General features: G+C 65.0%; 50 protein-coding genes and 1 tRNA gene (1 of these 51 cut by a window edge). 25 read left to right on the forward strand and 26 right to left on the reverse strand.

All coding sequences use genetic code 11. The features are described 5' to 3' along the window. Window positions 1-580 precede the first annotated feature (580 nt). The gene (locus ACTIFK_RS02315) at window positions 581-1,285 is read right to left on the reverse strand and encodes a hypothetical protein (protein WP_439541424.1); all 705 of its coding nucleotides are present in this window, start codon (window positions 1,283-1,285) and stop codon (window positions 581-583) included. Window positions 1,286-1,653: 368 nt separating this feature from the next. Further along, the gene (locus ACTIFK_RS02320) at window positions 1,654-2,718 is read right to left on the reverse strand and encodes a DUF3829 domain-containing protein (RefSeq protein WP_439541425.1); all 1,065 of its coding nucleotides are present in this window, start codon (window positions 2,716-2,718) and stop codon (window positions 1,654-1,656) included. 466 nt (window positions 2,719-3,184) lie between these two features. Here ACTIFK_RS02320 and ACTIFK_RS02325 point away from each other — a divergent pair, with 466 nt between their 5' ends. From ACTIFK_RS02325 to ACTIFK_RS02335, 3 genes are read left to right on the forward strand one after another with little or no spacing between them, the layout of a single operon-like run. After that, window positions 3,185-4,324, forward strand: coding sequence for a DUF3734 domain-containing protein (locus tag ACTIFK_RS02325; RefSeq protein ID WP_439541547.1), 1,140 nt, complete (start codon window positions 3,185-3,187; stop codon window positions 4,322-4,324). After that, window positions 4,321-5,079 (forward strand): acetoacetate decarboxylase, encoded by a 759-nt coding sequence (locus tag ACTIFK_RS02330; RefSeq protein WP_439541426.1) that lies wholly within the window; start codon window positions 4,321-4,323, stop codon window positions 5,077-5,079. Before ACTIFK_RS02325 ends, ACTIFK_RS02330 begins: the two co-directional genes overlap by 4 nt. Further along, the gene (locus ACTIFK_RS02335; RefSeq protein ID WP_439541427.1) at window positions 5,076-5,852 is read left to right on the forward strand and encodes a 3-hydroxybutyrate dehydrogenase; all 777 of its coding nucleotides are present in this window, start codon (window positions 5,076-5,078) and stop codon (window positions 5,850-5,852) included. The genes ACTIFK_RS02330 and ACTIFK_RS02335 overlap by 4 nt, the downstream gene beginning before the upstream one ends. 52 nt (window positions 5,853-5,904) lie before the next feature. On the opposite strand, the gene otnI is transcribed toward ACTIFK_RS02335, so the two are convergent. Then, window positions 5,905-6,681 carry a 2-oxo-tetronate isomerase gene (otnI, locus tag ACTIFK_RS02340; RefSeq protein ID WP_439541428.1) on the reverse strand — a complete coding sequence of 259 codons (777 nt, stop codon included), beginning with the start codon at window positions 6,679-6,681 and terminating at the stop codon, window positions 5,905-5,907. Between the two features lie 56 nt (window positions 6,682-6,737). Beyond that, on the reverse strand, window positions 6,738-7,157 hold the full coding sequence (arfB, locus tag ACTIFK_RS02345; protein WP_439541429.1) for an alternative ribosome rescue aminoacyl-tRNA hydrolase ArfB: 420 nt from the start codon (window positions 7,155-7,157) through the stop codon (window positions 6,738-6,740). Between the two features lie 144 nt (window positions 7,158-7,301). Here arfB and ACTIFK_RS02350 point away from each other — a divergent pair, with 144 nt between their 5' ends. Then, entirely contained in the window at window positions 7,302-7,646 is a 345-nt protein-coding gene (locus ACTIFK_RS02350) for a hypothetical protein (RefSeq protein ID WP_439541430.1), read from the forward strand. 40 nt (window positions 7,647-7,686) lie between these two features. Here ACTIFK_RS02350 and rfbD read toward each other — a convergent pair whose 3' ends face one another. The 4 genes from rfbD to ACTIFK_RS02370 all read right to left on the reverse strand — a co-directional run bounded on the left by rfbD (window position 7,687) and on the right by ACTIFK_RS02370 (window position 11,325). Beyond that, window positions 7,687-8,571, reverse strand: coding sequence for a dTDP-4-dehydrorhamnose reductase (gene rfbD / locus ACTIFK_RS02355; RefSeq protein ID WP_439541431.1), 885 nt, complete (start codon window positions 8,569-8,571; stop codon window positions 7,687-7,689). Between the two features lie 83 nt (window positions 8,572-8,654). After that, window positions 8,655-9,035, reverse strand: a complete 381-nt coding sequence (locus ACTIFK_RS02360; RefSeq protein ID WP_439541432.1) for a hypothetical protein — start codon at window positions 9,033-9,035, stop codon at window positions 8,655-8,657. 160 nt (window positions 9,036-9,195) lie between these two features. Further along, window positions 9,196-10,794 carry a phytoene desaturase family protein gene (locus tag ACTIFK_RS02365; protein WP_439541433.1) on the reverse strand — a complete coding sequence of 533 codons (1,599 nt, stop codon included), beginning with the start codon at window positions 10,792-10,794 and terminating at the stop codon, window positions 9,196-9,198. 213 nt (window positions 10,795-11,007) lie between these two features. Continuing rightward, the gene (locus ACTIFK_RS02370; RefSeq protein ID WP_439541434.1) at window positions 11,008-11,325 is read right to left on the reverse strand and encodes a hypothetical protein; all 318 of its coding nucleotides are present in this window, start codon (window positions 11,323-11,325) and stop codon (window positions 11,008-11,010) included. Between the two features lie 176 nt (window positions 11,326-11,501). On the opposite strand from ACTIFK_RS02370, the gene ACTIFK_RS02375 reads away from it, so the two are divergent. Beyond that, complete coding sequence (locus ACTIFK_RS02375) at window positions 11,502-11,966, forward strand: AAC(3)-I family aminoglycoside N-acetyltransferase (RefSeq protein WP_439541435.1); 465 nt, start codon at window positions 11,502-11,504, stop codon at window positions 11,964-11,966. A gap of 149 nt (window positions 11,967-12,115) precedes the next feature. After that, entirely contained in the window at window positions 12,116-13,303 is a 1,188-nt protein-coding gene (locus ACTIFK_RS02380) for a hypothetical protein (RefSeq protein ID WP_439541436.1), read from the forward strand. Window positions 13,304-13,479: 176 nt separating this feature from the next. On the opposite strand, the gene ACTIFK_RS02385 is transcribed toward ACTIFK_RS02380, so the two are convergent. Further along, a complete protein-coding gene (locus ACTIFK_RS02385; protein WP_439541437.1) occupies window positions 13,480-14,376 on the reverse strand; it encodes a branched-chain amino acid aminotransferase in 897 nt (298 codons plus the stop codon). 165 nt (window positions 14,377-14,541) lie between these two features. Here ACTIFK_RS02385 and ACTIFK_RS02390 point away from each other — a divergent pair, with 165 nt between their 5' ends. The 4 genes from ACTIFK_RS02390 to ACTIFK_RS02405 all read left to right on the forward strand — a co-directional run bounded on the left by ACTIFK_RS02390 (window position 14,542) and on the right by ACTIFK_RS02405 (window position 17,748). Then, window positions 14,542-15,120, forward strand: coding sequence for a MarR family winged helix-turn-helix transcriptional regulator (locus tag ACTIFK_RS02390; RefSeq protein ID WP_439541438.1), 579 nt, complete (start codon window positions 14,542-14,544; stop codon window positions 15,118-15,120). Continuing rightward, window positions 15,117-15,842: a response regulator transcription factor gene (locus ACTIFK_RS02395; RefSeq protein WP_439541439.1), complete on the forward strand. Its 726-nt coding sequence runs from the start codon at window positions 15,117-15,119 to the stop codon at window positions 15,840-15,842. The genes ACTIFK_RS02390 and ACTIFK_RS02395 overlap by 4 nt, the downstream gene beginning before the upstream one ends. 62 nt (window positions 15,843-15,904) lie before the next feature. Beyond that, window positions 15,905-17,284 carry an ATP-binding protein gene (locus tag ACTIFK_RS02400; RefSeq protein ID WP_439541548.1) on the forward strand — a complete coding sequence of 460 codons (1,380 nt, stop codon included), beginning with the start codon at window positions 15,905-15,907 and terminating at the stop codon, window positions 17,282-17,284. Between the two features lie 194 nt (window positions 17,285-17,478). Then, complete coding sequence (locus ACTIFK_RS02405) at window positions 17,479-17,748, forward strand: hypothetical protein (protein ID WP_439541440.1); 270 nt, start codon at window positions 17,479-17,481, stop codon at window positions 17,746-17,748. A gap of 386 nt (window positions 17,749-18,134) precedes the next feature. Here ACTIFK_RS02405 and proC read toward each other — a convergent pair whose 3' ends face one another. The 3 genes from proC to ACTIFK_RS02420 all read right to left on the reverse strand — a co-directional run bounded on the left by proC (window position 18,135) and on the right by ACTIFK_RS02420 (window position 20,086). Continuing rightward, window positions 18,135-18,959: a pyrroline-5-carboxylate reductase gene (proC, locus tag ACTIFK_RS02410; protein WP_439541441.1), complete on the reverse strand. Its 825-nt coding sequence runs from the start codon at window positions 18,957-18,959 to the stop codon at window positions 18,135-18,137. 60 nt (window positions 18,960-19,019) lie between these two features. Next, the gene (locus tag ACTIFK_RS02415) at window positions 19,020-19,517 is read right to left on the reverse strand and encodes a YbjN domain-containing protein (protein ID WP_439541442.1); all 498 of its coding nucleotides are present in this window, start codon (window positions 19,515-19,517) and stop codon (window positions 19,020-19,022) included. Between the two features lie 296 nt (window positions 19,518-19,813). After that, on the reverse strand, window positions 19,814-20,086 hold the full coding sequence (locus tag ACTIFK_RS02420; RefSeq protein ID WP_439541443.1) for an accessory factor UbiK family protein: 273 nt from the start codon (window positions 20,084-20,086) through the stop codon (window positions 19,814-19,816). A 269-nt stretch (window positions 20,087-20,355) separates the two neighbouring features. Between ACTIFK_RS02420 and lgt the strand changes: the two genes are divergently transcribed. The 5 genes from lgt (at window position 20,356) to ACTIFK_RS02445 (ending at window position 25,580) form a co-directional block, all read left to right on the forward strand. Then, window positions 20,356-21,207, forward strand: coding sequence for a prolipoprotein diacylglyceryl transferase (gene lgt / locus ACTIFK_RS02425; protein WP_439541444.1), 852 nt, complete (start codon window positions 20,356-20,358; stop codon window positions 21,205-21,207). After that, a complete protein-coding gene (locus ACTIFK_RS02430) occupies window positions 21,204-22,334 on the forward strand; it encodes a class I SAM-dependent methyltransferase (protein WP_439541445.1) in 1,131 nt (376 codons plus the stop codon). The genes lgt and ACTIFK_RS02430 overlap by 4 nt, the downstream gene beginning before the upstream one ends. A 61-nt stretch (window positions 22,335-22,395) precedes the next feature. Then, on the forward strand, window positions 22,396-23,169 hold the full coding sequence (pgeF, locus tag ACTIFK_RS02435; protein WP_439541446.1) for a peptidoglycan editing factor PgeF: 774 nt from the start codon (window positions 22,396-22,398) through the stop codon (window positions 23,167-23,169). Between the two features lie 204 nt (window positions 23,170-23,373). Continuing rightward, window positions 23,374-24,462: a hypothetical protein gene (locus ACTIFK_RS02440; RefSeq protein WP_439541447.1), complete on the forward strand. Its 1,089-nt coding sequence runs from the start codon at window positions 23,374-23,376 to the stop codon at window positions 24,460-24,462. A gap of 185 nt (window positions 24,463-24,647) precedes the next feature. After that, entirely contained in the window at window positions 24,648-25,580 is a 933-nt protein-coding gene (locus tag ACTIFK_RS02445) for a ribose-phosphate pyrophosphokinase (protein ID WP_439541448.1), read from the forward strand. Between the two features lie 13 nt (window positions 25,581-25,593). Here the strand turns inward: ACTIFK_RS02445 and zigA are convergent, their stop codons facing one another. Both zigA and ACTIFK_RS02455 read right to left on the reverse strand, forming a co-directional pair. Beyond that, complete coding sequence (gene zigA, locus ACTIFK_RS02450; protein WP_439541449.1) at window positions 25,594-26,853, reverse strand: zinc metallochaperone GTPase ZigA; 1,260 nt, start codon at window positions 26,851-26,853, stop codon at window positions 25,594-25,596. Between the two features lie 109 nt (window positions 26,854-26,962). Beyond that, complete coding sequence (locus tag ACTIFK_RS02455; protein ID WP_439541450.1) at window positions 26,963-29,224, reverse strand: TonB-dependent receptor; 2,262 nt, start codon at window positions 29,222-29,224, stop codon at window positions 26,963-26,965. Between the two features lie 386 nt (window positions 29,225-29,610). On the opposite strand from ACTIFK_RS02455, the gene ahcY reads away from it, so the two are divergent. The 7 genes from ahcY (at window position 29,611) to trxA (ending at window position 43,561) form a co-directional block, all read left to right on the forward strand. After that, entirely contained in the window at window positions 29,611-31,008 is a 1,398-nt protein-coding gene (gene ahcY, locus ACTIFK_RS02460) for an adenosylhomocysteinase (protein WP_439541451.1), read from the forward strand. A gap of 208 nt (window positions 31,009-31,216) precedes the next feature. After that, a complete protein-coding gene (locus tag ACTIFK_RS02465) occupies window positions 31,217-33,775 on the forward strand; it encodes an ATP-binding protein (protein WP_439541452.1) in 2,559 nt (852 codons plus the stop codon). Further along, complete coding sequence (gene tsaE / locus ACTIFK_RS02470) at window positions 33,690-35,492, forward strand: tRNA (adenosine(37)-N6)-threonylcarbamoyltransferase complex ATPase subunit type 1 TsaE (RefSeq protein ID WP_439541453.1); 1,803 nt, start codon at window positions 33,690-33,692, stop codon at window positions 35,490-35,492. The genes ACTIFK_RS02465 and tsaE overlap by 86 nt, the downstream gene beginning before the upstream one ends. After that, window positions 35,489-36,214 carry a nucleotidyltransferase family protein gene (locus ACTIFK_RS02475; protein WP_439541454.1) on the forward strand — a complete coding sequence of 242 codons (726 nt, stop codon included), beginning with the start codon at window positions 35,489-35,491 and terminating at the stop codon, window positions 36,212-36,214. The genes tsaE and ACTIFK_RS02475 overlap by 4 nt, the downstream gene beginning before the upstream one ends. A gap of 156 nt (window positions 36,215-36,370) precedes the next feature. After that, window positions 36,371-39,529 carry a double-strand break repair protein AddB gene (gene addB, locus ACTIFK_RS02480; RefSeq protein ID WP_439541455.1) on the forward strand — a complete coding sequence of 1,053 codons (3,159 nt, stop codon included), beginning with the start codon at window positions 36,371-36,373 and terminating at the stop codon, window positions 39,527-39,529. Window positions 39,530-39,531: 2 nt separating this feature from the next. Next, on the forward strand, window positions 39,532-43,113 hold the full coding sequence (addA, locus tag ACTIFK_RS02485) for a double-strand break repair helicase AddA (RefSeq protein WP_439541456.1): 3,582 nt from the start codon (window positions 39,532-39,534) through the stop codon (window positions 43,111-43,113). A gap of 106 nt (window positions 43,114-43,219) precedes the next feature. Beyond that, window positions 43,220-43,561, forward strand: coding sequence for a thioredoxin (gene trxA / locus ACTIFK_RS02490; protein ID WP_439541457.1), 342 nt, complete (start codon window positions 43,220-43,222; stop codon window positions 43,559-43,561). Window positions 43,562-43,650: 89 nt separating this feature from the next. Here trxA and ACTIFK_RS02495 read toward each other — a convergent pair whose 3' ends face one another. The 11 genes from ACTIFK_RS02495 to aroA all read right to left on the reverse strand — a co-directional run bounded on the left by ACTIFK_RS02495 (window position 43,651) and on the right by aroA (window position 55,583). Next, on the reverse strand, window positions 43,651-44,952 hold the full coding sequence (locus tag ACTIFK_RS02495) for a bifunctional folylpolyglutamate synthase/dihydrofolate synthase (protein ID WP_439541458.1): 1,302 nt from the start codon (window positions 44,950-44,952) through the stop codon (window positions 43,651-43,653). A gap of 186 nt (window positions 44,953-45,138) precedes the next feature. Continuing rightward, window positions 45,139-46,206, reverse strand: a complete 1,068-nt coding sequence (gene accD, locus ACTIFK_RS02500; protein ID WP_439541459.1) for an acetyl-CoA carboxylase, carboxyltransferase subunit beta — start codon at window positions 46,204-46,206, stop codon at window positions 45,139-45,141. Between the two features lie 141 nt (window positions 46,207-46,347). Continuing rightward, entirely contained in the window at window positions 46,348-47,178 is an 831-nt protein-coding gene (gene trpA / locus ACTIFK_RS02505) for a tryptophan synthase subunit alpha (protein WP_439541460.1), read from the reverse strand. After that, window positions 47,175-48,446, reverse strand: coding sequence for a tryptophan synthase subunit beta (trpB, locus tag ACTIFK_RS02510; RefSeq protein ID WP_439541461.1), 1,272 nt, complete (start codon window positions 48,444-48,446; stop codon window positions 47,175-47,177). Before trpB ends, trpA begins: the two co-directional genes overlap by 4 nt. A 55-nt stretch (window positions 48,447-48,501) precedes the next feature. Beyond that, complete coding sequence (locus ACTIFK_RS02515; protein WP_439541462.1) at window positions 48,502-49,167, reverse strand: phosphoribosylanthranilate isomerase; 666 nt, start codon at window positions 49,165-49,167, stop codon at window positions 48,502-48,504. A 240-nt stretch (window positions 49,168-49,407) separates the two neighbouring features. Next, window positions 49,408-49,770: a hypothetical protein gene (locus ACTIFK_RS02520; protein ID WP_439541463.1), complete on the reverse strand. Its 363-nt coding sequence runs from the start codon at window positions 49,768-49,770 to the stop codon at window positions 49,408-49,410. An 80-nt stretch (window positions 49,771-49,850) separates the two neighbouring features. Further along, on the reverse strand, window positions 49,851-50,135 hold the full coding sequence (ihfB, locus tag ACTIFK_RS02525) for an integration host factor subunit beta (protein WP_291152215.1): 285 nt from the start codon (window positions 50,133-50,135) through the stop codon (window positions 49,851-49,853). A 33-nt stretch (window positions 50,136-50,168) separates the two neighbouring features. Beyond that, window positions 50,169-51,140, reverse strand: a complete 972-nt coding sequence (sppA, locus tag ACTIFK_RS02530; protein WP_439541464.1) for a signal peptide peptidase SppA — start codon at window positions 51,138-51,140, stop codon at window positions 50,169-50,171. A 169-nt stretch (window positions 51,141-51,309) separates the two neighbouring features. Beyond that, window positions 51,310-53,040, reverse strand: a complete 1,731-nt coding sequence (rpsA, locus tag ACTIFK_RS02535; protein WP_439541465.1) for a 30S ribosomal protein S1 — start codon at window positions 53,038-53,040, stop codon at window positions 51,310-51,312. A 226-nt stretch (window positions 53,041-53,266) separates the two neighbouring features. Further along, window positions 53,267-53,893 carry a (d)CMP kinase gene (gene cmk / locus ACTIFK_RS02540; protein WP_439541466.1) on the reverse strand — a complete coding sequence of 209 codons (627 nt, stop codon included), beginning with the start codon at window positions 53,891-53,893 and terminating at the stop codon, window positions 53,267-53,269. A 352-nt stretch (window positions 53,894-54,245) separates the two neighbouring features. Further along, window positions 54,246-55,583 carry a 3-phosphoshikimate 1-carboxyvinyltransferase gene (gene aroA, locus ACTIFK_RS02545; protein WP_439541467.1) on the reverse strand — a complete coding sequence of 446 codons (1,338 nt, stop codon included), beginning with the start codon at window positions 55,581-55,583 and terminating at the stop codon, window positions 54,246-54,248. Between the two features lie 231 nt (window positions 55,584-55,814). On the opposite strand from aroA, the gene ACTIFK_RS02550 reads away from it, so the two are divergent. From ACTIFK_RS02550 to ACTIFK_RS02560, 3 genes are all read left to right on the forward strand, one after another. Then, a complete protein-coding gene (locus tag ACTIFK_RS02550) occupies window positions 55,815-56,192 on the forward strand; it encodes a TIGR02300 family protein (RefSeq protein WP_439541468.1) in 378 nt (125 codons plus the stop codon). A 227-nt stretch (window positions 56,193-56,419) separates the two neighbouring features. Continuing rightward, window positions 56,420-56,495: transfer RNA gene (locus ACTIFK_RS02555), tRNA-Ala, on the forward strand. A gap of 364 nt (window positions 56,496-56,859) precedes the next feature. Then, entirely contained in the window at window positions 56,860-57,333 is a 474-nt protein-coding gene (locus ACTIFK_RS02560; RefSeq protein ID WP_439541469.1) for a VOC family protein, read from the forward strand. Between the two features lie 9 nt (window positions 57,334-57,342). Here ACTIFK_RS02560 and atzF read toward each other — a convergent pair whose 3' ends face one another. Then, window positions 57,343-57,352 carry the end of an allophanate hydrolase gene (gene atzF / locus ACTIFK_RS02565; protein ID WP_439541470.1) on the reverse strand. It continues 1,787 nt past the right edge of the window, so the window shows 10 of its 1,797 coding nt (coding positions 1,788-1,797); its start codon lies beyond the right edge, outside the window; it ends in the stop codon at window positions 57,343-57,345.

Here is a 57,352-nt window from a genome sequence, read left to right on the forward strand (position 1 = left end):
GTTGCAAAATTTTAGGATTATCGCGTGACCCCGTTCGGGTCCGTCATGCTGCGCGTGGAGGCGTCAGCATCCGCGCCGGCGTTATCACCATGCCATGTGTTGTTGATCGTTGATGGAGCCGAGTGCGAGACCCCGAAAAGTTCTAGCACCGTAGTTACGTCGTCCCCCGGGGCGGGCATCGACATCAAAAGCGCGAAAATGAAACAGCTGACGGGGATCGCTATGATCGCGTCGCGAAAAGTCGGTGTTTCACCGAGCCTCAAGCTCATTTTCATTTTTACGCAACTCCACGCATACGCCGACACGCGCCCACGACGAAATTTATGCACAGAATTTTCTTATTCAGTCAACTGACATGCAGGCAATTGCTCAGCGTGCTCACGGAGGTAGTTGCGCGCCATCGATCCGATTACTGCGAGAACGAGCCGGTTAAGACGTGGACTTGGCGAGGCCTGCCGGCGCTACTCGGTCGCCATCGTGCTAAGCGCCAAGGCTCTCAGAAGGATGGTTCGGGGCCTGGCGCGCTTGGTAAGATCCTGATCAGCAGGACCTGCCTTCAATATTGGACCGTCTGATTTCGTCACGATGCTGCCGATTCCGGGATCGCCGGCAGTTTGGCACGCCCGGCTTTGTGCCACGCGTCCCATCCCCGACATCCAAGCAGGGTTGCTAAGAAGACCAAAATTCCCAATGCTGCAGAAGCGGTCAGAAATGTAAGATTTCGCTTAACAACGACCTCCTGTTCGCCAAGCTGAAAGAGCCACCTTTTAACGGCTATCGCATTGGCATTGTTGTCATCCGCCATGTTGCGCAAGGTGGCGTAAGCAGCTGCCGCGCCGGCCGTATCAGCAAATAATGGATTGACAATCTTAGCGTACAATTGCGTGGCGACGCCATCCTGCTTCTTGTACAACTCCTGAGAATTCTTAATAACCACATCCGCGATCGCGGAGATCTTAGCAATAACACCTCTGACAGCTACTTCCCCTGAGCTGGCGCCGGAGCCAGACCATCGGATGGTTAGTCGCTTACCCTCTGTTACGTTTATCGAGGATTGCTTATCGCTCAATCCGATGCTCAGGCCCGCGAGGACCTTTGGCGGTGGATCCACGGAAAGAGATGCGGTGTGCGTCGGCAAGTATAGCGACAGCAAAATTACGAAAAATACCGCTGCAGCGATCGGAACAAGCGTCAATATCGTCCGATAGCGTTGCCCGAGTGCGAGAAGATCGGAAAGCGCAATCTCTTCGCTGGAATCGGAGAGGTGGGTGGCTCGCGTGTCCATCACAGTTGCTCCCGAATGAATTTTTTTTTAATTCGGTTCCGGTGGCTCAGCGTACGGAACCACAAAAAAATGAGGTACGCGGTCTCCCGGGGGAGGTATCGCCATCACAAGTGCGAACACCAAGCACACAACGGGAATCGCGATTACTAAGTCGCGAAACGTGGGCTTTTCACCCGGCCTAAACCGGTCCAGATACATTTTAAGCAAACCCCCGCAGACCATGGCTACCTCTGCCGTCAGAGGATTGTGCGCAGAGCAATTATCGTCAGTCAACTGGTGTCAGCTTCGGATATCTAAAATTATTGGTTGCCAATTTTTTGAAGCTACAGATGCAGTTACTCGCTCTCGCTTGGACCGAAACCTCCCCTCTACTCCAAAAACCGCAGCTGCGATTGTGCCAGTGAATTTCCATCGTTCAGCATGTCGAAATAGGCTTGTACGACCTGATTGACGAGCGGGCCTGAGCCTTCGAAATCCTTGCCCTGGTTTTGCTGCAGAGGCTTTTGCAATTCGCGCAGGGCGGCCAGCAAGGCCTGCGGCTTGTCCTTCAAGTCCTCGAGTTCTTCGGGCTTCTGCGCGGCGAATTGGTCGAATGTCTCGACAGCTTCGGCAAAGTTATCCATCGCGGGGTCGAACCGCGTCATGTCGATGACGACACCCTGAGGCGGCACCACGCCGGCGATGATTTGGTCGAACTCTTCTCCCGAACTATTGGGGCCGAGGCTCTGCATCATTTCATCGAGCGTGTCCGAGTCGATCTGTTTCGGCCGTGTTTTCGGGAACGTATCGATGACGCGGTTGGCCGCGTGCAGAACATTCGCCGCGTGCCAGGTGCGCGACCGTCCTTCCTTGGCCTCGATGGCGGCCACCTCCCTCCCTTCGACCTCGCGCATGAAGGGCCGCAACTCCTGGAGCATCGCCTCGCGCTTGGCCAGGAAGGCGTCGGCCAGGGGCACCATACGGGCGTGCAGCGCCTTGCCCTCGGCCATGCCGTCCGCTTCATAGGCTTTGCGTTCGTAATACTGGTTGGCCTCATTGAGGACCGGCGCAACCGCGTCATACGCCTCAATGTAACTCGCCATCACGGCGTCGAGCGCGGGCGTGTCGGGTTTAAGACGCGCGGCACCGCGTGCTTCCGTCAACGGGCCCGAAACGTCGTAGACTTCGTACATGCCATACGAGATGTAGCGTTCCTTCCCGGTCGGCCCGGCCTTCATGTTCACCCAGCTCGCATAGCGCTCCCAAGAGTCCCGGGCGCGTTCGGTCATCCTGGCCACTTCGATGTAGAGGTTCGCTTTCTGAATTGCCTCGTCGATGTCCTCGGCGGCGGCACAGGGCGGGGGCGCCCACGGCACGAATGCCGCCATGAAGGCCGCGATCACCATGAGGATCCGCGAAACGCGGGCACTGTGCCAAGACCGTAACGAATGCATGCGTTGCTCCCTCGGCAACTAACGACACGTGGCCACGAGCCGTCGAACCGATGCCTAGCGACAGAGTGCCAAATATTAGGGCGTAGGCAAATGGGTCAGGGGGATACGGTAACCGGCAGCCGCAGCAGTGGCCGTATGGCGCAAAATTAGCCGAGCATTTACGTCGCAGGCGGCGGGCCAGACGAAGAGGCGCTCGCACTCTGCGACGGCCGCTTCCACTCCGAAACCTTGCTCTGACCGCCGAGGACTGTGGAACAGAACCCGCCCTGCGAAGTTCTCGGGAAAAATTCCGCAACATAAAAGCAGAGACGGCCGCCGGCCCCTGCGCCGCACTCGTTAGACGTGAGGCAATCGACGTTTCGCCTCCTTGCGACGCAGCACCTGCGCCCCACATTAGATACGCCAACGTTCCATTGCCGACGGGCGGCGCTCGCCCCTAACCGTATGCGGGTTCTCACGCGTGGAGATCAATCGGCCTCGACCCGAGAAGACTGTTCTGGTCTTGCAAGGCGGCGGCGCGCTCGGCGCCTATCAGGCTGGCGCTTACGACGCGCTAGCCGCCGCCGGCCAGGTGCCGGAGTGGGTCGCGGGCGTGTCGATTGGCGCGATCAACGCGGCGCTCATCGCCGGTAACCCGCCTGAGCGGCGCGTCGCGCGATTGCGCGAATTCTGGCAGCGCGTCTCGAGCCGCCTGACAGGCATGCCGTTCGCAACCGATGATGTCTCACGCAAGCTTTTCAACGAGACGAGCGCAGCCCTGGTCGCTTCGACGGGCGCTCCTGGATTCTTCGAGCCGCGGCTTCCGCCGGCCGTGTTCATGCCTCCCGGATCTCCGCAAGCCATCAGCATCTACGACACGAACCCGCTTTACGCGACCCTCATGGACCTCATCGACTTCGATCTGCTGAACTCCGGTGCGGTCCGATTGAGCGTCGGCGCTGTCCAAGTACGCACGGGGAACTTGAAATATTTTGACACCGAAACGGGAACGATCGGTCCCCAGCACATCATGGCGAGCGGCGCGCTGCCCCCTGGATTTCCGCCGATTGAAATTGACGGCGAGCTCTACTGGGACGGCGGGCTCGTTTCAAATACGCCGTTGCAGTACGTGCTCGACGGCCGGTTTCCACGCACAGATACGTGCGTCTTTCAGATTGATCTCTTCAGTTCCACGGGTCCGACACCCGAGACGCTGTTCGATGTCTCGCAGCGCGAGAAGAGCATCCGTTATTCAAGTCGAACGCGCCTCAACACCGATCTCGTCCGCGAACTTCAGACCATTCGCCGCGCCATCCGCAGGCTCGAAAAGCGATTGCCGGACGATTTCAAAGGCTCTCTCGACTGGAAGCTTCTCAACTCCTTTGGATGCGATGCGGCAATCACGATCGTCCACCTCATTCATCGGCGCGCCGCGTACGCGACGCAGTCAAGCGACTATGAATTTTCCCGCTACACGGTCGAGGAAAACTGGCTGGACGGCAAGACCGACGTCGAGATGACGTTCCGGAATCCCGCCTGGAAAAATCGCGAGAGACCGAAGGAGGGCGTCGCCGTTCTGGATCTGACCAAGGGACTGGATGACATCCGGCCGGAAAGGACGCCATGAAAATTGCAGATGTGCGAAAGCGCGCCTACGCGATGCCACTGACCAGCCCGGCATTTCCTCCAGGCCCCTATCGGTTTGTCGATCGCGAGTACCTAATCATCACGTATCGTACCGACAGATCCGCTTTGGAAGCCGTCGTTCCCGAGCCGCTGACTTTCGACGACCCTATCGTCAAGTACGAGTTTATCCGCATGCCGGATTCAACCGGTTTTGGTGACTATACCGAGTCCGGCCAAGTCATCCCGGTCAAATTCGACCGCGTCGACGGCGGCTATACCCACGCCATGTTCCTGAATGACGGGCCGCCAATTTACGGCGGCCGCGAGCTTTGGGGCTTTCCGAAAAAGTATGCGCAGCCATCGCTCGGCCCCGACAAGGATACGCTCGTCGGCACGCTCGATTACGGAAGCGTGCGGATCGCGACGGGCACGATGGGGTACAAGCATCGGGCCATCGATCTCGCGTCCATCGCCGAAACGCTGGCAGCGCCAAACTACCTTCTGAAAATCATTCCGCATGTCGACGGCAGTCCGCGCATTCTGGAACTCGTCGACTACAGGCTCGAAGACGTGACGGTCAAAGGCGCTTGGACCGGCCCTGGCGCGCTCGACCTGCGCCCACATGCGTTGGCACCGATTGCAGACCTGCCGGTGCGCGAAGTCCTGTCTGCGACGCACATTCTCGCCGACCTCACCCTCGGTCTCGGCAAAGTCATCTTCGATTACATGGATCCAAAACAGGACAACGCGCCATGAAACTCGACGGCAAAGTCGCACTGATTACAGGCGCCGCAAGCGGCATCGGGCATCAGATCGCGAGACGCTACGTTGCGGCAGGCGGCCGGGTCGCGATCGCGGACCTCAACCTCGATGCCGCCAAGGCGGCTGCGAAAGAACTCGGCGGTGAACGCGACGCGATCGCGATCGCCATGGACGTCAGCAACGAGGATCAGGTCAACGCCGGCGTGGAAAAGGTTGTCTCGACATTCGGCACGGTCGACATCCTCGTCTCCAATGCCGGAATCCAGATCGTTCATCCGATCGAGGATTTCCCCTTTGCCGATTGGAAAAAGATCATGGCGATCCACGTCGATGGCGCCTTTCTGACGACCAAGGCGTGCGTCAAGCACATGTACAAACAGGGCTCCGGCGCCCTGATCTACATGGGTTCGGTGCATAGCCACGAAGCCTCGCCACTTAAGTCCGCCTACGTCGCGGCGAAGCACGCCATTCTCGGTCTCGGCCGCACGATGGCGAAGGAGGGCGCGGCGCATGGCGTCCGGTCCAACGTTATTTGCCCGGGGTTTGTCCGCACGCCGCTCGTCGACAAGCAGATTCCCGAGCAGGCGCACGAGCTCGGAATCACCGAAGAGCGCGTCATCAAAGAGGTTATGCTCGGCGAAACCGTCGACAAGCAGTTCACAATGGTCGAGGACATCGCCGAGGTCGCGCTGATGCTGGCCGCCTTCAAGACCAATGCACTGACAGGGGAGAGCATTATCGTGAGCCACGGCTGGCACATGAACTAGAGGCGCCGTTTTACTGCCGCCGGGGCGCGCAGCTTTTCCACTCGGCCCGACGTCATCCCAGCGTGACGCCGCAGGCGGCAGGCCAGACGAGGCCGGAGAGCGTGTCGGCGCGGGGCTTGTATTCGCAGCCGATCCAGCCCGTGTAGCCCGTGGCGTCGATGGCGCGAAAGATGGCGGCGTAGTCGATCGCCGCCAAGCTCGGCTCGCCGCGATCCGGCGGATCGGCGCACTGGTAGTGACGAGCGAGGTGCCCGAACTCGGCAATGGCCGCTTCCACGCCGCCCTCCATCATGTGGCGATGATAAAGGTCGAACTGCAGGCCGAGGTTGGGCGCGCCCACCGCCGCGATCATGTCGCGCGCGTCCGCGGTACGGGTAAGGAAATAGTCCGGCATGTCCTTCGTGTTGATCGGCTCGATTAGGAGATCGATGCCGAGCGGCGCGGCCCAGCTCGCCGCCATGCGGAGATTGTCCACGTAGGCCGCGCGCGTTGCGCCGTGGGTCGCGAGCCCGGCCATGACGTGCAGGCGGGGACAACCCAGCGCTTCGGCGTAGTTCAGCGCCAGATCGACGGCGGAGGCGAATTCGTCCTCGCGTCCGGGCAGCGCGGCGAAGCCGCGCTCGCCCTTGTCCCAATGGCCGGGCGGAAGATTGAAGAGCGCCAGGTCCAGGCCATTCGCGCCCAGCCGCGCGCGGATGTCGGCTGCCGGCACGGCGTAGGGGAACATGAACTCCACGCCCTTGAAGCCCGCTTTCGCCGCCGCCTCGAAGCGATCGAGAAACGGTAGGTCCGTAAAGAGAAAGCTGAGGTTGGCGGCAAAGCGGGGCATGGGCACTCAATCGTCAAAGGGCTGGCGTGAAAGGGCGGCGCGAAAGGGCTGGCCGCTCAATCGAACGACTTCGACTGGCGGAGCTTCTTGACGCCCCCGCGTTTCACCTTGCTGTCGACGCGGCGCGCCTTGGCGGAGCGGCTCGGCTTGGTGGCGATGCGCCGCTTCGGCACATGGAGCGCGGCGCGCACCAGTTCCACGAGACGCTGGCGGGCGTCGTCCCGGTTGCGCTCCTGCGTGCGGTGGCGCTCGGCGCGGATGATCAGAACGCCCTCGTCGGTGATGCGCCGGCCGGCGAGTTTGACGAGGCGGTCGCGCACCGCGAGCGTCAGGCTGCCGGAATGGCGCACATCGAAGCGCAGCTCGACGGCGGTCGAAACCTTGTTGACGTTCTGGCCGCCCGGACCGGAGGCGCGGATGAAGCGTTCCTCCAACTCGTCGTCGTTAATCGAGAGGGTGTCGTTAATGTCCAGCATGGTTCGGATTTAGCAGAGTTCCGCGGCCGGGAAACCTGGAATGTCACTGGCGATGGCGCGTGGCGCGGCCAAAGTGTTTCCTTGGGCACTGACAGACGCCGCGAGACGGCGGAGGGTTAGGGTATCTGTCTAATGGAGGCTTTCATGCTCACCACATTCGACCTCGTCATCTGCAGTTTCCTGGCGATCGTTCTCCTGCCCCTGACGATTTCATCACTCATTGCGGGCTCGCCGGCGCCGCCGCACAACATGTTCATTACGAAATACTACGAAGCGGAACCGCGCCTCATGCTGCTGAGCAACCTGTTCCTGCTCACAGTATGCGCCACCGCCATCCACAAGCTCGCGACCCACTTCGGTCTCTTGAGCCAGTCCATGTCGGACAGCCTCGAGTTGTGGATCGGCGTGCCGTTCTTCATCCTGCTGGTGGCGTTCCTCGGCCTTTTCATCAAGGCCTTTCTCAAGGTGCGCCGGGCGAAGACGGCTTGAGTCGTCTGTGACGCGGAGCCCGCGAAGGCGATGGGTCGCTTCAGGGCGAACCCACCGCCTTGACGCATTCGGTCACGCCGTACTGCCACGGCGGGAGACGGAGCGCGAAGGTTCGCTCGAACTTGTCACACTTCAGCGCCGCATTGACCGGGCGCGGGGCGAGCGCGGGATATTCGGACGAGGCAATCGCTTCGAGGTTCGGCGCGGCGCCTGTGCGCGGGGCGCGGGCGAGCAACTCGGACGCCAGCCCATGCCACGTCGTCTCTCCCGTGCCGGCCGCGTGGTAGGTACCCCACGGCCCTGCTTCCGGCGGGTTTGCAGCCAAGCGGCAGGCGATGTCGAGAATGGCCGCCGCGAGGTGAGGCGCGTACGTCGGGTTGCCGCGCTGGTCGGCGACGACGCGCAGCGGTTTGCCGGATTGGGCTTGCGCAAGCATGCGGGCGGCAAAGCCGTTCGCGGCGGTGCTGAACACCCATCCTGTTCGAATGATCACATGGCGCGGGTTCGCGTCCGCCACCGCGCATTCACCTTCGTATTTCGAGCGCCCGTAGACCGTTGCGGGCGACGGCGTATCGTCTTCCTCGTATGCGGTGGGTTTTTCGCCATCGAAGACGTAGTGCGTCGAGAGATGGATGACGGGAATGTTGCGGCGGGCCGCGGCTCGCGCCAGCAGCGCCGCGCCTTCCCGGTTCAGCGCGAACACGGCCTCTTGGTCGTGCTCGGCCTTGTCGACGGCGGTGTAGGCCGCGCTGTTGATGACCATGTCCGGCGACAGGTCGCCGAAGGCGCGCTCGATCGAGCGCGGGTCGCGGACATCGAGGGCCGGACGCCCGGCCGCCAGAGCCTTGATTTCCTGCCGCGAGGGCGCCGCCTCGATCAACGCCCGCGCCACCAGTCCGTGCCAGCCTGCTATCAACAGCCGCATGTCATTCCGGTCTTATCCGCTCGTCCGGATGCAGGATAGCAGCGCCGGGCCCAGACGACACGTGGGGCGCGCGGGAGACGGCTTCAAGCGCACGTCGCGAGACGGACGGACTTACCGCCTTCGGCGACGGCCGCGATGTGCGGACGCGGCAGCGCACTCGCCGAGGCGCCGCTCAGCGCGTTGCTGACGATGTCCTGCTCCATGCCATGCTCCAGACCCTCGCGCGCGAGGTCATGGGCGTATTGCAGCAGCGCGTCGTGGATCGCGGCCCGCAGCGTTTCCGCGAAGGCCAAGCGCGCGCGGCCGCCGGCGACGAAGCCCTCGGTCGAGGTCAGGTCGATCGTGCAATCCGACCCGGAGAGGCGGGTGACGCCGTGCATCAGGTCGCGAACAGCGCGCAATTCACGTTCGTAATCGAAAGCGAGGTCGCGCTTCATGGATATGTAATCGGTAAGCTTGCCCATCTGAATTTCTCCCATTCGCCGCTCTGCGGCATGGGTGAAGGCTCGATTTATTCGCTTACCAAACGATTAATAACGCGCCGTGGCCGGATTATTATCTTAGATATATCATATAGTTGATAACTGTCGCAGGTTGCCGGTCAGCGCACGTGGCGCAGCCAGTTCAGCGCCTCCTGCGCAGGTCCCGGAGAATCTCGCGGGCCGCGTTGTGGCCGGGAACACCGGTCACGCCGCCGCCGGGATGGGCGCCCGAGGCGCACAGGTAGAGACCGGCCAGCGGCATGCGGTAGTCGGCGTGGCCGAGGACGGGACGCAGCGAAAACAGCTGATCGAGCGACAGGGCGCCGTGGAAGATATCGCCATCGACCATGCCGAAGCGCTGCTCGATATCCAGCGGCGACAGAATCTGGCGGCCGAGGACGCTCGCTTTGAAGTTCGGCGCGTGGCGCGTCACAGTCTCGATCACGAGATCCGCAAAGGCTTCCTTTTCCGCGGGGTCCGCCCACGAGCGGGGAGCGGGCAGGTGCGGCGCGACGTGCTGGATGAACAGGCTCGCGACGTGGCGGCCCTCGGGCGCGAGGGTTTTGTCGAGCATGGAGGGGATCAGCATCTCGACCACCGGCTCTTTCGACCAGCCATCGCGGCGGGCATCGAGGTAGGCGCGCTCGAGGTAGTCCATCGTTGGGCCGATGACGATGCCCGCGCCGAGGGTTCCATCATCCTCGCCGCGGCCGCGCATACAGGTGAAGCGCGGCAGCTCCGCCAGCGCCACGTTCATGCGGAAGCTGCCGGAGCCGGATTTCAACGTCTTCAGGCGATGATGCAAATCCGGCGCGACGGCGCCGCCGGGTACCAGGCGGGAGAACAGCAATTTCGGTGGAATGGCGGCCGCGACGGCGCGGGCACGCACCACTTCGCCGTTTGCCAGCGCGACGCCGGCGGCGCGGCCGTTTTCGACCACGACTTGGGCCACCGGCACTTCGGTTCGGATCTTGGCGCCCTTTTCGCGCGCCGCCGACGCGATGGCCGCGCTGATGGCGCCCATGCCGCCAATGGCATGGCCCCAGACTCCGGTCTTGCCGTTCACTTCACCGAAGCAGTGGTGGAGCAGCACATACGCCGTACCGGGCGTCGAGGGCGCCGCGTAGGTGCCGACGATGCCGTCGAAAGCGAAGGCGGCCCTGACAGTCTCGTTCTCGAACCAGCGCGCGAGATAGTCGGCCGCGCTTTCGGTAAAGAGGGCGGCGAGATCGCGTTGCGTCTCGAGCGGCAGCTTCAAAATGGAATGCGACAGGCGCGCGCCCTTCCAGAGCGCCGCGAGCCCGCCACCCGAATTGGGCGGCGTTTCGAGCACCAAGCGTTTCAGCACCTGGGCTGCGCTGTCGAGGGCGGCGTCGTAGGCGGGAAGCCGGGCGGCGTCGCGTTCGGAAAAGGCCGCGATGGCCCGCTGGCGGGCGGCGAGACCGTAGGGCATCACGAGCGCGCGCGTGTCGTCGACGGGCCAGAAGTTGGCGACCTTGCGTTCGACGACACGCAGGCCGTGCCGATGCAGTTCGAGGTCGGCGATGACTTTCGGATTGAGAAGGCTCACGGTGTAGGCGGCGACGGAATTGCGGAAGCCCGGATGGAATTCCTCGGTGAAGGCCGCGCCGCCGACGTGGGCGTTTTTTTCGAGCACCACGACATCGAGGCCCGTGGCCGCCAAATACGCCGCGGCCGTCAGGCCGTTGTGGCCGCCGCCAATGATCGCAACGTCGTGCACTAGTGTCCCGATCCTGAAGTTGGCTTGAGTTTGCGGCTAGGTCCCGGAGCGAACTTCGGAATCACAGGGGACACTCGTCTCATAGATTTTCTCGTGTGATTCAGATCGATAAATTCGCATCCGACCTGGCCGCTCAATGTGGCGAATTTATCGATCATCACACGAGCGATCCTCCCCGAAAACGCGTTGCGTTTACGGAGACCTACATCGCACCTAGCCCCAGGTACAGACCGACTTGCTGCACCGCTTGCGGGTGCCGCCGATCACGCAGGTCGACGCCTCGAAGCGGCAATAGCGGCAGCTGTAGGAGGACAGGCAGCCACGATAGCTGCCGCCCTTCTGAAACTGGCAGGTGGTGATGTGCTGGCAGTCGCGGCCGGGATTGACGGCCTGGGCCAGGCTGCCCCCCGCCGTGGTGAGGGCCACGACTGCGGATAGGGCCGTCAGGCTGACAAGGCCGATCAGGACTTTGCGTAGGCGTTGCATGGCGATGCCCGTGCGGTTTGATCCAACCGGCCAACTTTCTGCCACATTTCGGCATCTGACAACTAGTGATCGGCGTCCGCGCAGCCCCACGGAACAGGCTGCTCGGCGGCGGGGTCATTCTGCCGAAAACGAATGCTCCCGATTGCCGCCGCGTTTCGTGGCTCCACTCTGTTTCAAGGCTCCGCACTGGATGTCGTTGAACTCGAAGTCAGGTTTCTCACATGGCGCCCGTTTCGACCCCTTTCATCCGCCAGCTCGGAGCGGATGACGTTGGTCACTTTCGCAAGCTCCTCGATCTGTTCGGCGACGTGTTCGAGGACCGCGACACGTACTCGGGCGCACAGCCCGACGACGCCTATCTGAAGCGGCTGCTTGGCGGAAACGCCTTCGTCGCGCTCGCGGCGATGCGGGATGGCGCAACCGTCGGAGGCCTTGCAGCCTACGAGCTCATGAAGTTCGAGCAGGCGCGCAGCGAATTCTACATCTACGACCTCGCGGTGGCGGCCGAGCATCGCCGCCAGGGCATCGCAACGGCGCTCATCGCGAAGCTCAAGGATATCGCGCAGTCACGCGGCGCGTATGTGATCTATGTCCAGGCGGATCTCGTCGATGATCCTGCGATCGCGCTCTACACGAAGCTCGGGATCCGGGAGGACGTTCTGCACTTCGATATCCCGGTGCCGTAAGCGACGCAGCGCGGGCGGGGCTGCCAGGTGCGTCCGCTCGTTTCCCCGGGGTGGACGTTGGCCGCCCTATCGAGTGACGCTCGACTGGATGTTGTAAACGGCGTCTCGACAAACTACGGTCGACATTCAGAACCGATCAGGGAGCCGCAATGCGCAGCTTGGCCGTTATTGTGTTGCTCGCCGCTACCCCGCTCGCCCCCTCGTTCGACATCCATACATTTCGTTTGATCGATATTGCGATAGCGGCAGAGGACGTCAGTAGCAAAGACGCATTCGATGCTGCGAAAGAGTTGGGCACGGCGGACGCGTGGAACGCGTTTCTGGAAATCTATCCCACCGGCTTTTACGCCAATCTTGCCCACGGCTACTTGAAGAAGCTCGGAAGCGACGCGCCGAAACCAGCTCAGGCCAAGAAGCAGGTCAGCGCCAAGAAAGCGCCTGCGACTGGCGGTGCGCCGCTCGGCCCTAACGTCAGCCTGGCAGGTAAACGCCTCTTTCCCGACGACAGTCCTTGGCACCAAGACATTTCTGAGGCTCCCATCGATGCAAACTCCGAGGCGATCCTTGCCCGCATCGGCATGGACAAGCCGCTGCGCGCAGACTTCGGGCCCGAGTGGGAGGGCAAGCCCGTCGGCATCCCGTATGTCGTCGTCGGTGCTGACCAGAAAAGAGTACCCGTAACGTTCACTTACGCGGACGAAAGCGACGCGGGCCCTTATCCAGTTCCGCAGGACGCCCCGATCGAGGGCGGCCCTAATGGCGACGGGGATCGCCACATCCTGGTGCTCGATCGAGACAGCTCGCAGCTATGGGAATTATTCAACGCCTTTCCCGACGGCAATGGCGGCTGGAAAGCGGACAGCGGCGCGATCTGGAACTTGAAGGAAAACCAAGTTCGCCCCGCAGGTTGGACATCGGCCGACGCCGCCGGCCTGCCCATTCTGCCCGGTCTCGTTCGCTACGACGAGGTTGTTGAGAAGGGGGCAGTGGAGCATGCGATGCGTTTCACTCTCGCCAAGTCGCGTCGGGCCTACGTTCCGCCGGCCAGCCATTGGGCGAGTAAGCTGAACGATGAAGACCTGCCGCCGATGGGCATGCGCGTGCGTCTCAAGGCTGATTATGACACTTCGGGCTTCGGGCCCGAAGCCAAGGTGATCCTCGAGGCGTTGAAAAAGTACGGCATGATCCTCGCTGACAACGGCAGTGACAATTTCATCAGCGGCGCTCCCGACGACCGATGGGACGTGGACGCCTTGCGTCAGCTCATGCGCGTGACGACGAAGGATCTCGAGATCATCGAAATGACAGACATGGTGATCGACGAGCGAAGCAAGTAGCTCACGCTCGCTGTCGAAGTCTGCATCCGGCTCTAAAGACATCACGGGCGTGTCATCGCGAGACTGCTGTCGGGTCCGGGTGACGATGTCTCCCAATGGCCCGAAGCTGAAACGAAACCGGGGCGCCTCGTGAGAGACGCCCCGAATTTAACCTTTGTCGATCGGACGGCCGGCGACTACTCGGCGGCGAGCTTCTTGTCGGGCTGGACGAGCGTCATGTAGTCGTTGAGCAGCGTCTCGGAGATCTGGCCGGGTGTGTACTTGAAGTCCCCGATCTCGGAGACCGGCGTCACCTCGGCCGCGGTGCCGGTGATGAAGCATTCGGTGAAGCTGCCAAGCTCATCCGGAAGAATTGCGCGCTCGCGCAGTTCATAGCCGCGCTTCTTGGCAAGCGCGATGACCGTGCGGCGCGTGATGCCGTCCAGGAAGCAATCGGCCTCGGGCGTGTGGATGACGCCGTCCTTGATGAAAAAGATATTCGCGCCCGTGCATTCGGCCACGCGGCCGCGGTAGTCGAGCATCAGCGCGTCGGCTAGCCCTGCTCGCTCGGCGCGATGCTTCTCGATGGTGCAGATCATGTAGAGGCCGGCCGCCTTGGCCTTGGTCGGCGCGGTGGCGGGATCCGGGCGGCGGTATTTCGCGAAACCGATGCGGATGCCCTTCAGGCGCTGTTCCATCGGGAAGTACGAGCCCCAATCCCAGGCGGCGATGGCGAGATGGATCTTCGTCTTCTGGGCGGACACGCCCATCTGCTCGCTGCCGCGCCAGGCGATCGGGCGCACGTAGCAATCGACGAGCTTATTTGCCGCCACGACATCGCGGCAGGCCTGATCGATCTCGGCCACGCTTTGCGTGATTTCGAATTCCAGGATGCGGGCGCTCTCGATGAGGCGTTCCGTGTGCTCGGTGAGCTTGAAGATCTCGCCGCCATAGGCGCGCTCGCCCTCGAACACGGCGCTGCCGTAGTGAAGGGCGTGGGTCAGGATGTGGATGTCCGCTTCGCGCCAGGGTACGAGCTTGCCGTCCATCCAGATGAAACCGTCGCGGTCGTGGTAAGGAACGATCTCAGCCATGGTGACGTCCTGTTCGGCTCCCTCATTTCCCAGGCGTCCCTCTCAGCGTCACGCGTAACGTGACCGGGGTGGCGCCGAAGGGGAAAGAGCATTGCCTGCTGCGCGGCGCGGGGGCCGCTTGAAAATGACTTGCAAGACGTATCAATGGGCTTCAAATATGTCAACATGGCTGACATAACTCGCGACCCCTCCGCAAACCCGCGCACTGGAGCGCCCGGCGACACCGCCGAGGGCCAGTCCGTGCCGGGCAAGCCGCGGGAGAGCTTGATCGCGCACGTCGAGTTGTTTTTCTTCGCCTATCGCGATTTCACCGGCGATCCCGACGCCGTGCTGGCTCAATTCGGCTTCGGGCGGGCCCATCACAGGGTGCTGCATTTCGTCTGCCGCAATCCCGGCCTCAGAGTTGCCAACCTTCTCGAGATTCTGAAGATCACCAAGCAATCGCTCGCGCGGGTGCTGAAACAGCTCATTGGCGACGGATTCATCGTGCAGCGTGCCGGAGCGGAAGACCGCCGCGAGCGTCTGCTCTACCCTACCGCCAAGGGCACGCGCCTGGCCGACCGGCTGATGGCGTTGCAGGTTCAGCGGGTGGAGGCTGCCTTGGCGGCGGCGGGACCTGAGGCGGAAGCGGCGACCAGGCAGTTCCTGCTCGCCATGATTTCCGAAGAAGATCGTGATCAGGTCAGAACTCTGACCCGCGCCGCGGGGCGGGACGACAAGAGCGGCGGAGAGGACGGGACATGACGCAATCCAGCCAACGCGCGGACCCCCTGCCCGACGATGCGCCGCACGTGCTGATCGTCGACGACGACCACAAGATCCGCGACTTGCTCGCGCGCTATCTTTTCACCCAGGGATTCCGCGTCACGACGGCCGCCGATGGCGCGATGGCGCAGGCCTCGCTACGCGGGCTCGACTTCGACATCGTGCTGCTCGACGTCATGATGCCCGGCATCAGCGGACTAGAGCTTGCACGCGAGATCAAGCGGGAGCGCGACATTCCGATCTGCATGCTGACGGCGCGGGCCGAGCCTGAGCATCGCATCGAAGGCCTGGAGATCGGCGTCGACGATTACATCCCGAAGCCGTTCGAACCGCGTGAGCTGCTGCTCCGGCTGCGCAACATCCTGCGCCGCAGCCAGGGCGCGCCGCAGCAGCCTGCCCAGCCGCCCTCCGACGAGGTGCGCATGGGCACGTTCGTGTTCCACATTGCGCGGGGCGAGTTGCGCCGCAACGACGAGACGGTCAAGCTGACGGAACGCGAGCGCGATCTCTTGCGCCAGTTCGCACAAAAGCGCGGCCTGCCGATCCAACGCCATGAGCTCGCGACGGAGGATACCACCGGCAACGACCGGGCCATCGACGTGCAGATCAACCGACTGCGCCGCAAAATCGAAACCGACCCTTCCAACCCGGTCTATCTTCAGACCGTGCGCGGCAAAGGGTACATCCTGTATACCGATTAGCCGTGGACCTGCTCGGACCCTTCAACAGCGCATCCAACCGGGCAGCCCAAGCGTTCCGCTCCTTGACGGGGGCGTCCGCACCGGCGGCCGAGCGCCTCAAGGTGGCCAACCGCTCCTTCCTCAGCGCGCTCGCCGAGATGATGCCCAAGGGGCTCTACGCGCGTGCACTCATCATCATCATCGCACCAATCGTCGTGCTCGAAGGCGTGATCGCCTTCGTGTTCATGGAGCGCCACTGGCAGAACGTGACGCGCCGGCTCTCGGAGACGACCGCGCGGGACATCGCCGCCCTGATCGACATCTACGAGGCCTCGACGCCCAACGAATACGACGAAATCATCCGCATCGCGCGCGACCGGCTGAACCTTTCGATGCAGATCCTGTCTCCGGGAGACCTGCCGGAAGCGCGCCAGAAACCGTTCTTCGATCTGCTCGACAGGGCGCTCTCGCGCGAGATCTCCCGCCAGGTCAAACGCCCGTTCTGGATCGATACGGTGGGCCAGTCGCGCCACGTCGAGATCCGCGTGCAGCATGTGGACGCCATCCTGCGCTTTCTCGCGGTGCGCACGCAGACCTACGCCTCAAACTCGCACATCTTCCTGCTCTGGATGGTGGGCTCGTCGGTTATTCTGCTCACGGTCGCGATCCTGTTCCTGCGTAACCAGATCCGGCCCATTCTGCGGCTTGCCGAAGCGGTGGATGCCTTCGGCAAGGGGCGGCCCGTACCGGACGATTTCCAGCCGAGAGGCGCGCGCGAGGTCCGGCAGGCGGCGGCCGCATTCATCGAGATGCGCAATCGCATCCGCCAGCACGTCGAACAGCGCACGACCATGCTTGCGGGCGTCAGCCACGACCTCAGAACGGTGCTGACCCGCTTCAAGCTCGAACTCGCGTTCATGGGCGAAAGCCCTGACGTGCAGTCGCTCAAGGACGATGTCGACGAGATGCAGCACATGCTCGAAGACTATCTCGCCTTCGCGCGCGGGGACGGCGGCGAGGAAGCCACGCCGACCAACCTCACCGATCTGCTCGAGGACGTGCACGAGGAGGCGCAGGTCTACGGTACGTCGATCGAGCTCAAGTTGCGCAAGCGCCGCGGCGACATCATCCTTCCGCTCAAGCGCCAGGCCTTCAAGCGGGCGATCACCAACCTGGTGTCGAATGCGGTGCGCTACGGCGACCAGATCGTCATTCGCGCCGCGACGGAAGGCCAGTGGCTGCGCGTGGAAGTCGACGACAATGGGCCCGGCATTCCGGTCTCGGAGCGGGCGAACGTGTTCAAGCCATTCTATCGCATCGACCGGTCGCGCAATCAGAACGACGGCAACAGCGGCCTCGGCCTCGCCATCGCGCGGGATATCGCAAAGAGCCACGGCGGCGACATCACGCTCGGCGAAAGCTCGATGGGCGGCCTCAGGGCCATCATCTCCGTCCCGCTCTAGAGCCGTCCCACTGCTAGAGCTTCGACGGCCCAATCCGGCGTTTTCCGGCCCCAAAACACCGGTTTCAAAGCCCTCATCCGGGCGGCCATTCACGGGAACTTGAGTTACTTTATACCGCTCGTCTTTGTAACGTTATTTCCTGACCGAGCGGGAAAGCGTCCCGCATGCCGAAGGAGTTGACGATGATCCGAGCCATGACAGCATCCGTAGCGGCCGCCGCCGCGCTCGCTTTGTCCGGTCCCGCCTCCGCCGCAACACCCGTGTCACAGGAAACGCCGAGCGCCGACGCCTGCACCAAGAACATCGATGCGATGGGCGCGAGCATGGGCCATACGGCCGAAACTGCGCCGGACGGGCGCTCCGTACTGCGGTTTGTGCTGCGGACCAACGGGCTCGATTACGAGGTGATTTGCGATCCCAAGACGGGCATTCTCGGCGATATCACGCCGCGCACATCGCACTGAACCATCAGAACGTTTTTGCTATGAAATCAGCGGGTTCGCATTGTTGCGGCCCGTTTTTTTGTGCTCAGTCCGGGTACTACACATGTCCGTGATTGGGAAAAATGCCGCGTTGCACTAACTGTAACAGTATAGCATAACTTTGATCAGCGAGGGTGATGCTGCACTTGCAGCGGCGTCGAAGCCCAAGCTGCCCGCCAAGAGGGACCGCCACCCGCTTGACGGTCGTGACACTCAATACGGCGCGTGTGATCGAACCGGCTCTCCTCCTTGCTGGCTAGATCGCCCCGTATCGAGATCGCAGGGATCCGGTGGTTGGCCTTCGGGCTATGCGCCGGGTTCGAATGAGGATACGCAGCCGCGGGCGTGGGTCGTGTGACCCGCCATGATCACTTCGCCAGCTCGCGGCTGCGCCCCTCTCCAGCCAAAACGGCTTTTTTCAGCAGATCTTCGAAGCCGCCATCGGCCATCAGCACCGCCAGGGCAGCCGCCGTGGTGCCATTGGGCGAGGTCACGTTCTGACGCAGCGTGGCGGCATCAAGCTCTGAGCGCGCCAGGAGTTCGCCCGAGCCCGCAACAGTGGCGCGCGCGAGACGTCTCGACAGATCAGGATCGAGCCCGGCAGCGACCGCAGCCTTCTCCAGACATTCCGCAAGCAGGAACACATAGGCGGGGCCCGAGCCGGATACGGCGGTGACGGCATCCATCGCGGCCTCGCCGTCGACCCACACCACCTCGCCCACCGCCGACATCAGCGCTTCGCAGGCGGCGCGGCCTTCCGCGGTCACGTGGGCGTTCGGCGTGCATGCGGTGATGCCGCGGCCGATGGCTGCGGGCGTGTTGGGCATGGCGCGCACGACGGCGGCGCCCTGGGGAAGCTGCTTTTCAAAGCTCGACAACGTGCGACCTGCGGCGATGGAGATCGTCAGCGTGTTGGGGCCGGCGAGGCGCGCCACAGAGGGGAAGACGACGTCCATGAGCTGCGGCTTCACCGCCACCAGAATGACGCCGGGCGCCTCGCCCGTCGCATCGATGACCGGTTCAGCCGTGACGCCCAAGCGTGCCAGCAGGGCGGCGATCTCCGGCGGCGGCGCGGGATCCTGCACACGAATACGCGCGGGATCGAACCCGCGAGCGACCCAGCCCTCGAGCAGGGCGCCGCCCATCTTACCCGCTCCCACCAAAAGAAGCGGCCCGTCGAATGTGAATGCCATGGCTGTCAACCTGATGCGGAGCGGTGTAACGGGCGCCCAGAGGGCCCAGCTCCGCCGGCCTCAGGCTTGGCCCTCGGTCTGGAACATGGTGGACACGAGAGCTTCTCGGCTTTCCTTACCTGCCCAGACGACGAACTGGAAGGCCTGGTAGTAGCGTTCGCAGGACTCGAGCGCCGCCTTGAGGATCGCTTCGCATTGTCCGGGCGTGACGACCGCACCGTTCAGGAGCAGGGCGTGGCGGAACATGACGAGGCCTTCCTGCGTCCACAGATCGAAGTGGCCGAGCCAGAGCTGCTCGTTGATCTGGGCGATCAGGCGGTACATTTCGTTGAGGCGCTGTTCGGGGACGCGAAAATCGAATGCGCACGCGAGGTGCAGGGCTTCGAGGTCGTCACGCCAGTTCAGCGAGACATGATAGTCCGTCCAGTTGCCGCCGACGACCAGCGTCAGTTCGTCGTCACCTGCGCGATCGGTCGCCCAGTCATATGTGACCGCGAGCTGCTCCACCAAATCGATCGGGTGAATCACGCGCTCGTAGGCCTTTTCGGACGATGCCATTCTGGCTCCTTCAAACCTGCGCGACGGCCATTGCCGCCAGCGCACCGCGTCGCCGACACCTGCACGTCCTCCCATGTCGGGAATGGGGCAAATCACCGGTTGTCCTCAGTCGCGGGGACGAAAACAGAGGGGCGTCCGAGTCGCAAGCCAATGGCGGTTTTGTCCACGAGCATCTGTAATTTCGACACTTTTTCACCACCTCTCGCGCCGCCGGTGTGGACACGCGCCGCTTGCCACTCGACAGGCGCGCGCAATGCGCGGGTGGGCGCAAATCAGTCAGCAATCACGTGAGAAGTTCAGCGGCCGCCGGTTGCTTCGAGTGCGGCAATCCGTGCTTCGAGCGCCGATACGAGCGCGGCGAGACGTTCATTCTCGCCGCGAGCTTTTTCCGCCATCGCCTTGACGGCGTCGAACTCTTCGCGCTTCACGATGTCCATCGACTGGAGGATGCGTTCGGCCTGGCCGCGCATCACACCCTCGACCTCCCGCTTCACGCCCTGGGCCGCACCGGCCGCGTCCGTCATCAGCTTCGCGACTTCATCCAGCAGGCGGTTCGAGGTCTGGGTCATCCGGTGTCCTTCGCGTCACAATTTCGCTAACGCAGCTGCGATATGGCGCTCTCGCCGCCGCGTGCGCGGCCGATGGCGGCATCGTCAGGGTTTTGCTGATGCGGACTATGGTGGCTCGGGCGGCGCCATTCAAGCGCCGCCGCTGTCACAAGGGGCACGTGTTTCAAGCGATCCTGGCGCTTGACTCGCTTCCCGGGACCCGGCAGCGTCCCGCCGCCATTGAACCCGCTCCGCCGGGCGACACCCGAGAGCTAAGGGGCGCAAACGCCATGACCATTTTCGCTCTGCATTTTCCGGATTTCGATCCTGTCGCCCTCTCGATAGGGCCATTCGCGGTCAAATGGTACGGGCTCTCCTATCTGGCCGGGCTCGTGATCGGATGGCTCTATATCCGCCGCCTCCTCAGCCAACCCCACCTCTGGCGCAACGGCACGCCGCCGTTCAGCGTGGCGAAGGTGGACGACCTCCTGCTCTACATCACGCTCGGCGTGGTGCTCGGCGGCCGCCTCGGCTACGTCCTGCTCTACGAACCCGCCACCTACCTCGCTGCGCCCGGCGACATCCTGGCCGTCTGGAAGGGCGGCATGAGCTTCCACGGCGCGCTCGCGGGCTGCGCCCTCTCGGTCTGGCTGTTCGGCAAGCGCAATGGCGTCAGCGCGCTCAGCGCCATGGACCTCGGCACGGCGGCGGTGCCGCTCGGCATCTTCTTCGGGCGCATCGCGAACTTCATCAACGGCGAACTGTTCGGCCGCGTGTCAGACGTGCCGTGGGCGATGGTGTTCCCGCACGCGCGCTACCTGCACCCCGACGTCGAGCCCGCGACGCGCCATCCGAGCCAGCTCTACGAAGCCGCGCTCGAAGGGCTGGTGCTGTTCGCGGTCATCAGGCTGCTCACGCACTCGTTCGGCGCTCTGAAATCGCCCGGTTTCGTGACCGGCACGTTTCTCACGGGCTATGCGCTGGCGCGCTCGTTCGGCGAGATCTTCCGCGAACCGCACCTTGCGCACGCGCTCAACATCGGACCGCTGACGGCCGGGCAGATCTATTCATTGCCGATGCTGGCGGCCGGCCTCTATCTCATCTGGCGCGCGCGGCAAGAGGCTGCGCCCGGCGCGCAATGACGGGCGGGTCAAAGGAACGATCCGAGACGCCGCTCGAGGCTAGGCTCAAGGAGCGCATCCGCCGCGAGGGGCCGATGCTCGTCTCGGAGTACATGGCGCTCTGTCTCGACGATCCGGACTACGGCTATTACCGGCGGCAGCCGGCGATCGGAGCGGACGGAGATTTCGTCACGGCGCCGGAAATCAGCCAGGTGTTCGGCGAATTGATCGGGCTGTGGTGCGCCGTCGTCTGGCAGCAGATGGGCGCGCCGGAGCGGCTCAACCTCGTCGAGCTCGGGCCTGGGCGCGGCACCTTGATGCGCGATTGCCTGCGCGCCGCGAAGATCGTGCCGGGGTTTCGTGCGTCATTGACCGTGCACCTCGTCGACCGCAATGCAGCGCTGCGCGACGTGCAGCAAGCGGCGCTGGCGGACAGCGGCGTGCCGTTCCAGTTTCATGCGGACGCGTGCGACGCCTTGCGGTCGCCGTCTCAGATTGCCGGCGAGCCGACTCTCGTTCTCGCCAACGAATTTCTCGACGCGATGCCGATCGAGCAGTGGCAGCATGTGGACGGCGCATGGCGCACGTGTCAGGTCGCGCTGGATGCAACCGACGGCGGCTTCCGCTTTCAACCCGACTTGACGCCGGCCATTGCGCCCCGGTCCGTACCTCCCACCCTGAAACCGGGCGAGGGCGACATCTTCGAGGTCTCTCCGGCCATCGACGCGCTCGCCAGCAGCCTGCGCGCGCGTGCGGATCGCGCACCGCTCGCGGCGCTGTTCATCGATTACGGGCACGCCGCGTCCGGTTTCGGCGACACACTGCAGGGCGTGGCCGGGCACAGCTATGTCTCGCCGTTTCACAGGCCCGGCGAAACGGATCTTTCGGCGCAGGTCGACTTTCAGCGCTTCGGCGAAACGTGTCGCGCCTCGGGGCTCACGACTGACGGCCCCGTTCCCCAAGCGGAGCTGCTGGGGCGGCTCGGCCTCGTCGAACGCGCTTCGCGCCTGATGTCCGTCAACCCGGACAAGGCAGGCGCCATCGAGGCGGGCGCGCAGCGGCTGCTCGCGCCCTCGGGCATGGGCTCGCGCTTTCTCGCGCTCGGCGTAAGGTCGGCGGGCCTTGCGCCGCTACCTGGGCTTGCCTAAACCGAAGCGACGCATGGCCGACTCGGTCCTGACGACTTGGCCCTAACGACTGCGAGACCCCATGCTGAGCCCGATCCAGGCCGACAGCCTCTCCATCCTGCCCGGCATCCGGCACGGGTTCTTCACGCGGCAGGGCGGCACATCGCGCGGGCTTTACGCCAGGCTCAATTGCGGCGCGGGCTCGAAGGACGATCCGGTGGCCGTGATCGAGAACCGTTCGCTCGTGGCGCAGCACCTCGGCAGCTTCTTCGACGACGTGCAGACCATCTACCAAGTGCACAGCGCCGACGTGCACGTGGTTAACGCGTTGACGCCGCGCGAGAGCCTGCCCAAGGCCGACGGGCTCGTCACGCGCACGCGTGGGCTGGCGATCGGCATTCTCACCGCGGATTGCGCGCCGGTGCTGTTTGCCGATGCCGAGGCCGGCGTGGTGGGGGCGGCGCATGCGGGCTGGCGCGGTGCACTCGGCGGCGTGCTCGAGGCCACCGTCGCCGCAATGGAAAGCCAGGGCGCTGAGCGGTCTCGCATTTTTGCGGCTCTGGGGCCTGCAATCAGCCAGAAATCCTATGAGGTCGGGCCGGAGTTCGTCGCCGTGTTCGAGGCCGCCTCGTCCGACAACTCACGATTTTTCACGGTCCCCAAGGGCAAAACGACGCCCCACTTCGACCTGCCGTCGTTCGTGATGTATCGGCTCGGCAAGCTCGGCATTCATAACGCCGAGCGAGAATCGCCCTGCACCTATGAGAACGAATCGATGTTCTTCAGCTTTCGACGCTCCACGCATCGAAAAGAGCCCGATTACGGGCGCCAAATCTCCGCCATTGTTGTGGCCTAACTGCAAAATCCACAGTCTCGCTGTGGATGTTGCGGATAGAATTAGCCACGAAACCGTTTTCACCTCGATTCCGTCTGGACGCATTGCAGTCGTGTAGTTACAGGACTCGATAGTGGGTACCGGCAAAAGTTCGGGAGTGGATGGCCGCAAAGTTCGTACGCCGGCCGCCGGGTTACAGCGGATCATTCATAGGGGGACGTCATCGTGACGACCATTGATGCTGCTGCAGCATGGCGTGGAAACAAGTCCGTCGTGTTCGCAGTGTTCGCAGCTTTCATCGGTTTCGGCCTCGGCGGATGCGAGACGGGCGCGAGCCTGTTCCCAGCGGCGAGCGACCCCGGCACCTCAATCAGCACGAACGGCGCAACGCCCGTCCCGCAGGCCGCGAAGATCGCCATCGCGCCTGTGATCGGCGCGCCCGATGTCGTGGCCAAGCAGCTCCAAGCCCAGCTCACGACCGCGATCGAGGGCCAGCGCATCACCGTCGCCAAGTCGCCGACCGAAACCGCGGAATATACCATTCGCGGCTATGTCGTCTCCGCGCGCGAAAAGGGACGCACGAAAGTTTCCTACATCTGGGACGTCACCGACCCGGCCGGCAAGCGCGTCAACCGCATCACGGGCGAAGAAGTTCTCTCCGGCGCGCAGTCGAAAGATCCGTGGGCCGCAGTGACGCCGCAGGTCGTCGACACCATCTCCAGCAAGACGGCGGGCTCGCTCGCAACCTGGCTGCCGACGCAAAGCGCCGTCGCCGCTGGCGCAGCCGCTCCAGCCGGCGCGCAGGCGAACGCGCAAATCTCGAACGCGGCAGCCGGCGCGGTGCAGACGTCGGCCGTCGTGACGGGCGGGCAGATCGCGCCGCCGCCGGCTTCGGCATCGATCGCACCTTCGGCCGCTGGCGGTCCGACGACCGGCAGCATCGAGCGTCCCGGCGCGGTGAACGCCATGGTGCCGAGCGTCGTCGGTGCACCGGGCGACGGCAGCGTGGCCTTGACCACCGCCATCCAGCGCGAACTGACCCGCAGCGGCATCGCGCTCACGGCAGCGCCCTCCGAACAGACCTACCGGGTCGAGGGCAAGGTCGTCGTCGGGCAAGGGGCCAACGGCAAGCAGCCGATCCAGATCGACTGGGACGTTAAGGATCCGAAGGGCAAGAAGCTCGGCACGGTGTCTCAAAAGAACGAGATTCCGCAGGGCTCGCTGGACGGGGCCTGGGGCAAGACCGCAGACGCGGCGGCTTCGGCCGCAGCCCAGGGCATCCTGAAACTCATCCCTCAGACGAAGGTCAACTGACGCATGCCGCGGGGTCCATACTTGATGGACCGCGACACTACATCAACAGAGTCTGCTAAACATGCCGAGCCCGGGTGGTTTACACGCCCGGGCTCGCGCGTTAGAACGCGCGCCATCGAAGGGACGCAAGAGGACACTCGATGCCATTCGATGGGCGTGACGGCATGGGCAGAGGCGGCCAGACTATGAAGATCGTAGCTGGAAACAGCAACCGGCCGCTGGCTGACGCCATCGCTCAGTACCTCAAGGTCGCGCCTGCCAAGTCCCAGGTGAAGCGCTTCGCGGACATGGAAGTGTTCGTCGAGATCCAGGAGAACGTGCGCGGCCAGGATGCCTTCGTCATCCAGTCGACGTCGTTTCCCGCCAACGACAACCTGATGGAGCTCCTGATCCTCATCGATGCGTTGAAGCGCTCCTCCGCGCGCCGCATCACCGCCGTGATCCCCTACTTCGGCTATGCGCGCCAAGACCGGAAGCCCGGTCCGCGCACGCCCATCTCGGCCAAGCTGGTCGCCAACCTCATCGAGCGCGCCGGCGTCGATCGCGTGCTGACCGTCGACCTGCATGCCGGCCAGATCCAAGGCTTCTTCGACATCCCGACCGACAACCTGTTCGCCGCGCCCGTCATGGTGCGCGACATCCAAGAGCAATGCGACACGAAGAACCTCGTCGTCGTGTCGCCGGACGTCGGCGGCGTGGTGCGCGCGCGCGCTCTCGCCAAGCGGATCGACGTGCCGATCGCGATCTGCGACAAGCGCCGCGAGCGGCCGGGCGAGTCCGAGGTCATGAACGTGATCGGCGACGTGGACGGCAAGCAGTGCATCCTGATCGACGACATCGTCGACAGCGGCGGCACCATCGTCAATGCGGCCGACGCATTGCTCGAGAAGGGCGCGACCGACGTGATGTGCTACGTGACCCACGGCGTGCTGTCGGGCGGCGCGGTGTCGCGCATCCAGAACTCGCGCCTCAAGTCGCTCGTCATCACGGACTCGATCCTGCCGACCGCCGCCGTGCAGGCCGCGCGCAACATTCGCGTGCTGTCGATCGCGCCGCTGCTCGGAGAAGCCATCCTGCGCACCTCGCGCGAGGAAAGCGTGTCGAGCCTGTTCTACTGAGGGCTGATGCCGCTCATGCGGCCTCACGGCGCCAGGGCGGAAACGGATCCGGAAGTTTGGACCAGGCGCTCTGATCGGGCGGGGCCCCTTCGGACACGGTCACCAGGCAGGCGTCCAGGTCCCGGCGCATCGCCGCCTCGTCCATCTCGCTCAAGCCGATGAATACGATCTCCTGACGGCGGTCTCCCCACAGCTCGTGCCACGCGCTCTTGATGCGCGACACCATCTGCTCGTCCTCGGGCCAGTTCTTCTTCGGGACCGCGGCCCACCAGTAGCCGATGGCCTCATGCTTCACGACGGCGCCAGCCTGCGCAAGCTCGCCCACCCATTGCGGGCGCGTCGCCAGCCAGAAGAACCCTTTCGCGCGGATCACCCCCGGCCAGGATTTGTTGAAGAACGCATGCAGCTTGGCCGGCTCGAACGGCCTCCGGGCGCGGTAGACGAAGCTCGATATGCCGTATTCCTCGGACTCGGCATGATGATCCTTGTGGCCGTTGAGCTCCTTGAACCACGTGGGATGGCGATGGGCCGTCTCGAAGCTGAATGAGCCAGTGTCCAGGATTTCGGCGATCGCCACGCGCGCGTTTGCGGTCTCGATGACGCGGGCGTCGGCGTTGAGCGCCCGGATAATCGAACGGGCGGCGACGATCTGCTCGGGCGTGGCGATATCGATCTTGTTCAGCACGATGACGTCGGCGAACTCGATCTGTTCGACAAGAAGCTGCACCAGCGGCCGCTCGTCCTGCTCGGACGCGCGTTCGCCGCGGTCGCCAAGAAAATCCTGCGAGGCATAGTCCTTGAGAAGGTGCGCCGCGTCGACCACCGTCACCATCGTATCCAGGCGGGCAACATCCGACAGACTGAAGCCGTTCTCGTCGCGGAACTCGAACGTGGTGGCCACGGGAAGCGGTTCGGCGATCCCGGTCGATTCTATCAGCAGATAATCGAAGCGGCGCTCCGCGGCGAGCCGGCGCACCTCGCCCAGCAGATCGTCCCGCAGCGTGCAGCAGATGCATCCGTTCGACATCTCCACCAATGTCTCGTCCGTACGCGAGAGTTTTGCGCCGCCCTTTTCGACAAGCCCGGCGTCGATATTCACCTCGCTCATGTCGTTGACGATGACCGCAACCTTCAGGCCGTCGCGATTGTTCAGGACGTGATTGAGCAGCGTCGTCTTTCCGGCGCCGAGAAATCCCGAGAGCACGGTAACCGGAAGACGGCTATCGCCGGTGGCTGCATCGCCTTGGACGTGCGCGGCAAGCTTGCTGTCCATGAAGACTCCTGGAGGTATCTGAAGTTTTTTTGAGGTGGCAAATCCCAAGCACATGGGCTCAGTGAGTTGCGAAGCGCGGCATGCGCCCTCGATGTCGCGCGGCCGCCGCTCAGTTCAGCTTGACCGACCCGAACAGGCGAACGCTCGCGCCGGGCGCCAGCACGTCCTCGCGCCGCTTGAACGAGGCGTGATTCAACACCTCGTCGTCGGCCAGATTCTCGCCTTTGAGGCCGATCGTGTAGACGGGTACGAGCGTCCCGCCGACGTTGCGCGCCGACGTGTAGGCGATTTCGGCGGAGACGAGCGTGTAGCCCGGCGTCGGGATTTCCTCGAGCCCGATGCGGTCCTGATCGAAGGCGTGCAGCACGCCGACCCGCGCGGACCAGTTGGCGTCGCGGTAGTAGAGACCGCCGCCGAGACGATGCGGAGGAATGCGCGGCACGTTCTCGCCGTTCTCGAACTCGGCATTGACGAAATCGTACTGACCGTCGATGCCCCAGACACCATTCCAAATCGGCGCGACATCGTATTGAGCCGCGACTTCGGCGCCGTAGAAGCGTGCGTCGCGTTGCTGGAAGAAAACAAGATCGAACGCCTCGTGAGCGTGACCGCCGCCGCCTGCGCCGCCTCCCACTTCGCAATGGAATTCGCCGCCGGCCTCGGCTGCGCCATCGCATTCGCGGTCCGTGAGCTGGCGATAGATGAAGCCGTCGTAGCGTGTGTAATAGGCCGATGCGTCGAAGCGGAGCGCGCCCGTCGATCGCTTCAGTCCCGCCTCGATGGTGCTCGCGCGCTCCACATCCAGGAACGGATTGCCGACCTCGAAGGTGCCGGTCGCTTCGTGCATGCCTTTCGAGAACAGCTCGGCTGCATCGGGGGCGCGCTCGACATATTGCCCCGTGAGACGCGCGACGGTCTGGAAGGGAAGCGCATGGAGCAGGCCGAGGCTGGCGCTCGTCGGCGTGAAGCTGCGCTCTCCCGCAAAGGTGCTGGGCAGGAAATGATCCGGATCGCCGGGATCTTCGGTAAACGCATCCCAGCCTCTGCCATCGACCGAGGTGTGCTCGATGCGGGCCGCGGCTTGCAGCTTGATCGATTGCGTCAAGCCGAGTTCTTCAAACCAGAACGCCGCGATGCTGTCCGTCGAGACCGGCTCGAGAAGCGATTCACCTTCGAAGCTCTGGCCGCGCGTGTCGCGGCTGCCCCACTGGGCACCGATCGCGCCGCTCAGTTCGCCGAGCGCCGTGCCGACAGGAAGGTGCTGCAGCTCGACGCGCGCCTCCTGCTCCTTGTTCGTGAAGCGTGAGCCGACCTCGAAGTCCGTATCGACAGTTGGATCGTGGATGGCGAGTTCGTCGTGCGCGTAATCGGACGCGCCGAACCAGAAGCGCACCGCTTCGAGCCCGAAGTCGCGGACGCGCCACTCGCCGCGGGCCAGCACCTTCTGTTGCTCCATGTCGATGCGCGGCGCGTGGCCCTCGCGGGCCTCGTCGCCAGGAATGCCGTAGAGGCTTTCAATGTGGGCGAACGCGATGCCGATAAAGCCATCGTTCCAGACGCGTGAAACGCCAAGCGCGCCGCCCTTGCTGTCGACGAACGAGTTGAGTTCCGTGCCGCGCGGCGTTTCGTAATCCTCGGCCGTGCGCGCAAATCCGTCGGCGTGCACAACGATGCCGTTGGGCGTGCCGGCCGTGACGTTGAAGGCGCCGTCTTCGCCTTCGTCGACTGACGTCAGGCCGCCACGCACCGCGCCGCTGACGCCGCCTTTCGGCGCGAACGTCGGAATGCGCTCATTCTCCACCGCGACGACGCCGCCGATGGCTTGGGAGCCGTAACGCAGCGTGGCCGGGCCGCGCACGACCTCGACCCGGTCGGCCGCGTTGGGATCGATGGGCACGGCGTGATCTTCGGAAATGGCGGCGACGTCGTGGGTGCCAATGCCGTTTTCCTGGGTGCGGACGCGGTAACTGTCGAGACCACGGATGATGGGTCTGTTGGCGCCGGGTGCGAAAGAGGTGCTGGTGATGCCGGGCTTGTTGTCGAGCGAGTCGGTGAGAGTCGGCCCGTTGGTCGCGGCAATCTCACCCTCCGTCACGGTCGTGACCGCCACGAAGGCATGGTCGTCGAGGACAGTGCCGGGCGGGACAGCCACCTGCTCGGCTGCCGGGGCTGCGGATTGAGGTGCAGCGCCAGCCGGCTGGGCTTTCTTGGGATGAGGCTTAGACTTCACCACGGGGCTCGAGGTCGTCACTTCGACCGGCGGGAGTTCTTGCACGGCGGGTGTTTCCTGCGCGCCGCTTCCCGTTGCGGTCAGCAGAGCCATGGCGGCCGGCCCCACCGCGAGGTACGTGCGCCCGATCAACCGCCCCATTCGCGAGTATCCCCTACGCCCCAGCATCCCACACTCCGCAATTTTGGATGTTATATTATCCGTTGATAGCGGCAGGCATTGACCTTTGCAACGGCGAATTCCGGATTTTATCACAAATTGGAGGGGACAGTTGCAGGCGTGTCTCGGCTGCATCATTCGGCTTCATTGCACTGATAATACACAGCAATTCAGTTTGAGCGCATTTTGGCAGCCCCGCCGCGATGACCGCTCAACCGCGAATCAGGCTCGCAGCGGCGGCTTCAACGCTCGAGACATAAGGACTTGTTTATATCTTATTGCGGTGTGAGGGCTGCGAGGTTATACGAAGGCGGAATTTCGCACCGGTAGCCCGTCGCCGCCGGCCAACGCGCGCACATGAGGCCCAAATGACCGACTACATCGTCAAAGACATCTCGCTTGCCGACTTCGGCCGCAAGGAGATCGACCTCGCGGAAACCGAAATGCCCGGCCTGATGTCCATCCGCGCCGAGTACGGCCCGAGCCAGCCCCTCAGGGGCGCGCGCATTGCCGGCTCGCTGCACATGACCATTCAGACCGCCGTGCTGATCGAGACGCTCAAGGCGCTCGGCGCCGACGTCCGCTGGGTCTCGTGCAACATCTTCTCGACGCAGGACCACGCCGCGGCCGCCATCGCCAAGGCCGGCACGCCGGTGTTCGCATTCAAGGGCGAGACGCTGATCGAGTACTGGGACTACACCGCGAAGCTGTTCGACTGGCACGGCGGCGGCTTCCCGAACATGATCCTGGACGACGGCGGCGACGCCACCATGCTCATCCATCACGGCCTGACGGCCGAACAGGGCGACACCGCGTTCCTCGACAAACCGGGTTCCGAAGAAGAAGAAATCTTCTTCGCGCTGATCAAGCGCCTGCTCAAGGACAAGCCCAAGGGCTGGTTCGCCGAAGCCGCCAAGTCGATCCGCGGCGTCTCCGAAGAAACGACCACGGGCGTTCACCGCCTCTACAAGCTCGCCGAGCAGGGCAAGCTGCTGTTCCCCGCCATCAACGTCAACGACAGCGTCACCAAGTCGAAGTTCGACAACCTCTACGGCTGCCGTGAATCGCTGGTGGACGCGATCCGCCGCGGCACCGACGTGATGCTCGCAGGCAAGGTCGCGTTCGTCGCCGGTTTCGGCGACGTCGGCAAGGGCTCGGCCGCATCGCTGCGCCAGGCCGGCGCGCGCGTCATCGTCTCGGAGGTCGACCCGATCTGCGCGCTCCAGGCCTCGATGGAAGGCTATGAAGTCGCGACCATCGAGGATGCCTTCAGCCGCGCCGACATCTACGTCACGGCGACCGGCAACAAGGACATCATCACCGTCGAACACATGCGGCAGATGAAGGATCGCGCCATCGTCTGCAACATCGGCCACTTCGACAACGAGATCCAGGTCGCGGGCCTCAAGAACTTCAAGTGGGCCAACATCAAGCCGCAGGTGGACGAGATCGAGTTCCCGTCGGGCAACCGCATCATTCTGTTGTCGGAAGGCCGCCTCGTGAACCTCGGCAATGCGATGGGCCACCCGTCGTTCGTGATGTCGTCGTCGTTCTCGAACCAGACGCTGGCACAGATCGATCTGTGGACGAACCCTGGCAAGTACGAGAAGAAGGTCTACACGCTGCCGAAGGTTCTCGACGAGAAGGTCGCGGCGCTGCACCTCGATAAGCTCGGCGTGAAGCTGACGAAGCTTCGCCCGGATCAGGCCGATTACATCGGCGTGCCGGTCGAGGGCCCGTTCAAGCCCGAGCACTACCGCTACTAAATCGACGATCTCCTCTCCCCGTCACGACGTGGCCCTTCGGCTGCGCTGACGGGGAGAGCGGCCACTGTGCCCCGGTTGGACTGGCATCAGTCCCAGAAGCTCCCCATAATTCGACAGCGATTCGCACGGCCGACACCACACTCGGCCGATCAAGCATGCGCGCGCGTTCGTGCCGTTAATCCGACGACACCGCCGAATTCCGGGATCAATGCCTATCAAGAGCCCAACACCAGAGCGGCAGAACACGCGAGTCGAGATCGCCATGCTGGTGCTCGCGAGCCTGGCCTGCGTCGCCGTCTTGACCGCCACGCTGGCCTCTGGCCGCAGACTGATCGAAACCGGCGGTCTGCCGGGCGGCACGTGGCTGCTGGCCGCGCTCGTGGCCGCGGGCGGCGCCGGCACGATCTACCTCCTTTACGAGACCATCACGTCCATGCGCCGGCAGGCCAGCCGCGCCCAGGACGAGGCCCGGGACCTGCGCCGGCAGCTCGCCGCGGCGGAAGCCTTGATCAAGGCCGAGCCGCAGGTGCTCATGCATTGGGAACAAGGACGCGGGTTCTCGGTCGTCACCAATACCCTGAGCGGCGTGCCGGGCCTGCCGGGCAACTCCATCGAACTCGTGCGATTCAATTTCTGGCTCGACCAGAAGAGCACCGCGGCGCTGAAGTCCGCGCTCGACGGATTGCTGTCCGAAGGGCGGGCGTTCAATCTCATTCTCAAGACCGCGGCCGGCGGCCACATCGAGGCGGATGGACGGGCGGCAGGCGCGCGCGCCGTGCTGCGCTTCAAGGACGTGGCGGGCTACAAGCGCGATCTGTCGGTCATTCTCGACCAGCATATGCGGCTGGCGCGCGACGTCCGGTCGAGCCGTGCGTTGCTCAGCGCGCTGCCGCATCCAGCCTGGCTCAGCGACGCGGCCGACCGGCTGACGTGGGTCAACAGCGCGTACGTCAAGGCGGTGGACGCGGAAAGCGAAAGCGAAGTCATCGACGGCCAGATCGCGCTTCTGGAATCGCGCCAGCGCAAGGCTGTCGCGCGCGTGTTGAAGTCCGGCCAGACCTACAACGACCGTATTTCGCTCGTCATCGGCTCCGAGCGCAAGGTGCACGCGGTGACCGTGCTGCCGCTCGGCGACGCCACGGCGGGTGCGGCGATCGACGTTGCCGATATCGAAACCGCGAAGGGCGAACTGGACCGCCAGGTCGCGGCCTACGACCGGACGCTCGATCGCGTGGCGACGGCGGTTGCGATCTTCAGCTCCGAGCAAAAGCTCACGTTCTTCAATGCGGCCTATTTGAAGCTCTGGAAGCTCGATGCGGATTGGCTTGCGACCTCGCCCGGCGACGGCGCGGTGCTGGATCGCCTGCGCGAACTCGGGCGGCTGCCGGAAGTCGTGAACTACCGCGAATGGAAGGCGCGCCTTCTCAAGGGCTACAAGGAAGAGAGCGAGCAGGAGGACTGGTGGCACTTGCCGGACGGGCGCGTCGTGCACGTGATGGCTGCGCAGCGGCCGGACGGCGGCGTGACCTACCTCTACAAAGACGAGACCGAGCGTCTTGCACTGGAGAGCGATTACAACGCCCTTATCAACGTGCAGCGCGAGACACTCGACAGCCTCAAGGAAGGCGTTGCGGTGTTCGGGACCGACGGTCGGCTCAAGCTGCATAATTCGTCGTTCGCCGCGATCTGGAAGTTGTCGCCGAAGAAGCTGGACGAGGACAGCCCGCATATCGACGAGTTCATCCGCATCACGCAGGCGCTGCATGGCGGGGAAAGCACGTGGCTGGAAATCAGCAGCGCCGTGACCTCCTTCGAGGATCGCGAGCCGCTCGAAGGCCAGATGCTGCGGCCTGACCAGAGCGTGATCGACTACGCGGCGACGCCGCTTCCGGACGGCGGCACGCTTTTGACGTTCGTCGACGTGACCGACTCCAAGCGCTATGAGCGCGCGTTGATCGAACGCAACGAAGCCCTCGTCACCGCCGACAACCTCAAGAACCAGTTCATCAGCCACATTTCCTACGAACTGCGCACGCCGCTGACGAACATCATCGGCTTCAGCGAACTGCTGGCCAATCCGATCTTCGGCGCGCTGACGGTGCGACAAAAGGAATATCTGGAAGACATCTCGTTTTCCTCCAAGACGCTGCTCGCCATCATCGACGACATCCTGGATCTCGCCACCATCGATGCGGGCGGCTTGGAGCTGACGCTCGAGACGGTGGACGTGCGAGCGATCATCGATCAGGCGATCGTCAGCGTGCGCGAGCGGGCGGCGCATGCGCGCCTCACGCTCGATATCGCCATCGCGGACGATGCGACGACGTTCATCGCCGACACTCAGCGGGTGCGGCAGGTGCTGCAGAATCTGCTCTCGAACGCGGTCGGCTTCTCGAAGCCCGAGGGCGTCGTGCACCTCTCGTGCTGGCGGGAAGACGGCGAAATGGTGTTCCTGGTCGAGGATGAGGGCGTCGGCATCCCGAAAGACCAGCAGGAGCGCATTTTCGAGCGCTTCGAAAGCCGGAGCCAGGGATCCAAGCATCGCGGGGCAGGACTTGGCCTTTCCATTGTCAAGAGCCTCGTAGACCTGCACGGGGGCGACACGGTGCTCGACAGCGAGCCTGGAAGAGGGACCAAGGTCACGGTACGCTTCCCGGAACGCGGCTTGGAAGAGAACGTGAATGTCCCCACCAGCACTGGACCCGATGCAATCGCCGGACGACCTGAAGCAGGGCGCCCCGACGCAGGACGTGTGGCACGTCAGTGACGCCTCGGAAGAGGACGCCGGGCGGCTTGCCCAGCGTATTGCGCTCAAGCTCGCGCCAGGCGACGTGGTGGCGCTCCACGGCGATCTCGGTGCGGGCAAGACGACCTTCGCGCGGGCGTTGATCCGGGCACTGCTGGGCGATGCGACCGCCGAAATCCCGAGCCCGACGTTTTCGCTGGTGCAAAGCTATGCGGCGCCGCGCTTCGAGGTCGCCCATCTCGATCTCTATCGCCTCGCGGGCGAAGACGAACTGGACGAACTCGGGCTCGACGAAATCCTTACCCACGGCGCGGCGATCATCGAATGGCCGGAACGTGCGCCGCATCTGCGTGCGTCGGCCCGCCTCGATATCTTCCTCGCGCAAGGGACCGAGCCGGACCAGCGCACGATCCGTTTTTCGGCTGACACGACGTGGAGCAAACGGCTCGGCCGGCTCGCGCAGATGTCGCGATTCCTCGACCGGCATTCGCCCTGGGGCGAGGCCACGGCCAGCTACCTGCAGGGTGACGCGTCGGCACGCGCGTATGCACGGCTCGGGATCGCAAACTCAGCCTCTTCCCCTCCCTCCTCTCGCCAAAGGCGAGTCTTCGACTCGACGTTGGGGAGGCCGGGAGGGGGGGAACCACAGCGGCCTGCGTTTGGGATTCCCCCCACCCCTAACCCCTCCCCACAAGGGGGAGGGGAAGACTCGCCTCCGGCGAGCTGGGGAGGGGAAGTGGTGTCCCGCCGCACCGCCATCCTGATGGATCAGCCGCGTCAGCCGGACGGCCCGCCGATCCGCGATGGACAGCCGTACAGCCGCATCGCCGGACTGGCGGAGGATGTGCGCCCGTTCGTCGCCGTCGCGTCGGCCTTGCGCGGCTGCAATCTCAGTGCGCCCGAGATCTTCGCCGCCGATCTCGACGACGGATTCCTGGTGCTCGAAGACTTCGGCGATCGCGTGTATGGCGCCGAACTGGCTGCGGGCTCCTCTCAAGAAGAGCTGTGGCGGGCGGCGACAGAAACGCTGCTGGTGCTCAGCACGATCCCGGTGCCGGACGAGATTCCTCTCGCCGGCGGCGATATCCATCGCGTTCCGGCGCAGGACCGGGAGGTGCTCAGCATCGAAGTCGACCTCTTGCCCGAGTGGTACTGGCCGGCCGTGCACGGCGCGCCGATCCCCGCCGATGCGCGCGCGGCGTTCGCCACGGCGTGGGACGATATCTTCACGCGGCTCGATGCCGAGCCCAAGGGCTGGGTGCTGCGTGATTTTCATTCCCCCAACCTCGTCTGGCTGCCGGAGCGCGAGGGCTACCAGCGGGCGGGGCTGCTGGACTTCCAGGACGCACTCAAGGGATCGCTCGCCTACGACCTCGTTTCGCTGCTGCAGGATGCGCGCCTCGACGTGCCGGAAAAGCTCGAGAACAAGCTGCTCGCCTACTACCTCCGTATGCGCGGCGCGGTGGAGCCGGGCTTCGAAGCAGACCGGTTCCAGTTCGCCTATGCGGCCCTCGGAGTTCAGCGCAACACCAAGATCCTCGGGATATTCGCGCGTCTCGCAGCCCGCGACGGGAAGCACGCGTATTTGCGTCACATCCCTCGCATATGGGGCTATCTGGCGCGCGGGCTCGCCCATCCCGAGCTTGCCGCGCTCTCCCGCTGGTTCGATGCGCATTTTCCGCAGCCGGTCCGCGAGGAGCCTCCCAACATCCCCACTTCCAAGAGTTCACCTGCATGACCCTACCTGTGACGACGGCCATGGTGCTCGCGGCCGGATTCGGCAAACGCATGCGCCCGCTGACCGACACGATGCCGAAGCCGCTGGTGCCGCTCAAGGGCAAGCCGCTCATCGATCATGTCCTCGACCGGCTGTCCGGCGGCGGCATCACACGCGCGGTCGTCAACGTGCACTATCTGCCGGACATGATCGAAGCGCATCTCGCCGGGCGGACGCGACCTTCGATTGTGATTTCCGACGAGCGTGACGCCATCCTCGACACGGGCGGCGGCGTGGTACGCGCGCTGCCTCTGCTGGGGGATGCGCCGTTCGTGATCCACAATTCCGATTCGGTCTGGATCGAGGGCGTCAGCTCGAACATCGAACGGCTGATCACGGAATTCGATCCCCAGCGCATGGACAGTCTCATGCTGCTGGCATCCGGCGCGACGAGCATGGGCTATGACGGCCACGGCGATTTCAGGATGGAGCCGGACGGCCTGCTGGCGCGGCCGGGCGAGCGGCGTGAGCAGCCGTTCGTGTTTACGGGGGTCTCGATTGCGCACCCGCGCCTGTTCGACGACGCGCCGCAGGGGCCATTCTCGCTCAACCTGCTGTGGGACCGGGCCATTGCGCGCGGCCGCCTTTTCGGCCTCCGGCTCGACGGCTCCTGGATGCATGTCGGCACCCCGCAGTCGGTCCACGACGCGGAACAGTGGATAGACCGGTCCGCCGCCGTCTAAGCGCTCCATTTGCGGGCTATACGGGAGGCTTACTCGCGTTTTCCCGCGTTGGCGATGCACGCCCTGGGCTTCTGAGACGGCTGCGCATGCGCAAGCCTTTCGGATGGCTGTTCAATTGCGGCTCACTCGGCCGCTTTCCCGGAGCAACGCACGCCCATGACGCCGCCGGTCCGCGCCAACATCTCCACCGTGGAAGCCGGGCGTCCGTTTCTGGATAGCCTCGCCTCCGCGCTGCTGGACGGCCGCCTGCCCGCCGACGGGGGCCCTGCGCCGACGCCGCTTCAACTCGCACGCGTGACGCTCTACCTGCCGACGCGGCGCGCCACGCGCGCGCTCCAGGATGCGTTTCTGCGCGCCGCGGGCGGGCGGGCGCTGCTGCTGCCGAAGATCGTGCCGATCTCGGAGGGCGAAGAGGATCTGTCGCTCATCGCCAGCGCGGCGCGCGCGGATATGCCGGCCGCCGGTCTCGCCATCGCGCCCGCCATCGGAGAACTCGACCGCCGCCTCGTTCTCACCAGCCTGATCCGCCGCTGGACGGAGGCGATGCACAGCGCGCGCGGGGCCGACGCCGACGCCCAGCCATTCGCGGGCGCGGGCGCCAGCACGCCGGCCCAGGCCGCCGTGCTCGCCAAGGAACTCGCGAATCTGATGGACATGATCGAGACCGAAAACGTCTCGCTCGACGGTCTCGCCAAACTCGTGCCGGAGACGTTTTCCGAGCACTGGCAGAAGACGCTGACGTTCCTGGAGATCGTCACGGCGTACTGGCCCGCGCATCTCGCCGAGCAGAATTTGATCTCGCCAGCCGAGCGGCGCAACGCCGTGATCCGCGCGGAAGCGGAGCGGCTGACGCTTTCACCTCCGATCGCACCGGTAATCATAGCCGGCGTCACGGGTTCGATCCCGGCGACGGTGGAGCTGATGCGTGCGGTCGCTCGTCTTCCAAACGGGGCCATCGTGCTGCCGGCTCTCGACACGGAACTGGACGACGCGAGCTGGGACGCCATTGGCTCGAGCGGCTCCAAGGATCGTCATCCCGAGCATCCGCAGTTCGGCCTCAAGACGTTGCTCGACGCGCTCGGGTGCGCCCGCTCGGAGGTCACCTCACTCGGCGGTCGTCCGTCGCCGCAGGTTCGTGCGCGCAACCGGCTGGTCGCGGAGACGATGCGTCCGGCGGGAACGACGGAGCGTTGGGAGACCTTTGCGGCGGCGGCGCGGGACAATCCAGTTGCAAGCGCGCCCTTGGGGTTGAGTCTCATCGAAGCGCCAACGGCGCAGGACGAAGCGGAGGCAATCGCGCTCATCCTGCGCGAGGCAGCGGAGACGCCGGGACGCACGGCCGCGCTCGTGTCGCCGGACCGGCTGCTGGCGCGGCGCGTCGCCATTCGTCTCGAAGCCTGGGGGATCAAGGTTGACGACTCGGCCGGGCGGCCGCTCATCAAGACGCCGCCAGGCGCGTTCCTGGATCTCGTCATCAACGCGGTCTCGTCGCGATTTGCGCCGGCCGACGTTGTGGCCCTGCTCAAGCATCCGCTGACACGCCTCGGGCTCGATCCGTTCGCGGCGCGGCGTGCGGCGCGCGCGCTCGAGCTGACGACGTTTCGCGCGCCTTACCTCGGAGACGGCCTGGATGGCGTCGAGGCCGCATTCGAGAAAGCCGCTGGCGCGCAGGCGCGTCGCGAGCGAGCGCACACCGCAGTCAAGCGCTTGTGGACCGAGGACTGGCAAGGCGCGCGAGACCTGCTCGCGCGGTTGAGGATTGCGTTTGCGCCGCTGGTCGCGCTGTACGGCGATCCCGCATCCACCACGCTCCGTGATTTGGCGCGCGCACACACGACGGTGGCCGAAGCGGTTGCGCGATTGCCGGAAGATTGGGACGCGGCCGAAGACGACAGCCCGCTGTGGCGCGACGAAGCCGGCGTCACCGCGGCGCGCTTTCTCGCCAGCCTCATCGACGAGCAGTTGCCGGACGTCGCTCTCAAGCCGGCCGATTACGCCGACCTCTATCGCAGCCTCGCGTCCACCGAAACCGTTCGGCCGCGTGGGCCTGTGCATCCGCGCTTGTTCATCTGGGGTCCGTTCGAAGCGCGCCTGCAGCAGACCGACGTCGTCATTCTGGGTTCTCTCAATGACGGCACGTGGCCGAAGTCATCGGATCCGGGGCCGTGGCTCAACCGGCCGATGCGCGATGCGCTTGGGCTGCCGTCGCCCGAGGAAAAGATCGGGCAATCGGCGCACGATTTCGCGACGCTGCTGGCCGCACCCGAGGTGATCCTGACGCGCGCCGAGAAGAAAGATGGCGTGCCGACGGTGCCGTCGCGCTGGCTCTTACGTCTCAAGGCGCTGCTCGATGGGATGGGACAAGCGTCCGCGCTCGAGCCGCGTCTGCCGTGGCTCGCCTGGGCGCGCCGGCGCGATGTGGTTCCTCCTATGCCGCGTCTCGCCGTCCCTGAACCGCGGCCTGCCGTTTTCCAGCGCCCCCGCAAGCTTTCTGTCTCGCGCGTCGAAACGTGGATTGGCAATCCCTACGCCATTTTCGCGCGTGAGGTGCTGGGCCTCGAACCGCTCGATCCGCTCGGCCAGCAACCGGGACCGGCTTTGCGCGGCAGCATCATCCACGATGCGCTGTCGGAATTCGCGAAGGCCTATCCGGCTGCGCTTCCCGGCGATATCGAAGGCGAGCTGGTGCGGTTCGCGCGCGCCTCTCTCGACTCCTACGCCGCGCATCCGCGCATCGCCGCGTTCTGGATCCCCCGCTTCGAGCGCTTTGCCGCGTGGTTCGCCGCGACCGAGCCGCGGCGGCGCGCGAACACCAGCGAGGTGAAAGCCGAGGTCTCGGGCGCCATGGTGTTTGCCGCGCCGGCGGGGCCATTCACGCTCACGGCGCGCGCCGACCGGATCGACATATCCGACGTTGCGCTCGTCATCTCCGACTACAAGACCGGCTCGCCTCCGCCTGACGCAAAGGTTCTGGGCGGGATCGCGCCTCAGCTCCCGCTCGAAGCCGCGATCGCGCTCGACCGCGACCTCGGGTTCGAGAAGATCGCCAAACGTCCGGTGGCGACGTTGCGCTACATCCGCGCTTCGGGCGGTGAGCCGCCGGGCGACGAGCGGGATGTGAGAAGCCCCGACGTGGCGGCGCTCGCGGCCGAGACACTGGACGGGCTCCAGCGCCTCGTGGCGCGCTTCGACGACGTGCGCACGCCGTACCGGCCGTTGCGGCGGGCGCGTTTCGGGTACGACTACGACGATTATGCGCATCTTGCGCGGGTGGCGGAGTGGTCGTCCGGCGCATCGCTCAGCGAGGAGGCTTGAGCATGTCGGACCGCATGGCATCTCTGCAATCGGAACTCGACCGCACGACGCGACGGCAGGCCGATGCCGCGGATCCGGCCGCGTCGGTGTGGGTGAGCGCCAACGCGGGCACGGGCAAAACGCACGTTCTGACGATGCGTGTATTGCGTCTGCTGCTGGCCAATACGCCGCCGCAGCGCATCCTCTGCCTCACGTATACGAAGGCGGCCGCCGCTGAAATGTCGAAGCGCGTGTTCGACAGTCTCGCGCGGTGGGTGATGCTGCCCGATGCCGAGCTTGGCCGCGTGCTGCGCGATTTCCTCGGCCGGGCGGCCCGCGCGGACGAGATGGCGCTGGCGCGGACCTTATTCACGCGCGCCACCGAAACGCCGGGCGGCCTCGCCGTCCAAACGATCCACGCGTTTGCGGAACGCCTGTTGCAGCGCTTCCCGCTCGAAGCGGGCGTGACGCCGGGCTTCAGTATTCTCGACGACGACACGGCGCGCAAGCTGATGCGGGAGGCGACCGATCACGTCATCGGTGACGCGGCGCGCGCGCGCTCCAGTGTGCTCGGGCGCGCGCTCGAAACGGCCATCGCCTACGCCGCCGACGACCGGTTCGACGATGTCCTCGCCGATGCCTTGCGGGAGCGCGACTGGCTCGAAGCGGCGCTGCGGCTGCCGGCGGCGGAACCCGGCGGGGCTGATGGCCTCGACGCCGTGGACACGCTCTACCGGCGCCATTTCGACGTACGGCCCGGCATTACGCGCGCCGCCATCGAAGCGGAAACGGCATCCGTCATGTCTCCGCGCGATCTCGACCATGTCCGCAATGTCCTCGCGGGCGGTGGCAAGACCGATCTGGGCATGGCGGCCAAGGTTGCCGATGCGTTGGCTGCGACGACCGACCGCGAGCGGGCCACGGCGCTGGCGGGCTTGTTCCTCAAGAGCGACGGGGAGCCGCGCGAGAAGTTTCTGACCAACGGCCTCAAGGCGAGCAACCCAGAGGCCGACGCGATGCTGTCGCGCGCGCAGTCACGGTTCCTCTCCTTGTGGGCCGAGCAGCAGGGCGCGGCGGTCGTCGAGGCGACGATGGCGCTGATGCGGCTCGCCGATGCCGTCCAGCAGCGCTACACGGAGGCGAAGGTGCGCCGCGCGGCGCTCGACTTCGACGATCTCATCGCCCGCACGAAGGGCCTTCTCTCGACGCGCGAGCAGGCTGCGTGGGTGCTCTACAAGCTCGACAACGGCCTCGATCACATCCTCGTCGACGAGAGCCAGGATACCAGCCCCTCGCAATGGCGCGTCGTCGAGGCGATGGCCACCGAGTTTTTCTCAGGCGACAGTGCGCGCGAGGACCTCGTGCGCACGCTGTTCGCAGTGGGAGACGAGAAGCAGTCGATTTATTCGTTCCAGGGCGCGGCCCCGGAAATGTTTTCGCGCATGGGCGATAGGTTCGAGGCGCTGGCGGCGAGCGCGGGCCAGCCGTGGCGGCGCATTCCGCTGACGCTGTCGTTCCGCACCGTGGCGCCGGTGCTCGAAGCCGTCGACAGCGTGTTCGCCGATCCGCTCCGCACGACCGGCATCGCGCCCGCGCCGCACATCGCCAAGCGCCTCGGCCACGCGGGGCTGGTCGAGATCTGGCCCGTCGAGCCCCCAGCGGACGTGGCGACCGTCGATGCCTGGTCGCCGCTCGACGAGCTCTCGGCAGACGCGCCCGACGTGCGCCTCGCCAACCGGATCGCGGACACGATCAAGGGCTGGCTCGATACGAGTGAAAACCTCGAATCCGCCGGGCGGCCGATCGAGCCGGGTGACGTTCTGATCCTCGTGCGCAAGCGCCAGCCCTTCGCGACGCCGATGGTGCAGGCGCTCAAGGCGCGCGGCATTCCAGTTGCGGGTGCTGACCGCATGCGGCTCACAGAGCAGATCGCAGTTCAGGATTTGCTGTCGCTCGGCGATTTCCTGACGCTGCCGGAAGACGATCTTGCGCTCGCCGAAGTCTTGAAAAGCCCGATCTTCGGTCTCGACGACGCCGATCTCACCACGCTCGCGTTCGACCGCGCCGATCCAACGCAACGGCGCAAGCGGACGCTCTGGAAGGCGCTCTTGGAAGCGGGTGAGCAGGATCTCGCGTTCGTCGAAGCGGCGAGTACGCTCAAGCGCTGGCGCAAGGCCGCCGACTTCCGACCGCCGTTCGAGTTCTTTGCCGACATCCTCGATCGCGACCGGGTGCGCGCCAAGCTCATTGGGCGTCTCGGCCCGGATGCCGCCGATCCGCTGGACGAATTTCTCAACCTCGCGCTGACGTACGATGACGGCGCGCCGCCTTCGCTGGCTGGCTTCCTGGCCTTCATGCGCGACGGCACGCGCGACATCAAACGCGACATGGAGCACGGCCGCAACGAGGTGCGCGTGATGACCGTGCACGGCGCCAAGGGCCTCGAAGCGCCGATCGTGTTCCTGCCCGATACGTGCAGCGCGGGCTCGGCGGCGAGCCAGGGCGGGCGGCCGATCCGGCTCGACATGACGCGCCCCGCCGGCATGCCACCGCCGTTCGTGTGGCCAGTTAAAGGCACGGGCGACCTGGCGCAGATTCGCGACGCGCGCGACAGCCTGCGCCTTCGCGAGCGCGAAGAACGCGACCGGCTGCTCTACGTCGCGATGACGCGCGCGCGCGACCGGCTTTACATCTCGGGCTTCGCAGGCCGTCGCGGACCGGAGCCCGGATGCTGGTATGAACTTGCGCGCATGGGCCTCGACGGCACGCTCGAACGCACGCGGGACAGCCAGGGGCGCGAGGTGTTGCGACGCGCCTCGCCGCAGCTCATGGCCGCCGAGCCGCCGAAGGGTGCGTTGGCCGCCGTGCGTCAGGCCGCGGATCTGCCGCCGTGGGCCGTAGCGCCGGTGCCGCGCGAGGCGCAGCTCACCGTGCCGCTGGCACCGTCCCGGCTTGCGCCCTACGACACCGATGACGAAGGCGAACCGCTCGCCACGCCGCCGCCGAAAGATCGCCAAGCGGAGCCGGCGGCCTTCAGCCCGCGCGGGGCTGAGCAGAACCGGTTCCTGCGCGGCACGCTGACCCACGCGTTGCTGGAGCATCTGCCGGCGATTTCGCGCGACGCGTGGCCAAGGGCGGCGGACGCCTATCTCACCGCACACGGCCTAGGCGTTTCGCCCGCCACGCGTGCTAGCATCGCGGCACAGACCCTCGCCGTGCTGTCCGACCCTGCGTTCGCCGAGGTGTTCGGCGCGGACAGCCAGGCCGAGGTTCCGATCGTCGCCATCATCCCGCGCCCGGATGGCGTTGCAGGCCCGCCGCTCAGGATCACCGGCCAGATCGACCGGCTGGCGGTGCGCGACACGTCGGTGCTGATCGTCGACTACAAGACCAACGCGGCCGCGCCGCGCACGGTCGAGGGCGTTTCGCAGGCCTACCTTTATCAGCTGGCTGCCTATCGGCTGGCCGTGCGCGAAATCGCGCCCGGCCGCGAAATCAGGGCTGCCCTGCTCTGGACGCAGGGGCCTCATCTCATGGAAATTCCAGCAGAAATCCTGGATCAGGCCACCAAAGACCTCTGGCGGCCGGACACGCTGCCGTCTTGACGCCCGAGGGGGGCATTCTTACGTTCACGGTCCGCAGGCCCGATCCTACTTTCGGGCCGCAGGCCCGGCCACCCCCGCGCCCGCCGTGCCGCAACAGGAGACACCCATGACTGCACTCGTATCCGATCAAACGTTCGACGCAGAAGTCCTGAAGTCGAGCGAGCCCGTTCTGGTGGATTTCTTTGCCGAGTGGTGCGGTCCCTGTAAGGCGATGGCGCCCGCTCTCGAGCAGGTCGCAGCCGAACAAAAGGGCAAGGTGAAGGTCGTCAAGATCGACGTCGACCAGAGCCCCGCCGTGACGACCAAGTACGGCATTCGCGCCATGCCGACGCTTCTGCTGTTCAAGAACGGCGAAGTGGCCGGCCAGCATGTCGGCGCGCTCGTACAGAAGCGCAAGCTCGAAGAGTGGCTCGGCCAGCAGATCGGCGAGAACCTCGTCAAGGCATAAGCCGCGACCATCGTTTGCGGAAATTCAAGTGATTGCTGAAATTCAAAGGGCCTTTCGCGAGGCCCTTTTTTATGGCGAGAGATCGCCGCTCAATTGGCCTGGGGCTCGACGCCTTCCTGCAGGGCCAGGACGTGGCCGGCGAGGTAGAGCGATCCCGTGACGAGGATACGCTTCGGGCCCGGATGCAACACGTCGATGCGCCGGAGCGCAGCCTCGACGGACGGAGCCGCCTCCGCGCTCAGCGAAACCGACTGCGCCGCCTCCGCGACCGCGTCGGGCGAGAACGGGGCTTCATGGGCGCCGGGAATGGGCACGCCGATCACATGGCGGGCGAGGCCGCGGAACGCGCCGAGGAAGCCGGCGGCATCCTTGAGCCCCAGCATGCCGACGACGAGATAGAGCGGCTTCGGAGCGCGTTCCTCAAGATCGGCAAGAGACTGGGCGAGGAACTGCCCGGCGGCCGGGTTGTGTCCGCCGTCGAGCCACAGCTCGGCGCCCGGATGCAGCAGCGACGGCAGCGGGCCGCTGTCGATCCGCTGCAAGCGCGCGGGCCAGCGCACCGTTTCCAGGCCGTGCTCGATGGCCTGCTCGTCGACGGCGACTTCCGCAAACTCGAGCGCGGCGGCGACGGCCGTTCCGGCGTTGATGATCTGGTGGCGGCCGATGAGCGCGGGCAACGGCAGATCGAGAAGCTGATCCGATTTCTGGACGATGAGGCGGCCGCGCTGCTCGTAGGCGTCATAGTCCTGGCCCCAAACGATGAGGTTCGCGCCGACGCGCCGGGCTTCGCGCACGATGACCTCGTGCACGACGTCATCCTGTTGCGACACGATGCACGGCACGCCGCGCTTCAGGATGCCGGCTTTTTCTCCAGCGATCGCCTCGATCGTGTTGCCGAGCTTGTCGGCATGATCGAGCGAGATGGGCGTGAGGATGGTCAGTGCCGGGCGATCGATGACATTCGTCGCATCGAGGCGTCCGCCCAGTCCGACCTCGAGCAGCACGACATCGGCGGGGTGCTCGGCGAAGGCCAGGAAGGCGGCGGCGGTCGTGATCTCGAATTGCGTGATGTCGTCGCCGCTGTTGACAGCCAAGGTGCGCGACAGGACATCCACGAGATCCGCTTCCGCGATGGGGCGCGTGATGCCCTCGGATACGGCCAGCTCGATGCGCTCATGGAAGCGCACGAGATGCGGCGATGTGTAGACGTGCACGCGCTTGCCGGCGGCCGTCAGCATCGCCTTCAGGTATGCGGTGACGGAACCCTTGCCGTTGGTGCCGGCGATATGGATCACGGGCGGGAGCTTGGTGTGCGGATCGCCGAGCTTGGCCAGAAGCCGCTCGACGCGACCCAGGGACAAATCGATGAGCTTCGGATGCAGAAGCTTCATGTCCGCGAGGAGCTGGTCGCTGGTCAGAATGTTAAGCCCCTCCTCTGCGCCTCGTCATCTTCAGCGACAATCCGCGAGACGAAGGCCAAGGTCGACAGAAATCGCTGTGACGGGATGCTGTGCCGTCCGCCCGAGTCCACGTCCGCCCAGGTGCATGGCGCGCACGCCTCCGCACCCGTATTGGACTTAGTTCTTGGGCGGATTGCTCGTGGTGCTGGCGGCGCGGGCGGTGGTGGGTTCGCCCTGCCGCTCGGGCGCCGCTTCGGCCGGCTTGGCGCCGAACCGCTGCGAGTCGTCGACGGGCTCGACCTCGATCGGCGCCTCGATGAGCTTGCCGTCGGATACCCCGTTGGCCTGCGCCTTGCCGTTGCCGCGACGCGCCTTGGACTTATCGATGGTGGCCGAACCCGACGTGAGAAGCGCGCAGATCCGGCTCAGAGTCTCGCGCATCTTGTGGCGATGCACGACCATGTCGACCATGCCGTGGCTGAGGAGATATTCGGCGCGCTGGAAGCCGTCCGGAAGCTGCTCGCGAATGGTCTGCTGGATGACGCGCGGGCCGGCGAAACAGATGAGAGCGCCAGGCTCCGCGATGTGGACGTCGCCAAGCATGGCGTAGGACGCCGTCACGCCGCCCGTGGTCGGGTCGGTGAGGACGACGATGTAGGGCAATTTGGCTTCGCGCAGGCGTTGTACGGCGATGGTGGTGCGCGGCATCTGCATCAGCGAGAGAATGCCCTCCTGCATGCGCGCGCCGCCGGATGCGGCAAACAGAATGAACGGAGACTTGAGCGCGACCGCGCGAAGCATGCCGGCGATGATCGCCTCGCCCGCCGCCATGCCGAGCGAGCCGCCCATGAATTCGAAGTCCTGGGCCGCGGCAACGATGCGGCGGCCGTCGAGCGTGCCTTCGCCGACGAGAAGCGCATCCTCCATGCCGGTCTTGGTCCGCGCATCCTTGAGGCGGTCGGTGTAGCGACGGCCATCGCGGAACCGCAGCGGATCCTGCGCCACCGTCAGCACGGACACCTGCTCGAAGGCGCCGCCATCGAAGAGGCTCGTGAGGCGGGCGCGCGAGCCCATCTTCATGTGATAGTTGGAGCCGGGAACGACGAACTGGTTGGCCTCGAGGTCCTTGTAAAAGACCATCTGGCCGGTCTCCGGGCACTTGACCCAAAGATTTTCCGGCACCTCGCGCTTCGTCGTCAGGAAGCTGCGGATCTTGGGCCGTACGACGCTATTGATCCAGTTCACGCTTCACTGCTCCTCGAAAATCCGTTCATTCGGCGTCCCACCAGCGTGCCTCGACTGCACCGCCCGGTTCTCGGGACACCCTAGAATCCCCAATCGCCATCGCAAGCAGGCGGCTTCAGCACGCGCCCAGCGGCCGGTCGATCATGCGCGCAAAGCCGCGCTCAAACCTTCGACCAAACTTAGGACGGACGCGGCTGTATTTCCAGTCGCGCGGCCGTCCTGCGCCAAGCTGTCCTCGATGGACCGCACCAGGGCCGAACCGACGACGACGGCGTCCGCGCCTTCGGCAATGGCCCGCGCCTGCTCAGGCGTTCTTACGCCAAATCCGACGGCTACGGGAAGAGTTGTCGCGCGTTTGAGGCGCGCCACCTGCAGTTGTACGTCGGCTGGATCGGCGGAGCCAGAGCCCGTGATGCCCGTGATCGAAACGTAGTAAAGAAAACCGGACGTGTTTTTCAGCACGGTCTTCAAGCGCTTATCGTCGGTCGTCGGCGTGGCGAGGCGAACGAAGTTCAGTCCTCGCTCGACGGCCGGCAGGCAAAGCTCGTCGTCGGCTTCCGGCGGGACATCCACAACAATCAAGCCGTCGACGCCGGCGGCGGCGGCGTCATCGAGGAATTTTTCAGCCGGGTAGACGTAGATCGGATTGTAGTAGCCCATCAGGACGATCGGCGTTTCGTTGTCGGACTTGCGGAACTCCCGGACCATGTCGAGGGTGTTGCGCATCGTGTGGCCGGCCCTGAGCGCGCGCAGCGACGACGCCTGGATCGCGGGACCATCGGCCATCGGATCGGAGAACGGCATGCCGAGCTCGATGAGATCGGCGCCGGCCTTCGGCAGCCCTGCCAAAATTGTCTTCGAGGTTGCGAGATCCGGATCGCCCGCCGTGACGAAGGTGACGAGACCGGCGCGGCCTTCCGCCTTCAGCGCCACGAAGCGCCGGTCGATCCGCGTTTCAAATTTCTTGGTCAAAGCTTGATCCCCAGATAGCCCGCGACGGCGAAGACATCCTTGTCGCCACGGCCGCACATGTTCATCACCAGCAGATTGTCCTCGGGCAGGGTGGGCGCGAGCTTCGTCACCCAGGCCAGCGCGTGCGACGGCTCGAGCGCGGGAATGATCCCTTCGAGGCGGGCCGAAAGCTGGAACGCCGTCAGCGCTTCCTTGTCGGTGATCGAAACGTACTCGACGCGGCCCGTGTCGCGCAGCCACGAGTGCTCGGGGCCGACACCCGGATAGTCGAGGCCGGCCGAGATCGAATGGCCTTCGAGGATCTGGCCTTCCTGGTCCTGCAGCAGATAGGTCCGGTTGCCATGCAGCACGCCGGGGCGGCCGCCGTTCATCGAAGCGGCGTGACCGTTTTCGACATCGAGGCCGTGGCCGCCGGCTTCGACGCCGTAGATCTTGACGCTCTCGTCATCGAGGAACGGATGGAACAGGCCGATGGCGTTCGAGCCGCCGCCGATGCAGGCGACGAGCGTGTCTGGCAAGCGGTCCTCCCGCTCCTGCATCTGAGCGCGTGTTTCTTCGCCTATGATGGCCTGGAAGTCGCGCACCATGGCGGGATAGGGATGCGGACCGGCCGCCGTGCCGATCAGATAATAGGTGTCGTGCACGTTGGTCACCCAATCGCGCAGCGCCTCGTTCATGGCGTCCTTGAGCGTACCCGCGCCGGAGGTGACGGGATTGACCTTCGCGCCGAGCATGTGCATGCGCGCGACGTTCGGAGACTGGCGGGCGACGTCGGTTGCGCCCATGTAGATTTCGCACGGCAGGCCGAAGCGGGCGCAGACTGTCGCGACGGCAACGCCGTGCTGGCCGGCGCCGGTCTCGGCGATGATGCGCGTCTTGCCCATGCGGCGGGCGAGCTGGATCTGGCCGAGGCAGTTGTTGATCTTGTGGCTGCCGGTGTGGTTCAGCTCGTCGCGCTTGAAGTAGATTTTCGCGCCGCCCTTGCCGCCCGCTTTCTTGGCTTCTGCGCGGCAGTGCTCGGTCAGCCGCTCGGCGAAATAGAGCGGGCTCGGACGGCCGCCGTAGTGGAGCAGGAGATTGGTCAGGTCCGCCTGGAAGGCGGGATCGTTCTTGGCGGCATCGTAGGCCGCCTCAAGATCGAGAATCAGCGGCATCAGCGTTTCGGCGACAAAGCGGCCGCCGAACATGCCGAAGAAGCCGGTGTCGTCGGGACCGGCGCGCAGCGAGTTCGCCTTCGCTTCGGTGGTCTTCTGCTCTTTCGAGGCCATCGGCCTTATCCTTTCGGTTCGAGCCTGCGGGACCGGCCCGCACGCCCGACTGATTTCACGCTTGATTAGCGGCCTTTGCGGCGCGAAGGAAGCGCCGGATCAGCTCCGGGTCCTTTTCACCCGGGCTGCTTTCGACGCCTGACGAAACGTCGACAACGGCAGCCCCCGTCAGTGCAATCGCCGCGGCGACGTTGCGGGGCGTCAGGCCACCGGCCAATGCGAATGGATGGCCGCCTTCGGCCGCTTCCAGAATGTGCCAGTCGAAGGCGAGGCCGTTGCCGCCCGGCAGCGCGCCGGGGCCTTGCGGCGGCTTGGCGTCGAACAGCACCATGTCGGCGCGGCCGGGCTGCACATAATTCTTCGCGGCCGCGACTTCGTCCGCCGTCGAGACCGGCACCGCTTTCAGGATCGGAATGCCGCCGCGGCTGCGGATGGCCTCGACGCGCTCGACCGTCTCGTGGCCGTGGAGTTGAATCATATGCGGGCGCACCTCGGCCGCTACGCGATCGACCAGCGCATCGTCCGGATCGACCAGCAGCGTCACTGTCGTGACGCCGGGGCGGGTTTCGGCGTGGCGCGCGAGGCCGGCCGCTTGGGCGATGCTGACGTTGCGCGGGCTTTTCGCATAGAGCACGAAGCCAACCAGATCGGCGCCGGCGTCGAGCGCGGCGTCGAGCGCCGCCTCGGTGCGCAATCCGCAGATTTTCACGCGTGTCGGCATTGGGATTCGTTTCGCTGCTCGAGTTCTTCCAGCATAGGTATTGCCGTGTGGCACCCCCTCACCCGCTCGCTGCGCTCGCGACCTCTCCCCAAGGGGAGAGGGAAAGTGGTGCGCCCCACTTGCCTCTCCCGTCATGGCGGAGCCATGCTTCGCATGGACGGAAGAGGCCGGAAACGATCGAAGGTTTCCGGGTGTGGGGGGCGCCGCAGGAAGCTTCGTTAGAAGGAGAAAGTAGCGTTCTTACGCGGCGTTGCGTTTGTCGGGCGGCGCGATGGCCTTGGCGCGGGCCGAGATCTCGGCGTCGCGCTCGCGCATCAGCCTGTCCGACTCCATCTGCCAGCGCTTGGCCTCGCTCGTGCGCACGCGCGCGGTGCGGCGCCATCGGGACTGCGTCAGCCAGACGGCGGCGCCGCCGAGAAGCACGCCGACCAGCAGCGCGCCGAACAGAAAGCCGTAGAACGGCATGACGACGGAGAGCACGGGCGTTTCCGGACGGAACGGGTCCAGCACCAAGCGAACGGAATGGCGATTGGCAACCGCGAGCGTCACCAGCAGCGCGGCTGCCGGGAATGCGATCAACACCCAAATGATCCGTTTGAGCACGCTATCTCCTCTCGACCGGCATTACGACACCCTCGCCGCTCGCACACGGTACGCGGCGCGAACGCGCTGCGTAACTGGGCTCAGTCGTTGGTGTTGAGCCGGTCGCGCAGTTCCTTGCCCGTCTTGAAGAACGGGACGAATTTCTCGGCCACCGGCACCGGATCGCCCGTGCGCGGGTTGCGGCCCTGGCGCGCGGCGCGATGCTTGACGGTGAAGGCACCGAAGCCGCGCAGCTCGACGCGATCGCCCTGCGCCAGCGCGTCGACGATCTCGTCGAACACGACGTTGACGATGCGCTCGACGTCGCGATGGTACAGGTGCGGGTTCGAGGCTGCGATTTTCTGGATCAGCTCAGATTTGATCATGTACGAACCCTCCCGGAAAAGTATTGTTATTCTTCAATTTTCCGGAGGTTGCCAAACGGAAACGAGGCCGTCAAGCCCGAGTCTGCCAACGGATGGTGACAGGGTTACGAGTTCGGTCATGCGGGCCAGGGCGCCCAGCGCCAGTGCGCCGGCCGCGGCGGAGGCCGATCCGGTCACTCCGCCCCAAGTCCCCTCGGCCGTCGGCTTCCAGCTGACGACCTTCAGGTCCTTCGAGATCCCGCGCGTGTTTTCGAGCCAGCGCACGGCTTCCGTCTCACCGCCGATCTCGTCCACGAGCTTGCGCTCGAGCGCCTGGCGGCCCGAGAAGATCCGGCCCTGAACCAGTCCGTCGACGGCGGCGGGGTTGATGCCGCGGCGCTCCTCGACGAGGGACAGAAACCAGCGGAACCCGTCGTCGATCGTGTCCTGCATCACCTTGCGGGCGCCGTCGCTGGCGGGTTCAAAGGGGTTCGGGGTGGCCTTCAGCTCGCCGCTCTTAACCTCGTTGAACTTGATGCCGAGCTTGGCCAGCAGCTCGCTCACCTCCGGCCATTGGGCCAGCACGCCGACCGAGCCGGTAATGGTGTTGCCGCGCGTGACGATGTGGTCCGTGCCGAGACCGACGATGTAGCCGGCGGATGCGGCGACGGTGCCGAATTGCGCCACCACGGGCTTGGTCTGGGCCACATCGCGGAGGGCGAGATAGAGGCTTTCGCCGCCGGTCGTGGTGCCGCCGGGGCTGTTGACGAAGACGATCAGCGCCTCGACGTGCTTGGCGTCCTTGATCTTCTTCAGCATGGCGATCTGGTCGCGGTCGTCGGTGATGGTGCCTTCGATGGCGACGCGCGCGATCTGCTTGGTGCCGGCCAGGGTGGACAGGTCCTCGCTGCCGAAGACCATGGCGCCAAGCAGCAAGCCGATGAACAGGACGGCGGCGCTGCGCCAGAACGTGATGCGCCGGCGCATGCGGCGGCGATCGAGAACAGCTTCGATTTCTAGGGACATCTCTCAGCGCGCTCCTGGGGCTAAGCCCGCAAATTAGGAAACCCTGCCATCCTGCGCAATGGCGCTTCGTATTCTCCCTTTAGCAGAAGCCGCACCGGAAAAAGAAAAATGCGCGGGACTTTCGCCCCGCGCACCTTGGTAAATCTCAACGTAAGCGGCTTTAAACCGCCTACTCCTCCGTTTCGGAGTCGTCGGCGTCCGCGTCGCGCTTCTTGATGGCGGCTTTGAAGATGTCGCCAAGCGAAGCGCCCGAGTCCGACGAACCGTACTGCGCCACGGCCTGCTTCTCTTCGGCGATTTCGAGCGCCTTGATCGAGACTGTGATGCGGCGTGCGGCCTTGTCGACGGTGAGCACTGCGCCATCGACCTTCTGGCCGACAGTGAAGCGTTCCGAGCGCTGCTCCGAACGGTCGCGCGAGAGATCCGAGCGCTTGATGAACGTGGTGAGGTCGCTGTCTGCGATCTTCACCTCGATGCCGTTCTCCTGCACCAGGACAACTTCACACGTGACCTGGTCGCCCTTCTTGTACTTGGCAAGAGCGTCCGCCGGATCGCCGCCGAGCTGCTTGATGCCGAGCGAAATACGCTCCTTCGAGCTGTCGACGTCGAGCACGGTCGCTTTGACCGTGTCGCCCTTCTTGTAGTCCTTGATGACCTCGTCGCCGGCCTTCTGCCAGTCGAGATCGGAGAGGTGGACCATGCCGTCCACGCCGCCGTCGAGACCGATGAAGAGACCGAATTCCGTGATGTTGCGGATCGGACCTTCGACAACGGTGCCCTTCGGGTGCTGAGCGAGGAACGCGTCCCAGGGGTTGTCCTGGGTCTGCTTGAGGCCGAGCGAAATGCGGCGCTTGGCGGGGTCGACCTCGAGGATCTGCACTTCGACCTGCTGGCTGGTCGAGACGATCTTGCCGGGGTGGACGTTCTTCTTGGTCCAGCTCATCTCGGAGACGTGGATCAGGCCTTCGACGCCCGGCTCCAGCTCCACGAAGGCGCCGTAGTCGGCGATGTTCGTGACGGTGCCGGAGAAGCGCGCGCCGATCGGGTACTTGGCCTCGATCGCCGACCACGGGTCGGACTGGAGCTGCTTCATGCCGAGGCTGATGCGCTGCGTCTCGGGGTTGATGCGGATGATCTGCACCTTCACCGTGTCGCCGACGTTCAGGATCTCGGACGGATGGTTGACGCGGCGCCAGGCCATGTCGGTCACATGCAGCAGGCCGTCGATGCCGCCGAGGTCGATGAACGCACCGTAGTCGGTGATGTTCTTGACGAGGCCGTCGATGATCTGGCCTTCGGCGAGACGGGCGACGATGTCGGCGCGCTGCTCGGCGCGGGTCTCTTCAAGAACGGAGCGGCGCGAAACGACGATGTTGCCGCGACGGCGATCCATCTTGAGGATCTGGAACTGCTGCGGCTGATGCATGAGCGGGCCGATGTCGCGCACGGGGCGGATGTCGACCTGGGAACCCGGAAGGAACGCCACGGCGCCGTCGAGGTCGACGGTGAAGCCGCCCTTGACCTTGTTGAAGATCACGCCGGTGACCTTCTCGCCCTTCTCGGAGAGCTTCTCGAGGCGGGTCCAGCTTTCCTCGCGGCGCGCCTTGTCGCGCGAGAGAACGGCTTCACCCAGCGCGTTCTCGATGCGCTCGAGGTAGACTTCGACGGTGTCGCCGACCTTGATGGTGCTGGGCTGGCCGGCAATGCCGAATTCCTTGACCGGAACGCGGCCTTCCATCTTCAGACCGACGTCGATGACGGCGAGGTCCTTCTCGATGCCAACGACCTTGCCCTTGACGACGCTGCCTTCAAAAAGATCGTCCTTGGCGAGGCTATCGGCGAGCATCGCGGCGAAATCCTCGCGCGACGGCGAATAGTCTTTGCTCACTTCAGCGGACATTCAAACTCCTGGCGGTGTGTTGATATGAATGGAATGTACCGCCGTAGACGCTCCTTGAAGCGGCTGCAGCGGCGCGGATTAGGTCTGGCCGAGAGCCCTGCCGGACGTGCGTTTGCACGCTCGGACGGTATCTCCCGGAACGTCTCTGTTGATCTTGGTCTCAGCGCCGCCGTGATGGGCCTCAAGCCCGCCAGTGAAATTTGAGACATTTGCACTGCAAACGTCCCTAGTGGCTGATCTTCCTCTTGATCAATCCGACAGCGGCGTCGAATGCGGCTTCTATACTCAAGTTGCTGGTGTCAAGCAACTCCGCATCTTCAGCCAGCATCATAGGGGCGCTGGCGCGGCCTGAGTCGCGGGCGTCCCGGGCCAGAATGTCCTCCAGCACGGTTTCATAGGCAACGGCCGAGCCCCTGGCCTCGAATTCGGCAAACCGCCGGCTGGCGCGGACCTCGGGGCTCGCGGTGACGAAAATCTTCACGTTCGCGTCCGGGCAGACAACGGTGGCGATGTCGCGTCCGTCCAGCACGGCGCCGGGCGGGCGGCGGGCGAAATTCCGCTGATAGGCGAGCAGCGCGGCGCGGACCTCCGGGATACGGGCCACGATCGAGGCGGCATCCCCGGCTGCGTTGCCGCGAAGGTCGGCGTCCTCCAGCTCGCGCGGATCGAGGTTGCGGGCGGCCGCGACGGCGGCCCAGGCATCCTCCAGCCGGAAGCCGTTGCGTGCGACATCCCGCGCCACGGCGCGATAGAGCAGCCCGGTATCCAGGCAATGAAACCCGAAGTGGTTCGCGAGGCGCTTGGCCAGCGTGCCCTTGCCGGACGCCGCCGGACCGTCGATGGCGATGATCATGGCGTTTTTCCCTCTCCCCATCGTCCTGCACTTGCGATGGGGAGAGGGCTGGGGTCGACGATCATGGGACATCCTGCCGACGTAGCATTCGCGGAAACTTGCGTGGGTCCCGACCTGCGTCGGGATGACGTTAGTGGTGAGGGAGCCGCCCGCCTCCTTGTGACGTCATCCCGGCGAAGGCCGGGACCCACGCAAGCATCAGCTTGCGCGACGTCGAGGACGTCGAGAGAGAGAGCGGTCCCCGCGAAGGGCTTCGCCATGACGCGAGGGGCAGTATGCGCTGCGATCCGTTGCTGCCCCTCACCCCAACCCTCTCCCCGCAGGCGGGGAGAGGTGGCTGTTGCGGCGATGATCATGGCGCGAGGCCCTCGCCGAAGCGGGCGCCGAGGCGTTCCATCAGCGCGCGGAACTCGGGGAAGCTGGTCGCAATCATGGCCGTGTCGTCGACCGTCACGGGCTGCGCGGCGGCAAGCCCCATGACCAGGAACGACATGGCGATGCGGTGATCCAGATGGGTCGCGACAGTGCCGCCGCCCGGCACTGTGCCGGTGCCGTGGACAGTCAGCGTGTCGCCGACGGCTTCGGCTTGGACGCCGTTGGCCGCGAGACCTGCGGCGGTCGCAGCCAGGCGATCGCTTTCCTTGACCTTCAGCTCGGCGAGGCCGTTCATGCGCGTTGCGCCCTTGGCGAACGCGGCGACCACGGCCAGCATCGGGTATTCGTCGATCATGGCGGGGGCGCGGGCCGCCGGAACGTCGACGCCCGTGAGGGGCGAAGAGCGCACGCGGATGTCGGCCACCGGCTCGCCCCCCTCCTCGCGCTCGTCGAGGAAAGCGATGTCGGCGCCCATTTCCTTAAGCGTCGTGTAGAGGCCGGTGCGCGTCGGGTTGATCAGCACGCCTTCGACCGTCACGTCCGAGCCCGGGACAATCAAGGCCGCGGCGATCAGGAAGGCGGCCGAGGACGGGTCTGCGGGCACGGTGACGTCGCGGCCTTCGAGCTCAGCCTGACCCTTGATGGTGATCCGGGTCCGCTCGCCATCGGCGACGCACGTCACCTCAGCGCCGAAGTGGCGGAGCATGCGTTCGGTGTGATCGCGGGTCGGTTCGCGCTCGATCACGGTCGTCTCGCCGGCCGTGCCGAGACCGGCCAGCAGGACCGCGCTTTTGACCTGGGCCGAGGGCACCGGAAGCTCATAGACGATCGGCACCAGCCGCGACGACCCGCGGATGGTCAGCGGCAGGCGCTCGCGATTCTCGTCGACCTCCACGCCCATCTGCTTCAGCGGCCCGAGGATGCGGCCCATCGGGCGTTTCGAGAGCGACGCGTCGCCGATCATCGTCACGGCGATGTCGTGCGGCGCAACCACGCCCATCATGAGACGCGAGCCAGTGCCTGCGTTGCCGAAATCAAGCGGAGCGGCGGGCTGCGCGAGGCCGCCCGTGCCGCGGCCGAGCACCTCCCAGACGTCGCCCGATTTGCTGGCTGGGGCGCCGAGCGCCGTCACGGCCTGCGCGGTGTTGATCACGTCCTCGGATTCCAAGAGCCCGCGAATGCGCGTTCTGCCGGTCGCCAGCGCGCCCAGCATGAGGGCGCGGTGGGAAATCGACTTATCTCCAGGTACGCGAAAACGGCCCCGGAGAGGGCCGGATTTGAAGGCAGACAGCGGAAAGGGGCCGGCGTGGGTCACGGAGCGGAAGCCTGATCTTTGGAGGAGGAGCAAGACGTTCACGGATGTCTGACACGGATGCCTGGCACGGATTTCCGGCCGTCTTGGAAGCCAGGGCATAGAGCCGCCGGAGCCGGGTGCTGTCAACGGCGCGGACGCGAGTTTCCAGCGTTCCGCTCGGAAACGTTTTGACAGCCGTGATGCACTATGGCAGACCCCGCTATCCCAAATTCACTACTGAGCAAAAAAGCCATGGCGACGAAACAAGCGCGCGGGACCAAGCGTTCCTGCCAAAGCAACGAATGCGGCGCGCGGTTCTACGACCTCAACCGCAATCCGATCACGTGTCCGATTTGCGGCTCGATCTACGAACTCGCGTCCTCGCCGCTGGCGATCGCCGCGAGCGAGGAGAAGTCGAGCCGCCGGGCCCGCAAGCCCGACTTCGTCGAGAAGCCTGTGGTCGCCGAGGCGGTCGAGGCCGATGTCGACGAGGTGCTCCCCGAGATCGAAGACGCCGAGGACGTAGCGGCGGAAGAAGACGAGACCTTCCTCGAAGAAGAAGAGGAAGAGGGCGGCGACGTGTCCAACATCATCGGCGGGCCGGTGACCGAGGGCGACGAAGAGCGCTAAGTACGCGATAAAGTGCGCTGCGCTCGCGATTAGGGAGCGCTCCGCACTCGATTAGGAGCGCTCCGCGCACGGCGGCCTTTCCTTTTGTTGGGCCGGCCGCCAATTTCGCTCTTGCAGATTCGGGGCGATCGGCCTAATGAGCCGGTCTTCTCATTTCGCGTCCGATCCGAAGGGTCTGACGCGCGCGGACGAGGGAGAATTTCCGCCCACGTCCGTTCCCATGGTCAGGGGCCATAGCTCAGCTGGGAGAGCGCTTGCATGGCATGCAAGAGGTCAGCGGTTCGATCCCGCTTGGCTCCACCACTCCTTTAGGCTCACGCGCTTATAGCTGTCCGAATGGGCAGCGAACGCTCCGGCGGTCGCTCCGCCGTTTTCCTTCTAAGTCGTTGATGATGCTAGCTAGATCGTCGGCCTTCCGCCGCTTCCTGCTCAACGGCCGCGGCGAGGCGCCCGGCGCGCATCCTCATGTTCCCTCACATGGCCTTTGTCGCGGATTGGCAGCACGGCGGATGGATTTTCGTCGTGCAGAGGCCGTATCCTGCCGTGGGCGGCAACGCGCTGAAAGCGGACGCGCACGCAATTTTGCGATGCCGTGTCGGCCGGGCGCGAGTTGGATCGTCTTCAGGATGGGCGACCAACGCAGAAGATCCAACGGAGAGGACACGAGATGGCCAAGAACACCATTTGCATTTGGTACGATAAGGACGCCGAAGCTGCCGCCCGCTTCTACGCCGCAACGTTCCCAGACAGCACGGTCGGCGCCATCCATCGTGCGCCCGGCGACTTCCCCTCCGGCAAAGAGGGCGACGTGCTGACGGTCGAATTCACCGTCGCGGGCATTCCGTGTCTCGGCCTCAACGGCGGACCCGCCTTCAAACACAACGAAGCGTTCTCTTTCCAGATCGCCACCGAAGATCAGCAAGAGACCGACCGCTACTGGAACGCCATCGTCGGCAATGGCGGGAGCGAGAGCGCGTGCGGCTGGTGCAAGGACAAATGGGGCCTCTCCTGGCAAATCACGCCCCGCGTGCTGACCGACGCGATGGCCGCCGGTGGCGCAGAAGCCAAGCGCGCGTTTGCAGCCATGATGACGATGCAAAAGATCGATGTCGCCGCCATCGAGGCGGCGCGGCGCGGCTGACGACCCGCCTCACCCGCGT

Source organism: Hyphomicrobium sp., from assembly GCF_051860585.1.
In the GTDB taxonomy this organism is placed as follows: domain Bacteria; phylum Pseudomonadota; class Alphaproteobacteria; order Rhizobiales; family Hyphomicrobiaceae; genus Hyphomicrobium_C.

Coding starts and splice junctions, on each gene's coding strand:
- ACTIFK_RS02315 (WP_439541424.1), bottom strand. CDS start 1,285: ATGGACACGCGAGCCACCCACCTCTCCGATTCCAGCGAAGAGATTGCG.
- ACTIFK_RS02330 (WP_439541426.1), top strand. CDS start 4,321: ATGAAAATTGCAGATGTGCGAAAGCGCGCCTACGCGATGCCACTGACC.
- rpsA (WP_439541465.1), bottom strand. CDS start 53,040: ATGTCCGCTGAAGTGAGCAAAGACTATTCGCCGTCGCGCGAGGATTTC.
- ACTIFK_RS02350 (WP_439541430.1), top strand. CDS start 7,302: ATGCTCACCACATTCGACCTCGTCATCTGCAGTTTCCTGGCGATCGTT.
- trxA (WP_439541457.1), top strand. CDS start 43,220: ATGACTGCACTCGTATCCGATCAAACGTTCGACGCAGAAGTCCTGAAG.
- cmk (WP_439541466.1), bottom strand. CDS start 53,893: ATGATCATCGCCATCGACGGTCCGGCGGCGTCCGGCAAGGGCACGCTG.
- ACTIFK_RS02380 (WP_439541436.1), top strand. CDS start 12,116: ATGCGCAGCTTGGCCGTTATTGTGTTGCTCGCCGCTACCCCGCTCGCC.
- ACTIFK_RS02360 (WP_439541432.1), bottom strand. CDS start 9,035: ATGGGCAAGCTTACCGATTACATATCCATGAAGCGCGACCTCGCTTTC.
- ACTIFK_RS02495 (WP_439541458.1), bottom strand. CDS start 44,952: ATGAAGCTTCTGCATCCGAAGCTCATCGATTTGTCCCTGGGTCGCGTC.
- ACTIFK_RS02515 (WP_439541462.1), bottom strand. CDS start 49,167: ATGCCGACACGCGTGAAAATCTGCGGATTGCGCACCGAGGCGGCGCTC.
- ACTIFK_RS02430 (WP_439541445.1), top strand. CDS start 21,204: ATGACGGGCGGGTCAAAGGAACGATCCGAGACGCCGCTCGAGGCTAGG.
- ACTIFK_RS02550 (WP_439541468.1), top strand. CDS start 55,815: ATGGCGACGAAACAAGCGCGCGGGACCAAGCGTTCCTGCCAAAGCAAC.
- addA (WP_439541456.1), top strand. CDS start 39,532: ATGTCGGACCGCATGGCATCTCTGCAATCGGAACTCGACCGCACGACG.
- rfbD (WP_439541431.1), bottom strand. CDS start 8,571: ATGCGGCTGTTGATAGCAGGCTGGCACGGACTGGTGGCGCGGGCGTTG.
- ACTIFK_RS02465 (WP_439541452.1), top strand. CDS start 31,217: ATGCCTATCAAGAGCCCAACACCAGAGCGGCAGAACACGCGAGTCGAG.
- ACTIFK_RS02475 (WP_439541454.1), top strand. CDS start 35,489: ATGACCCTACCTGTGACGACGGCCATGGTGCTCGCGGCCGGATTCGGC.
- ACTIFK_RS02395 (WP_439541439.1), top strand. CDS start 15,117: ATGACGCAATCCAGCCAACGCGCGGACCCCCTGCCCGACGATGCGCCG.
- lgt (WP_439541444.1), top strand. CDS start 20,356: ATGACCATTTTCGCTCTGCATTTTCCGGATTTCGATCCTGTCGCCCTC.
- addB (WP_439541455.1), top strand. CDS start 36,371: ATGACGCCGCCGGTCCGCGCCAACATCTCCACCGTGGAAGCCGGGCGT.
- ACTIFK_RS02455 (WP_439541450.1), bottom strand. CDS start 29,224: ATGGGGCGGTTGATCGGGCGCACGTACCTCGCGGTGGGGCCGGCCGCC.
- sppA (WP_439541464.1), bottom strand. CDS start 51,140: ATGTCCCTAGAAATCGAAGCTGTTCTCGATCGCCGCCGCATGCGCCGG.
- ACTIFK_RS02385 (WP_439541437.1), bottom strand. CDS start 14,376: ATGGCTGAGATCGTTCCTTACCACGACCGCGACGGTTTCATCTGGATG.
- pgeF (WP_439541446.1), top strand. CDS start 22,396: ATGCTGAGCCCGATCCAGGCCGACAGCCTCTCCATCCTGCCCGGCATC.
- ACTIFK_RS02415 (WP_439541442.1), bottom strand. CDS start 19,517: ATGGCATCGTCCGAAAAGGCCTACGAGCGCGTGATTCACCCGATCGAT.
- trpB (WP_439541461.1), bottom strand. CDS start 48,446: ATGGCCTCGAAAGAGCAGAAGACCACCGAAGCGAAGGCGAACTCGCTG.
- ACTIFK_RS02445 (WP_439541448.1), top strand. CDS start 24,648: ATGAAGATCGTAGCTGGAAACAGCAACCGGCCGCTGGCTGACGCCATC.
- proC (WP_439541441.1), bottom strand. CDS start 18,959: ATGGCATTCACATTCGACGGGCCGCTTCTTTTGGTGGGAGCGGGTAAG.
- zigA (WP_439541449.1), bottom strand. CDS start 26,853: ATGGACAGCAAGCTTGCCGCGCACGTCCAAGGCGATGCAGCCACCGGC.
- ACTIFK_RS02405 (WP_439541440.1), top strand. CDS start 17,479: ATGACAGCATCCGTAGCGGCCGCCGCCGCGCTCGCTTTGTCCGGTCCC.
- ACTIFK_RS02390 (WP_439541438.1), top strand. CDS start 14,542: ATGGCTGACATAACTCGCGACCCCTCCGCAAACCCGCGCACTGGAGCG.
- arfB (WP_439541429.1), bottom strand. CDS start 7,157: ATGCTGGACATTAACGACACCCTCTCGATTAACGACGACGAGTTGGAG.
- otnI (WP_439541428.1), bottom strand. CDS start 6,681: ATGCCCCGCTTTGCCGCCAACCTCAGCTTTCTCTTTACGGACCTACCG.
- ACTIFK_RS02375 (WP_439541435.1), top strand. CDS start 11,502: ATGGCGCCCGTTTCGACCCCTTTCATCCGCCAGCTCGGAGCGGATGAC.
- ACTIFK_RS02320 (WP_439541425.1), bottom strand. CDS start 2,718: ATGCATTCGTTACGGTCTTGGCACAGTGCCCGCGTTTCGCGGATCCTC.
- tsaE (WP_439541453.1), top strand. CDS start 33,690: ATGTCCCCACCAGCACTGGACCCGATGCAATCGCCGGACGACCTGAAG.
- ACTIFK_RS02335 (WP_439541427.1), top strand. CDS start 5,076: ATGAAACTCGACGGCAAAGTCGCACTGATTACAGGCGCCGCAAGCGGC.
- ACTIFK_RS02560 (WP_439541469.1), top strand. CDS start 56,860: ATGGCCAAGAACACCATTTGCATTTGGTACGATAAGGACGCCGAAGCT.
- ihfB (WP_291152215.1), bottom strand. CDS start 50,135: ATGATCAAATCTGAGCTGATCCAGAAAATCGCAGCCTCGAACCCGCAC.
- ACTIFK_RS02420 (WP_439541443.1), bottom strand. CDS start 20,086: ATGACCCAGACCTCGAACCGCCTGCTGGATGAAGTCGCGAAGCTGATG.
- ahcY (WP_439541451.1), top strand. CDS start 29,611: ATGACCGACTACATCGTCAAAGACATCTCGCTTGCCGACTTCGGCCGC.